This is a genomic window from Phaeobacter gallaeciensis (assembly GCF_001678945.1).
Taxonomy (GTDB): domain Bacteria; phylum Pseudomonadota; class Alphaproteobacteria; order Rhodobacterales; family Rhodobacteraceae; genus Phycobacter; species Phycobacter gallaeciensis_A.
Window position 1 is genome coordinate 1,602,231 of sequence record NZ_CP015124.1, and the last position, 57,671, is coordinate 1,659,901.

50 protein-coding genes and 1 tRNA gene (2 of these 51 cut by a window edge) are annotated in these 57,671 nt (G+C 59.8%); 17 read left to right on the forward strand and 34 right to left on the reverse strand.

The window, feature by feature from the left end; all coding sequences use genetic code 11:
- The 4 genes in view from JL2886_RS07705 to rpsJ are tightly spaced (at most 18 nt apart) and all read right to left on the reverse strand, a layout consistent with a single transcriptional unit that may run on beyond the window.
- Nucleotides 1-163, reverse strand: partial view of a 50S ribosomal protein L23 gene (locus JL2886_RS07705; RefSeq protein ID WP_065271474.1) — the 5' portion only. 134 nt of this gene lie to the left of the window's left edge; only the first 163 of its 297 coding nucleotides appear in the window; the start codon lies at nucleotides 161-163; the stop codon falls past the left edge of the window.
- Nucleotides 160-777 (reverse strand): 50S ribosomal protein L4, encoded by a 618-nt coding sequence (rplD, locus tag JL2886_RS07710; RefSeq protein WP_065271475.1) that lies wholly within the window; start codon nucleotides 775-777, stop codon nucleotides 160-162. Before rplD ends, JL2886_RS07705 begins: the two co-directional genes overlap by 4 nt.
- On the reverse strand, nucleotides 774-1,496 hold the full coding sequence (rplC, locus tag JL2886_RS07715; protein ID WP_065271476.1) for a 50S ribosomal protein L3: 723 nt from the start codon (nucleotides 1,494-1,496) through the stop codon (nucleotides 774-776). The genes rplD and rplC overlap by 4 nt, the downstream gene beginning before the upstream one ends.
- Before the next feature lie 18 nt (nucleotides 1,497-1,514).
- On the reverse strand, nucleotides 1,515-1,829 hold the full coding sequence (gene rpsJ, locus JL2886_RS07720; protein WP_058289455.1) for a 30S ribosomal protein S10: 315 nt from the start codon (nucleotides 1,827-1,829) through the stop codon (nucleotides 1,515-1,517).
- A 339-nt stretch (nucleotides 1,830-2,168) separates the two neighbouring features.
- On the opposite strand from rpsJ, the gene JL2886_RS07725 reads away from it, so the two are divergent.
- Nucleotides 2,169-3,440 carry a sensor histidine kinase gene (locus JL2886_RS07725; protein WP_065271477.1) on the forward strand — a complete coding sequence of 424 codons (1,272 nt, stop codon included), beginning with the start codon at nucleotides 2,169-2,171 and terminating at the stop codon, nucleotides 3,438-3,440.
- A gap of 355 nt (nucleotides 3,441-3,795) precedes the next feature.
- Here JL2886_RS07725 and tuf (JL2886_RS07730) read toward each other — a convergent pair whose 3' ends face one another.
- From tuf (JL2886_RS07730) to rpsL, 4 genes are all read right to left on the reverse strand, one after another.
- The gene (gene tuf / locus JL2886_RS07730) at nucleotides 3,796-4,971 is read right to left on the reverse strand and encodes an elongation factor Tu (protein WP_065271478.1); all 1,176 of its coding nucleotides are present in this window, start codon (nucleotides 4,969-4,971) and stop codon (nucleotides 3,796-3,798) included.
- A gap of 63 nt (nucleotides 4,972-5,034) precedes the next feature.
- Complete coding sequence (gene fusA, locus JL2886_RS07735; protein WP_065271479.1) at nucleotides 5,035-7,152, reverse strand: elongation factor G; 2,118 nt, start codon at nucleotides 7,150-7,152, stop codon at nucleotides 5,035-5,037.
- 18 nt (nucleotides 7,153-7,170) lie between these two features.
- Entirely contained in the window at nucleotides 7,171-7,641 is a 471-nt protein-coding gene (gene rpsG / locus JL2886_RS07740) for a 30S ribosomal protein S7 (RefSeq protein ID WP_065271480.1), read from the reverse strand.
- Nucleotides 7,642-7,659: 18 nt separating this feature from the next.
- On the reverse strand, nucleotides 7,660-8,031 hold the full coding sequence (gene rpsL / locus JL2886_RS07745) for a 30S ribosomal protein S12 (RefSeq protein WP_005621086.1): 372 nt from the start codon (nucleotides 8,029-8,031) through the stop codon (nucleotides 7,660-7,662).
- Between the two features lie 429 nt (nucleotides 8,032-8,460).
- On the opposite strand from rpsL, the gene JL2886_RS07750 reads away from it, so the two are divergent.
- Together JL2886_RS07750 and JL2886_RS07755 are read left to right on the forward strand one after the other, a co-directional pair.
- Complete coding sequence (locus JL2886_RS07750; RefSeq protein ID WP_065271481.1) at nucleotides 8,461-9,267, forward strand: putative rhamnosyl transferase; 807 nt, start codon at nucleotides 8,461-8,463, stop codon at nucleotides 9,265-9,267.
- 35 nt (nucleotides 9,268-9,302) lie between these two features.
- Entirely contained in the window at nucleotides 9,303-10,142 is an 840-nt protein-coding gene (locus tag JL2886_RS07755; protein ID WP_065271482.1) for a putative rhamnosyl transferase, read from the forward strand.
- Here JL2886_RS07755 and JL2886_RS07760 read toward each other — a convergent pair.
- The 11 genes from JL2886_RS07760 to secE form a co-directional block, all read right to left on the reverse strand.
- Nucleotides 10,101-10,967 carry a DMT family transporter gene (locus tag JL2886_RS07760; protein WP_065271483.1) on the reverse strand — a complete coding sequence of 289 codons (867 nt, stop codon included), beginning with the start codon at nucleotides 10,965-10,967 and terminating at the stop codon, nucleotides 10,101-10,103. The two genes, JL2886_RS07755 and JL2886_RS07760, sit on opposite strands and share 42 nt — an antisense overlap.
- A 3-nt stretch (nucleotides 10,968-10,970) precedes the next feature.
- Entirely contained in the window at nucleotides 10,971-11,777 is an 807-nt protein-coding gene (locus tag JL2886_RS07765; RefSeq protein WP_065271484.1) for a glycosyltransferase, read from the reverse strand.
- Between the two features lie 144 nt (nucleotides 11,778-11,921).
- Nucleotides 11,922-16,163, reverse strand: a complete 4,242-nt coding sequence (gene rpoC, locus JL2886_RS07770) for a DNA-directed RNA polymerase subunit beta' (protein WP_065271485.1) — start codon at nucleotides 16,161-16,163, stop codon at nucleotides 11,922-11,924.
- A 51-nt stretch (nucleotides 16,164-16,214) separates the two neighbouring features.
- A complete protein-coding gene (rpoB, locus tag JL2886_RS07775) occupies nucleotides 16,215-20,351 on the reverse strand; it encodes a DNA-directed RNA polymerase subunit beta (RefSeq protein ID WP_065271486.1) in 4,137 nt (1,378 codons plus the stop codon).
- A 282-nt stretch (nucleotides 20,352-20,633) separates the two neighbouring features.
- Nucleotides 20,634-21,008, reverse strand: coding sequence for a 50S ribosomal protein L7/L12 (rplL, locus tag JL2886_RS07780; RefSeq protein ID WP_065271487.1), 375 nt, complete (start codon nucleotides 21,006-21,008; stop codon nucleotides 20,634-20,636).
- 81 nt (nucleotides 21,009-21,089) lie between these two features.
- Nucleotides 21,090-21,608: a 50S ribosomal protein L10 gene (gene rplJ / locus JL2886_RS07785; protein ID WP_065271488.1), complete on the reverse strand. Its 519-nt coding sequence runs from the start codon at nucleotides 21,606-21,608 to the stop codon at nucleotides 21,090-21,092.
- A gap of 301 nt (nucleotides 21,609-21,909) precedes the next feature.
- Nucleotides 21,910-22,878, reverse strand: coding sequence for a glycosyltransferase family 2 protein (locus tag JL2886_RS07790; RefSeq protein ID WP_065271489.1), 969 nt, complete (start codon nucleotides 22,876-22,878; stop codon nucleotides 21,910-21,912).
- Between the two features lie 83 nt (nucleotides 22,879-22,961).
- Entirely contained in the window at nucleotides 22,962-23,660 is a 699-nt protein-coding gene (rplA, locus tag JL2886_RS07795; protein WP_065271490.1) for a 50S ribosomal protein L1, read from the reverse strand.
- A gap of 1 nt (nucleotide 23,661) precedes the next feature.
- Entirely contained in the window at nucleotides 23,662-24,087 is a 426-nt protein-coding gene (gene rplK, locus JL2886_RS07800) for a 50S ribosomal protein L11 (protein ID WP_065271491.1), read from the reverse strand.
- Nucleotides 24,088-24,220: 133 nt separating this feature from the next.
- On the reverse strand, nucleotides 24,221-24,754 hold the full coding sequence (gene nusG, locus JL2886_RS07805; protein WP_065271492.1) for a transcription termination/antitermination protein NusG: 534 nt from the start codon (nucleotides 24,752-24,754) through the stop codon (nucleotides 24,221-24,223).
- Nucleotides 24,755-24,988: 234 nt separating this feature from the next.
- Nucleotides 24,989-25,186 (reverse strand): preprotein translocase subunit SecE, encoded by a 198-nt coding sequence (secE, locus tag JL2886_RS07810; protein WP_065271493.1) that lies wholly within the window; start codon nucleotides 25,184-25,186, stop codon nucleotides 24,989-24,991.
- A 264-nt stretch (nucleotides 25,187-25,450) separates the two neighbouring features.
- Between secE and JL2886_RS07815 the strand changes: the two genes are divergently transcribed.
- The 4 genes from JL2886_RS07815 (at nucleotide 25,451) to JL2886_RS07830 (ending at nucleotide 33,450) form a co-directional block, all read left to right on the forward strand.
- A complete protein-coding gene (locus JL2886_RS07815) occupies nucleotides 25,451-27,640 on the forward strand; it encodes a tetratricopeptide repeat protein (RefSeq protein WP_065271494.1) in 2,190 nt (729 codons plus the stop codon).
- Nucleotides 27,641-28,526: 886 nt separating this feature from the next.
- Nucleotides 28,527-28,886 carry a CopD family protein gene (locus JL2886_RS19585; RefSeq protein WP_274840300.1) on the forward strand — a complete coding sequence of 120 codons (360 nt, stop codon included), beginning with the start codon at nucleotides 28,527-28,529 and terminating at the stop codon, nucleotides 28,884-28,886.
- 647 nt (nucleotides 28,887-29,533) lie between these two features.
- The gene (locus tag JL2886_RS07825) at nucleotides 29,534-30,694 is read left to right on the forward strand and encodes an ABC transporter substrate-binding protein (protein ID WP_065271496.1); all 1,161 of its coding nucleotides are present in this window, start codon (nucleotides 29,534-29,536) and stop codon (nucleotides 30,692-30,694) included.
- A gap of 92 nt (nucleotides 30,695-30,786) precedes the next feature.
- Nucleotides 30,787-33,450, forward strand: coding sequence for a methyl-accepting chemotaxis protein (locus tag JL2886_RS07830; protein WP_065271497.1), 2,664 nt, complete (start codon nucleotides 30,787-30,789; stop codon nucleotides 33,448-33,450).
- 203 nt (nucleotides 33,451-33,653) lie between these two features.
- On the opposite strand, the gene JL2886_RS07835 is transcribed toward JL2886_RS07830, so the two are convergent.
- A tRNA-Trp gene (locus JL2886_RS07835) sits at nucleotides 33,654-33,729 on the reverse strand.
- A gap of 184 nt (nucleotides 33,730-33,913) precedes the next feature.
- On the opposite strand from JL2886_RS07835, the gene JL2886_RS07840 reads away from it, so the two are divergent.
- Nucleotides 33,914-34,618, forward strand: a complete 705-nt coding sequence (locus tag JL2886_RS07840; protein WP_065271498.1) for a lysophospholipid acyltransferase family protein — start codon at nucleotides 33,914-33,916, stop codon at nucleotides 34,616-34,618.
- Nucleotides 34,619-34,725: 107 nt separating this feature from the next.
- Here the strand turns inward: JL2886_RS07840 and tuf (JL2886_RS07845) are convergent, their stop codons facing one another.
- From tuf (JL2886_RS07845) to JL2886_RS07855, 3 genes are all read right to left on the reverse strand, one after another.
- Complete coding sequence (gene tuf, locus JL2886_RS07845; RefSeq protein ID WP_065271478.1) at nucleotides 34,726-35,901, reverse strand: elongation factor Tu; 1,176 nt, start codon at nucleotides 35,899-35,901, stop codon at nucleotides 34,726-34,728.
- A 170-nt stretch (nucleotides 35,902-36,071) separates the two neighbouring features.
- The gene (locus JL2886_RS07850) at nucleotides 36,072-36,626 is read right to left on the reverse strand and encodes a hypothetical protein (protein ID WP_065271499.1); all 555 of its coding nucleotides are present in this window, start codon (nucleotides 36,624-36,626) and stop codon (nucleotides 36,072-36,074) included.
- 139 nt (nucleotides 36,627-36,765) lie between these two features.
- A complete protein-coding gene (locus tag JL2886_RS07855) occupies nucleotides 36,766-39,114 on the reverse strand; it encodes a DNA topoisomerase IV subunit A (RefSeq protein WP_065271500.1) in 2,349 nt (782 codons plus the stop codon).
- Nucleotides 39,115-39,395: 281 nt separating this feature from the next.
- Between JL2886_RS07855 and JL2886_RS07860 the strand changes: the two genes are divergently transcribed.
- The 6 genes from JL2886_RS07860 (at nucleotide 39,396) to JL2886_RS07885 (ending at nucleotide 43,882) form a co-directional block, all read left to right on the forward strand.
- Entirely contained in the window at nucleotides 39,396-40,196 is an 801-nt protein-coding gene (locus JL2886_RS07860; protein ID WP_065271501.1) for an SH3 domain-containing protein, read from the forward strand.
- 45 nt (nucleotides 40,197-40,241) lie between these two features.
- Complete coding sequence (locus JL2886_RS07865; RefSeq protein WP_065271502.1) at nucleotides 40,242-41,072, forward strand: SDR family NAD(P)-dependent oxidoreductase; 831 nt, start codon at nucleotides 40,242-40,244, stop codon at nucleotides 41,070-41,072.
- Nucleotides 41,073-41,143: 71 nt separating this feature from the next.
- Complete coding sequence (locus JL2886_RS07870; protein ID WP_065271503.1) at nucleotides 41,144-41,347, forward strand: twin transmembrane helix small protein; 204 nt, start codon at nucleotides 41,144-41,146, stop codon at nucleotides 41,345-41,347.
- 6 nt (nucleotides 41,348-41,353) lie between these two features.
- Nucleotides 41,354-41,926: a cob(I)yrinic acid a,c-diamide adenosyltransferase gene (locus JL2886_RS07875; protein ID WP_065271504.1), complete on the forward strand. Its 573-nt coding sequence runs from the start codon at nucleotides 41,354-41,356 to the stop codon at nucleotides 41,924-41,926.
- 268 nt (nucleotides 41,927-42,194) lie between these two features.
- A complete protein-coding gene (locus JL2886_RS07880; protein WP_065271505.1) occupies nucleotides 42,195-42,953 on the forward strand; it encodes an electron transfer flavoprotein subunit beta/FixA family protein in 759 nt (252 codons plus the stop codon).
- Nucleotides 42,953-43,882, forward strand: a complete 930-nt coding sequence (locus tag JL2886_RS07885) for an electron transfer flavoprotein subunit alpha/FixB family protein (RefSeq protein WP_065271506.1) — start codon at nucleotides 42,953-42,955, stop codon at nucleotides 43,880-43,882. The genes JL2886_RS07880 and JL2886_RS07885 overlap by 1 nt, the downstream gene beginning before the upstream one ends.
- A 154-nt stretch (nucleotides 43,883-44,036) precedes the next feature.
- Here the strand turns inward: JL2886_RS07885 and JL2886_RS07890 are convergent, their stop codons facing one another.
- Complete coding sequence (locus JL2886_RS07890; RefSeq protein WP_065271507.1) at nucleotides 44,037-44,873, reverse strand: DUF6473 family protein; 837 nt, start codon at nucleotides 44,871-44,873, stop codon at nucleotides 44,037-44,039.
- Nucleotides 44,874-45,028: 155 nt separating this feature from the next.
- Here JL2886_RS07890 and JL2886_RS07895 point away from each other — a divergent pair, with 155 nt between their 5' ends.
- Nucleotides 45,029-45,904 (forward strand): 3-hydroxybutyryl-CoA dehydrogenase, encoded by an 876-nt coding sequence (locus tag JL2886_RS07895; protein ID WP_065271508.1) that lies wholly within the window; start codon nucleotides 45,029-45,031, stop codon nucleotides 45,902-45,904.
- A gap of 111 nt (nucleotides 45,905-46,015) precedes the next feature.
- Here the strand turns inward: JL2886_RS07895 and JL2886_RS07900 are convergent, their stop codons facing one another.
- From JL2886_RS07900 to JL2886_RS07930, 7 genes are read right to left on the reverse strand one after another with little or no spacing between them, the layout of a single operon-like run.
- Complete coding sequence (locus JL2886_RS07900) at nucleotides 46,016-46,918, reverse strand: lysophospholipid acyltransferase family protein (protein WP_065273589.1); 903 nt, start codon at nucleotides 46,916-46,918, stop codon at nucleotides 46,016-46,018.
- Nucleotides 46,919-46,954: 36 nt separating this feature from the next.
- Nucleotides 46,955-47,224 (reverse strand): HPr family phosphocarrier protein, encoded by a 270-nt coding sequence (locus tag JL2886_RS07905; protein WP_065271509.1) that lies wholly within the window; start codon nucleotides 47,222-47,224, stop codon nucleotides 46,955-46,957.
- Nucleotides 47,225-47,233: 9 nt separating this feature from the next.
- The gene (locus tag JL2886_RS07910) at nucleotides 47,234-47,632 is read right to left on the reverse strand and encodes a PTS sugar transporter subunit IIA (RefSeq protein WP_065271510.1); all 399 of its coding nucleotides are present in this window, start codon (nucleotides 47,630-47,632) and stop codon (nucleotides 47,234-47,236) included.
- A gap of 21 nt (nucleotides 47,633-47,653) precedes the next feature.
- The gene (gene rapZ, locus JL2886_RS07915) at nucleotides 47,654-48,520 is read right to left on the reverse strand and encodes an RNase adapter RapZ (RefSeq protein WP_065271511.1); all 867 of its coding nucleotides are present in this window, start codon (nucleotides 48,518-48,520) and stop codon (nucleotides 47,654-47,656) included.
- A complete protein-coding gene (locus tag JL2886_RS07920; RefSeq protein ID WP_082996037.1) occupies nucleotides 48,513-48,950 on the reverse strand; it encodes an HPr kinase/phosphorylase in 438 nt (145 codons plus the stop codon). Before JL2886_RS07920 ends, rapZ begins: the two co-directional genes overlap by 8 nt.
- A gap of 21 nt (nucleotides 48,951-48,971) precedes the next feature.
- Nucleotides 48,972-50,687: a sensor histidine kinase gene (locus JL2886_RS07925; RefSeq protein ID WP_065271512.1), complete on the reverse strand. Its 1,716-nt coding sequence runs from the start codon at nucleotides 50,685-50,687 to the stop codon at nucleotides 48,972-48,974.
- Nucleotides 50,688-50,719: 32 nt separating this feature from the next.
- Nucleotides 50,720-51,427 (reverse strand): response regulator transcription factor, encoded by a 708-nt coding sequence (locus JL2886_RS07930; protein ID WP_065271513.1) that lies wholly within the window; start codon nucleotides 51,425-51,427, stop codon nucleotides 50,720-50,722.
- 343 nt (nucleotides 51,428-51,770) lie between these two features.
- On the opposite strand from JL2886_RS07930, the gene JL2886_RS07935 reads away from it, so the two are divergent.
- A complete protein-coding gene (locus tag JL2886_RS07935) occupies nucleotides 51,771-53,369 on the forward strand; it encodes a phosphoenolpyruvate carboxykinase (RefSeq protein ID WP_065271514.1) in 1,599 nt (532 codons plus the stop codon).
- A 74-nt stretch (nucleotides 53,370-53,443) separates the two neighbouring features.
- Here the strand turns inward: JL2886_RS07935 and dgt are convergent, their stop codons facing one another.
- The 3 genes from dgt to JL2886_RS07950 all read right to left on the reverse strand — a co-directional run bounded on the left by dgt (nucleotide 53,444) and on the right by JL2886_RS07950 (nucleotide 56,606).
- Nucleotides 53,444-54,799, reverse strand: coding sequence for a dGTP triphosphohydrolase (dgt, locus tag JL2886_RS07940; RefSeq protein ID WP_065273591.1), 1,356 nt, complete (start codon nucleotides 54,797-54,799; stop codon nucleotides 53,444-53,446).
- A gap of 76 nt (nucleotides 54,800-54,875) precedes the next feature.
- Nucleotides 54,876-55,775, reverse strand: coding sequence for a cation diffusion facilitator family transporter (locus tag JL2886_RS07945; RefSeq protein WP_065271515.1), 900 nt, complete (start codon nucleotides 55,773-55,775; stop codon nucleotides 54,876-54,878).
- A gap of 63 nt (nucleotides 55,776-55,838) precedes the next feature.
- Nucleotides 55,839-56,606 carry a sulfite exporter TauE/SafE family protein gene (locus JL2886_RS07950; protein WP_065271516.1) on the reverse strand — a complete coding sequence of 256 codons (768 nt, stop codon included), beginning with the start codon at nucleotides 56,604-56,606 and terminating at the stop codon, nucleotides 55,839-55,841.
- Between the two features lie 144 nt (nucleotides 56,607-56,750).
- On the opposite strand from JL2886_RS07950, the gene JL2886_RS07955 reads away from it, so the two are divergent.
- Nucleotides 56,751-57,671 carry the 5' portion of an acyl-CoA dehydrogenase family protein gene (locus JL2886_RS07955; protein WP_065271517.1) on the forward strand. It continues 765 nt past the right edge of the window, so 921 of the gene's 1,686 nt are visible here — the first part of the coding sequence; it begins with the start codon at nucleotides 56,751-56,753; the stop codon falls past the right edge of the window.

The following is a 57,671-nucleotide window of genomic DNA, read 5'->3' on the forward strand; positions in this document are numbered from 1 at the left end:
TGACCTTCACACCAAAGAGGGTTTCAACCGCCTCTTTGATCTGGGGTTTGTTGCTGTCGATCGCCACTTCGAACACCACTGCGCCGTTTTCGGACGCCATGGTGGATTTCTCGGTGATGATCGGCTTGCGGATCACGTCGTAGTGTTCTGCCTTCGCGCTCATTTCAGTCGAGCCTCCAGTGCTTCGACACCCGCCTTGGTGATCACCAGGGTGTCACGCTTCAGGATGTCATAGACGTTTGCACCCATCGTCGGCAGGATATCCAGACCGTCGATGTTACGCGATGCTTTGAGGAACCCTTCGTTCACGGCTGCACCGTCGATGACCAGCGCGCGTTTCCAGCCCAGGTTTTTCACCTGCTTGGCCAGAGCAGCGGTCTTGCCCTCTGCGGTTGCGTCCTCGATCACGACCAGTTCACCCGCTTTCGCCTTGGCGGACAGCGCGTGGCGCAGGCCCAGCTTGCGGAACTTCTTGGTCAGCTCGTGGCCGTGGCTACGCGGGGTCGGGCCCTTGTAGATACCACCTTTGCGGAAGATCGGCGCGTTACGGTCACCGTGGCGTGCGCCGCCGGTGCCCTTCTGGCGATAGATCTTCTTGGTCGAGTAGGAGGTTTCCGAGCGGGTCTTGACCTTGTGGGTACCGGCCTGCGCGTTGTTGCGCTGCCAGCGGACCACACGGTGCAGGATGTCCGCACGCGGCTCCAGACCGAACAGGTCTTCGGACAGTTCGATGTCGCCTGCCTTGCCGCCGTCGAGTTTGATCACATCAAGTTTCATGCTTCACCACCTTCCGCGGGAGCTTCCGCCGGTGCTTCGGTTGCTGCTGTCTTCAGAGCCGCCGGGAAGGGCAGACCTTCGGGCGCTTTCTTCTTGACGGCATCCTTGACGGTTACCCAACCGGATTTCGGACCAGGTACGGCACCTTTGATGAACACCAGGCCACGGTCGGCGTCGGTCTTGACGACTTCCAGGTTCTGGGTGGTCACGCGGGCAGCGCCCATGTGGCCGGCCATCTTCTTGCCTTTGAAAACCTTGCCGGGATCCTGACACTGACCGGTCGAACCGTGCGAACGGTGCGAGATCGACACACCGTGCGACGCACGCAGACCGCCAAAGTTCCAGCGCTTCATGGCGCCTGCGAAACCTTTACCGATCGAGGTGCCGGTCACGTCCACTTTCTGACCTGTCAGGAAGTGTTCGGCCGAGATTTCGGCGCCAACTTCGATCAGGGCATCGGCGGGTACGCGAAATTCAACCAGCTTACGCTTGGGTTCAACCTTTGCAGCGGCAAAGTGGCCACGCATCGCCTTGGAGACGCGCTTCACTTTGGCCGAGCCTGCGCCCAGCTGAACGGCGGTGTAGCCGTCTTTGTCTTCGGTGCGTTGCGACACGACCTGCAGACCATCCAGGTGAAGAACGGTCACAGGGATCTGCTTGCCGTCTTCCATGAACAGCCGGGTCATGCCGACTTTCTTTGCGATAATACCAGAGCGCATATTCATTACCCTCCGATCTTACGACTGCAGCTTGATCTCGACGTCCACGCCAGCGGCGAGGTCGAGCTTCATCAGCGCGTCCACGGTCTGGGGAGTCGGATCAACGATGTCGAGCATGCGCTTGTGGGTGCGGATCTCGAACTGGTCACGGGATTTCTTGTCGACGTGGGGGCCACGCAGAACGGTGAATTTCTCGATCTTGTTCGGAAGCGGGATCGGGCCACGAACCTGCGCGCCGGTGCGCTTTGCAGTGTTCACGATTTCCTGGGTGCTGGCGTCCAGCACGCGGTAATCGAAAGCCTTCAGCCGAATGCGAATGTTTTGACTTTGCATTTCGTCAGCCTTTTATAGGCGTTGGAGTTGAGAGGAGGGCCCACGACCACCGCACACCCTCATCGAACCCAAAAGGCGGGAATCACCCCGCCTTGATATTCTCATTGAGAACTCGCGCGTCTTAAGCCTGCAGCGGCGGTATTGCAAGGATAAATGAGGCCCGCGCGATTGCCCCACGCGTTGGGAACACCCCAAAAGCGTTTTCGGCGTTCGGGCAAGGTCACCCCCAGAAATCTGGCCGTCCCGTGTTAAAAACTGACGCAGGGCGGCCAGTGGCCCTAGTGGCGCCCTCCAAGTCCGGTTAATCTTGCGCAAAGCCTCACAACGGACAACCCAATAGTGCCGCCTCACAGCCCCGAAACCGAGCAAGTTCTGCTGATTGCGCGCAGTATCGCTGGTGAAACCGGTCATGCGCTCCTGGCGCGCCTGGTTGAGGCCCTGAGCGAGCATCTGGATGCAGCCTTCGTCGCAGTCACCTATGGCGAAGGGGTGCCACCCACCCACGCGCGGGCGCTCTACGCTCTGCAGGACCACAAGGTTGCTCGCGGGATACGCTACGAATTGCAAGGCACCCCCTGCGCCCGGGTATATGCCGGGGAGGTGGTGATCATCCCCTGCGGGATTGCCGACCTTTATCCCCGCGAAGCGAGGTTTGAAGGCTACATAGGGATTCCACTTCGCGACACCACTGGCGAGGTCACCGGTCATCTGGCTGTATTTTCCAACCAGGAGATCAAGGAATCCGAGATCGCCACTGCGATATCGACGATTTTTGCCCTGCGTGCCGAAGCCGAATTGCGCCGCCTCTCCGTGGAAAAGGAACGAAAGAAGCTAATCGCGGATCTCGCGCGGATGAACCGACGCCTGCAACAGGGCTATTCCGAAGTGCGGCGCGAAAACGCGGAAAAGATCGCGCTCATGGGGTTGATTGCCCACGATCTGCGCAGCCCGCTGGCCGCCGTGCTGTCCCAGGCCGAACTGGGACTGATCAGAGCCCGCACAGAAACACCGGACACAGTCCGGATTGAAACTGCGTTTCAGAAGGTCATCGACAATGCGGACCGGATCGCGCAGTTGATCGACGCGACGCTGGACCGGGCCAGGGTCGAAGGCGAAGCGCTGCGCCTGGACCGCAAGCCGGTCGATCTGACCGGGTTGCTGCACATTGCAGCCGAAGCCAACCGGGAAGAGGCTGCACGCAAATCGATTGCCCTGTCCGTCGACCCTCCGCAACGGACCATCGCAGAGGTTGATGAAACACTGGTCATCTCTGCCATCGACAATCTGATTAGCAACGCCGTGAAATATACCTATCCCGGAGGCGAGGTCCGGATTTCGGTCGCGCAGGAAGGTGAAAGCGTCACCGTTGCCGTCTCCGATACCGGTCAGGGCCTGACGCCAGACGACCTGACGCGCGCCTTCGGCCGTTTTCAAAGGCTTTCCGCGCAGCCAACGGATGGTGAAAAGTCCACTGGCCTGGGACTCGCGAATGTACGCGAAATTGCCTGTGCGCATGGCGGCAGCGCTCATGCCGAAAGCGAAGGCCCTGGAAAGGGAAGTCGTTTCGTTCTGACGCTGCCCTGCAATCCGGACATTCAGCCCGCGCCCTGAGCCTAAGGCGTTCTGTCGTCTCAACCAAGAATACACCGGCCCGCAAAACCGCCCGGACGCCCCGCGTTTGTGCTGCGTCTGGGCCGCGCCCGACCAGGTCTCCGGGCGCGTGCCTGATCCGATCAAATCTGCCCGAGGCCAAACGGTTCCATCGGCGAAGCGGCCCCTGCCCTGCTCAGCTTTGTGCACATAGAAAGAGGGCCTTCCGAAGGAGGCCCTTTCCATTAGCAATCAGGAGACCTGGTTGCTCGATGATCTTCGACACAGTCTTTCTGGTGCGTCTCGGGATCAGCGCGTTCAAACAAAAAGGGCGCCACTGGGGCGCCCTTTCCGTTTGATCATTCGCGAGTGCGAATTACTCGATGATCTTCGACACAACGCCAGCGCCGACGGTGCGGCCGCCTTCGCGGATGGCGAAACGCAGACCGTCTTCCATAGCGATCGGGGCGATCAGTTCAACTTCGAACTTCAGGTTGTCGCCCGGCATCACCATCTCGGTGCCTTCCGGCAGGGTCACGGTGCCGGTCACGTCGGTGGTCCGGAAGTAGAACTGCGGACGGTAGTTCGCAAAGAACGGGGTGTGACGGCCACCTTCTTCTTTGGTCAGAATATATGCTTCTGCCTCGAATTTGGTGTGCGGGGTCACGGAGCCCGGCTTACACAGAACCTGACCACGCTCAACGCCGTCACGGTCAACGCCACGCAGCAGCGCGCCGATGTTGTCGCCGGCTTCGCCGCGGTCCAGCAGCTTGCGGAACATCTCAACACCGGTGCAGGTGGTTTTCTTGGTGTCGTGGATGCCGACGATTTCGATTTCGTCGCCAACGTTAATCACGCCACGCTCAACACGGCCGGTCACAACGGTACCACGACCGGAGATCGAGAACACGTCTTCGATCGGCATCAGGAACGGCAGGTCAACGGCACGCTCGGGGGTCGGGATGTACTCATCCACAGCCGCCATCAGTTCCTTGATTTTGTTTTCGCCGATTTCCGGGTCACGGCCTTCCATCGCCGCCAGAGCGGAACCTGCGATGATCGGGATATCGTCGCCCGGGAAGTCGTAGGAAGACAGCAGTTCGCGGATTTCCATCTCGACGAGCTCGAGCAGCTCTTCGTCGTCGACCTGGTCAACCTTGTTCATGAACACGACCAGCGCCGGAACGCCAACCTGACGCGCCAGCAGGATGTGCTCGCGGGTCTGCGGCATCGGGCCGTCGGCTGCGTTCACAACCAGGATCGCGCCGTCCATCTGCGCCGCACCGGTGATCATGTTTTTCACATAGTCAGCGTGGCCGGGGCAGTCGACGTGTGCATAGTGGCGGTTCTCGGTCTCGTATTCCACATGGGCGGTCGAGATGGTGATGCCGCGGGCTTTTTCTTCCGGTGCGCCGTCGATCTGGTCGTAGGCTTTGAAGTCACCGAAGTATTTGGTGATCGCTGCGGTCAGCGTGGTTTTGCCGTGGTCAACGTGGCCAACGGTGCCGATGTTGACGTGCGGTTTATTACGCTCAAACTTTTCCTTAGCCATGGTGGCCTCCTTTTGATTGGAAGAAGGTCCGCGCGGGCCGCGAACCTTCCAATGTCATGACGCTTACGCGTATTTCGCCTGGATCTCGTCCGAGATGTTCTGCGGAACCGGATCGTAGTGACCGAACTGCATGGTGAACTGGGCGCGGCCCGAGCTCATCGAACGCAGGGTGTTGATGTAGCCGAACATGTTCGCCAGCGGCACGTTTGCGTCGATCGCAATCGCGTTGCCGCGGGGCTCCTGGCCGGACACCTGACCACGACGGGAGGTCAGGTCGCCGATGATACCGCCGGTGTATTCTTCCGGGGTGATCACTTCGACCTTCATGATCGGTTCCAGCAGCTTGGCGCCGGCTTTGCGCATGCCTTCACGCATGCACATACGTGCTGCGATTTCAAAGGCCAGAACGCTGGAGTCAACGTCGTGGAACTTACCGTCGATCAGGGCAACCTTGAAGTCGATCACGGGGAAGCCAGCCAGCGGACCGCTATCCATAACCGAGTTGATGCCTTTTTCAACACCGGGGATGTATTCCTTCGGAACAGCACCACCAACGATGCGGGATTCGAAGGAGTAGCCTTCGCCGGCTTCTGTCGGCGAGATGATCATCTTCACCTCGGCGAACTGACCCGAACCACCCGACTGTTTCTTGTGGGTGTAGGTGTGCTCGACCTCGTGACCGATGGTCTCACGGTAGGCAACCTGCGGGGCACCGATGTTGGCTTCAACCTTGAATTCGCGCTTCAGGCGGTCAACCAGGATGTCCAGGTGAAGTTCGCCCATGCCCTTCATGATGGTCTGACCGGATTCCAGGTCAGTTTCCACGCGGAAGGACGGGTCTTCGGCGGCCAGACGGGCCAGACCCTGGGACATTTTTTCCTGGTCAGCCTTGGTTTTCGGCTCAACCGCGATCTCGATCACCGGATCGGGGAAGGTCATGGTTTCCAGAACCACCGGATCGTTGACGGCGCAGAGCGTGTCACCTGTGGTGGTGTCTTTCAGACCAGCCAGCGCGATGATGTCGCCCGCGAACGCTTCCGTGATTTCCTCACGGTCGTTCGAGTGCATCATCATCATCCGGCCAACGCGCTCTTTCTTACCCTTGGTGGAGTTCAGAAGGGTATCACCCTTGTTCAGAACACCGGAGTAGATGCGGGTAAAGGTCAGCGAACCGACGAAGGGGTCGTTCATGATTTTGAACGCCAGGCCCGAGAACGCCATATCATCATCCGCGCGGCGGGCGATGTTACGGGTTTCGGTTTCGTCACCGGGTTTGAAGCCCATGTAATCGACAACGTCCAGCGGGCTGGGCAGGTAGTCGATCACGGCGTTGAGCAGCGGCTGAACGCCTTTGTTCTTGAACGCGGAACCGCCCAGAACCGGAACGAAGTCCAGCGCCAGAGTGCCCTTGCGCAGCAGAGCGCGCAGTGTTGCAACGTCGGGCTCTTCACCTTCCAGGTAGGCTTCCATGGCGTCGTCGTCTTGCTCGACGGCCGCTTCGACCATCTTGCCACGCCATTCGTCGGCCATGTCCTTCAGGCTGTCACGGATCTCGACCTGCACCCAGGAGGCGCCAAGGTCTTCACCCTGCCACAGCCATTCCTTCATGGTGACCAGATCGATCAGGCCTTCCAGCTCGTTCTCGGCGCCGATCGGAATACCAACCGGAACCGCGCGGGCGCCGGTGCGGTCTTCGATCATGTTGACGCAGTTGAAGAAGTCAGCGCCGATCTTGTCCATCTTGTTGACGAAGACGATGCGCGGAACCTTGTAGCGGTCAGCCTGACGCCAAACGGTTTCGGTCTGCGGTTCAACGCCAGCGTTGGCGTCCAGAACACAGACTGCACCGTCGAGAACCGCCAGCGAACGTTCAACTTCGATGGTGAAGTCAACGTGACCGGGGGTGTCGATGATGTTCAGGCGGTGCTTCGGCGTGTCAGCAGTTTCGCCATCTTCGGTGCGTTCCCAGAAAGTGGTGGTCGCAGCCGAGGTGATGGTGATGCCGCGTTCCTGCTCCTGCTCCATCCAGTCCATGGTGGCTGCACCATCGTGCACCTCACCGATGTTGTGGGATTTGCCGGTGTAGTACAGGATACGCTCCGAGCAGGTGGTCTTACCTGCATCGATGTGCGCCATGATACCGAAGTTACGGTAATGGTTGAGTGTATAGTCGCGTGCCATAGGTCTAAGCCCCTTGGGTTACCAGCGGTAATGCGAGAAGGCCTTGTTGGCCTCTGCCATCTTGTGGGTGTCTTCGCGCTTTTTCACCGCGGTACCACGGGACTGGACAGCGTCCAGCAGCTCGCCTGCAAGGCGCTCTTCCATGGTGTTTTCGTTGCGGCTACGGGCGGCTTTGATCAACCAGCGGATTGCGAGTGCTTCGCGGCGCTCCGGGCGAACTTCGACCGGCACCTGGTAGGTTGCACCACCCACGCGGCGCGAACGAACTTCGACGGCGGGTTTCACATTGTCCAGAGCTTCGTGGAAGACTTCCACGGGAGCGCGTTTGATCTTGGCTTCAACGCGATCGAACGCGTTGTAGACGATTTTTTCTGCGACCGATTTCTTACCATCGATCATCAGGTTGTTCATGAATTTGGTCAGAACGCGGTCGCCATATTTGGCGTCGGGCAGAACTTCGCGTTTTTCAGCAGCGTGACGGCGTGACATCTGTGCTTATCCTTCTTCTTACTTAGGACGCTTCGCGCCGTACTTGGAGCGACGCTGCTTACGGTCTTTGACGCCCTGGGTATCCAGAACACCGCGAAGGATGTGGTAACGGACACCCGGAAGGTCTTTTACACGACCGCCGCGGATCAGAACCACAGAGTGTTCCTGAAGGTTGTGGCTTTCACCCGGGATGTAGGAGATGACCTCGAAACCGTTGGTCAGGCGGACCTTCGCAACTTTCCGCATAGCGGAGTTCGGTTTCTTCGGCGTGGTGGTGTAAACGCGCGTGCAAACGCCACGCTTCTGGGGGCACTGCTCCAGATGCATGGATTTGGAGCGTTTAACTTTCGGCTGCCGCGGCTTGCGGATCAGCTGTTGGATCGTTGGCATTCCGGTCTATTCCCCGTTTCGCAACTTTCATGTCATGCACGCGCAAGGGCGTGCGGCTCATATTTCCGGCACTTACGCGTCCGCAAGCGCAAAAACCGCAATCGTTCCCATTCCGAGGTGAACGACGCGGTGGGTCTACAGAGGATCCGGACGATAAAACTGTCCGAACCTTGATCCACTACAATAGTGATATCGGCTTTAGGGGCGGCCCCCGGATGCCGGATAGGCGCGCGTATATGGGGAGTCGCGGAGCTTGTCAACTGTCAGGCGCCCAGTGACGCCCAGGGTCGGCGGATGGCTGCACGGGAACACGCCGCTGGCAATACTTCCCCTGCCACACCCGCTGTCTTGTCGCATCGGTACGGGCGATGCATAGTTCAACAGGCCGCAATCAGATTGGGCCAGACGCATACTCAGGACGCCCCATTCATGCAAGTCATCGGTCTTTGTCGTTTTTCTTATCCCGCGATTGGCGGCTTTCAGGTTGAACATGCCAGCCTGGAGGAGCGCATTGCCTACCTTTATGCCGAAGACCGTCTAGAGGAGCGGTTCCAACTGATGGAGACCGTCGCCCTGCCCTGTCTGCGCGAACAGACAGATCAGGATTTCGAGCTGATCATCGTCATTGGCGACAGCCTGCCGAAACAGCACCGGGAGCGGCTTCAGGACATAACTGCCGACATACCGCAGGTCCGCATTCACAGCGAACCGCCGCGCAAACAGCGCCAGGTGATGAAAGAGATCCTCAACAAAGCCCGCCGGGATCCAGACGCGCCGTGTCTGCAGTTCCGGCATGACGACGACGACGCAGTGTCGGTGGATTTCGTCGAACGTCTCCGGCAGACGGTTGAGGATTGTTCTGGCCTGGTCGAAAAGAGCAAAACGGTCGCCGTTGATTTCAACCGTGGTTATGTGGCCGAGGTTGGGGCGTCCGGGATCGCCGCGACCGAGATACACCGGCCCTACTATGTCGCTTCGCTTGGCATGTATGTGCGCGGCGGCTGTAACCTGACGATCATGAACTTCGCGCATGAGAAAATCCTGCGCTTCATGCCGACGGTCACCATCAGCGATCAGCCGATGTTCGTTCGCACCCACAATGGCTATAACGACTCGCGCCAGAAACGGGTCAAACCGGTGCCCGTCACCCCGCTGACCCCGGATCAGGTGGGTGAGTTTGAAGCGCGATTTGCCATCCGGCAGGATGATCTCAAACGGGTCTTCGCGGCTGACTAGCCCCACGCCTTTATTTTTACCAGGGATCGCATGTTATGCAGGTTATCGGATTGTGCCGCTTCTCTTATGTAGGGCACGGCGGCTACAAGCAGGAGCACGCCAGCCTAGAGGAACGCCGTGCCTATCTTTATGCGCCCGAACGGCTTGAGGAGCGGTTCCGCCTGTTCGAAACTGTCTGCCTGCCCTCGGTCATCGGTCAGACCGACGCGGATTTCCAGTTGCTGGTCGTGGTCGGTGAGTGCTTTCCCCTCCCCTATCTCGACCGGCTGCTGACCCTCACCGAACCTTTGCCGAATGTGGTCATTTCCGTGCAGCCGCCGGGCCGTCACCGGCGGGTGATGATCCAGATGCTAAACGACGCGCGCGAAAACCCGGATGCGCCCTGCCTGCAGTTTCGTCTAGACGATGACGATGCGATGGCGGTGTCATTCGTGGAACGGCTGAAACAGGCGGCGCAGGACCTAGAACCGGTCTGGCCGCGCTATCCGATGACCACCATCGATTTCAACCGCGGCTATGTCTATCGCGCCAGTGCCGATGGGCTGGCGATCAAACCGGACCGCTACCCCTACACTGCGCTTTCTATGGGAGTCGTAGTGGCGGGCGGGTCCAACCAGACGATCATGCATCACGGCCATCATACCCTTTGGCGGGTCACACCAACGCTGACCATTCCGGATGGCGACATGTACCTGCGCGGTTACAACAGCTTCAACGATTCCCGCTCCAAGGGGCGCGGCAAGGAGATCAACGTCACCCCTGTCACACCAGAGGAAGCGCACCATCTGAAACAAACCTTCAACGTCGATAGCGCCGCAGTCGCGCGGGCGTTCTCATCCCCCGGTCTGCTGCCGCTCCCGGTAGAAGGTGAATAGGCCGGCCGCCACAACGACAGCCGCGCCGGTCAGAGTAAGCACACCCGGCCAATCACCAAACACTGCCCAGCCGAGGAACAGCGCCCACAACAACCCGCTGTACCGGAAGGGCGAGACCACGGCGACGTCTCCGACTCGCATGGTCATGACCGAAAACAAGTAGCCGGCAAAGATGAAGCAGGCCGCCCCCATAAGCAGACCCAGATGCCAGCCTTGCATCGGCTGCCAGTCCTGCTGGGTGCTGTAGATCAGGCCAAAAGTCAGCACTGTCAAAGAGGCCATTAGGGTCACAGTCATCGACGGCACCGCCGCCGACATCCGCCGGGTGAACAGATCCCGGGCCGTGACGCAGCCAACCGCACCCAGTGCATACAAAGAGGCGCCATCGAACCCCTCTGGCCCCGGCTGCACGATCAGCAGCATACCGCAGAACCCCGCAAGGATCGCCGCCATGCGCCGCCAGCCGATGCTTTCGCCAAAGAACAGCGCCGCCCCCAGCGTCACGGTCAGTGGCAGCATTTGCAGTACGGCAGTCACATTGGCGAGCGGCATCAGCATCAGCGCGCTGAGGAAGAGGTAAGTCGCCCCCGCTTCGGACAGACAGCGGCCCAGAACCAGCATCCAGTCGCCCCGTGGCAGGTTCATCCGCAAGCTGCCCAGATAGCGCGCCAGCAGGAAAATCAGCAGTGATGCAACCCCGCCGCGGACCACAAGAATCTGCGACAGCGGCAGATCCGCCCCCACAGATTTCACCAGCGTATCATTGAAGGTAAAGGCCGCCATGCTGCCCATCATCAACAGGGCACCGTTCTGATTGGGTTTCATGCGCTATACCGCCTTCAGCTGCGACAGCGTCAGACCGAAATGGCGCTGCAGCGCGCCGTCGATCTCTTCCTCGGCCATCTGATGAGTGATCCCTTTTTGGGTGGGATCGGATTTATTGTCACCATGGATAGTGCGCAGGAAGGATGGCACCGAAATATCCGAATAAAGGCTGTAGTGCCGCGCCAGTTTGCGGTGGTTGAACTTGTAGGGATTCGCGGCGCTTCCAACTGGGGTCACCAGCGCGGTGCCTGCCGACAGGGGCGCCTGTTCGACCGCGTCGAAGACCTCCGGCCCATCCAGCGTCGCCCGCATGTAAAAGCCCCGGTTATAGGCAATGACAAAAGCGCCACCTTCGGGTTGCAGCGGCAGGATCCCAGCCGCCAGACGTTTTGTGCGTGCCACAAAATCAATATCAACCGCGTCATCATCATCCAGACGGAACAGGATGCGGTGACTGCCCTCCCCTGCCGGAATGGAATCGTACCCCAGGCGTAACAGCCGGTAATGATTTCGGGTTCCGACCGGACGGCAATGCAGATTGCGATGCGGCGCAAGCAGCGCCTTCAGCCTTTGCATATAGCGATCAGGCATCGACGCCGCAGTCAACACCACCACATCAAATTCCGGATCGCTTTGCCGAAGCAGCGAAGGCAGGCACAGCTCTTCGAAAACGCGAAAGCGGAGCTCCATCCGGTCCTCGGAAAACAGATGTGCCGCCGTTTCCTCCAGCGTGCTGAAGCGTTCGGAATAATAGGTAGGCGTCAGAACCGAGAACCGGACCAGTCCAACCATCTTCAACTGCTCTGACATTTCCCCTCCACCGGTTGCGCGCACAGAAAACACCGGGGCGCAGCACTTGGGAAGAGGCATTCGCCGGTTGGGGGACGTCAGACAAAAGAAAACCCCCGCGCCATCGGCGCGGGGGCATTCATTTTCAAAAAGTCAGTCGACGGATCAGTCGCGGCTTTCCGGTGTTTCCACCAGATTGTCGAAGTCGCCACCGGACACGTCGTCCTCCATCACCGGAGCGGCCAGGGCAGCTGCGGCCTCGGCTTCTTCGCGGCGCGCTTCCAAAACCACATTGTCGCGGGACTGAGCGATATGGCGCATCTGCTGGGTTGCACCACCGGTACCGGCCGGGATCAGGCGACCAACGATGACGTTTTCCTTCAGGCCAACCAGCTTGTCCTTCTTGCCCTGAACCGAAGCCTCGGTCAGCACGCGGGTGGTCTCCTGGAAGGAGGCCGCCGAGATGAACGAACGGGTCTGCAGCGACGCCTTGGTGATACCAAGCAGGATCGGTGCGCCCTGTGCCGGACGTTTGCCGCGCGACAGTGCCTTCTCGTTGGCAGCGTCGAATTCCTGCTTGTCCACGTGTTCGCCTTTCAGCAGCGTGGTTTCGCCAGAGTCGGAGATCTCCCACTTCTGCAGCATCTGGCGAACGATCACCTCGATGTGCTTGTCGTTGATCTTCACGCCCTGCAGACGATAAACGTCCTGAACTTCGTCGATCATGTAGTTCGCCAGAGCCTCGACACCCATAATTGCAAGGATGTCATGCGGCGCCGGGTTGCCGTCCATGATGTAGTCGCCCTTCTGCACGAAGTCACCTTCCTGCACCGGGATGTGCTTGCCCTTGGGCACCATGTATTCGACGGTTTCCAGGCTCTCATCCGCGGGTTCGATCGAGATACGGCGCTTGTTCTTGTAGTCGCGGCCAAAGCGCACGTAACCATCGATTTCGGCAATGATTGCGTGGTCTTTCGGACGACGGGCTTCGAACAGTTCGGCCACACGCGGCAGACCACCGGTAATGTCCTTGGTCTTGGCGCCTTCACGCGGGATACGCGCAACAACGTCACCGGCCTCGATCTGCTGACCGTCTTCACAGGACAGGATCGCATCAACGGACATCGGGTAGGTAACCGGGTTGCCCAGATCGTTGCGGACCGGCTCGCCGTCAGCATCCACAAGGATGATTTCCGGCTTCAGGTCGTTGCCTTTCGGTGCCGCACGCCAGTCGACCACGATCTTCTGGGTCATGCCGGTGGCTTCGTCGGTCTCGTCGCGGACGGCAAGGCCCGAAACCAGATCGACGTATTTGGCAGTACCCGGCTTTTCCGCGATGATCGGCAGGGTGTAGGGGTCCCATTCGAACAGCTTGTCGCCACGGGCAACGGATTGACCATCGGTGACGAACAGCTTGGAACCATAGCCCAGCTTGTGGCTGGCGCGCTCTTCGCCGTGCTCGTCCTGAATGATCAGCTTCATGTTACGGCCAACCACCAGCGTTTCGCCGTTGGCGTTCTGCAGGATCTGAGCGTTCTCGAAGACGATCTTGCCTTCCTGGCTCGCCTCGAGGAACGACTGCTGACCACCCTGGGCAACACCGCCGATGTGGAAGGTCCGCATCGTCAGCTGTGTACCAGGTTCACCGATCGACTGCGCGGCGATGATGCCGACAGCCTCGCCCGAGTTGACCATGGTACCGCGCGCAAGGTCACGGCCATAGCACATGGCGCAGACGCCCTCTTCGCTTTCGCAGGTCAGAGGCGAACGGATCCGCGTGGAGGCAACACCGGCTTCCTGCACGGCATCCGCCATGCGTTCGTCGATGAGCTGCCCCTGTGCGACGATCACCTCTTCGGTGCCCGGACGTTTGATGTCCTCGGCCGCAACACGGCCCAGCAGACGTTCACCGATGCTGGCAACCACTTCACCGTCGTTGACCGCAGCCTCTGCTGTGATCGCACGCTCGGTACCGCAGTCGCGCTCGCGCACGATGCAGTCCTGCGCCACGTCCACCAGACGACGGGTCAGATAACCTGAGTTCGCCGTTTTCAGAGCGGTATCCGACAGACCCTTACGGGCACCGTGGGTGGAGTTGAAGTACTCCAGAACCGTCAGGCCTTCTTTAAAGTTCGAGATGATCGGGGTCTCGATGATGTCGCCGTTCGGCTTGGCCATCAGGCCGCGCATACCGCCCAGCTGTTTCATCTGAGTAACCGAGCCACGCGCACCGGAGTGGGCCATCATGTAAACCGAGTTCGGCTCCATCACGGCACCGTTCTCGTCCCGCTTGTCGGCGGAGATGGTGCTCATCATCGCCTCGGTGACCTTGTCGTTACACTTCGACCAGGCATCGACAACCTTGTTGTACTTTTCGCCCTGAGTGATCAGGCCGTCCATGTACTGCTGTTCGAAATCTTTCACCTGCTCGCGTGTCTCGTCGACGATGGTCCACTTGCCGTCCGGGATCACCATGTCGTCCTTGCCGAACGAAATGCCTGCCTTGAACGCTTCGCGGAAGCCCATGGTCATGATCTGGTCACAGAAGATCACGGACTCTTTCTGACCGCAGTAACGGTAGACGGTGTCGATGACCTGCTGCACTTCTTTCTTCCGCAGAAGACGGTTGACCAGTTCAAACGGCGCCTTGGCGTTCTTCGGCAACAGTGCGCCCAGACGAACACGGCCCGGGGTGGTCTCAAAACGCTTGAGAACCTCGTTGCCTTCTTCGTCGATCTGGGTGATCCGCGCGGTGATCTTGGTGTGCAGGTGCACTTCGCCGGCGTCCAGAGCGTGCTGAACTTCGTCGATGGTCCCAAAGACCTTGCCTTCGCCCACCATGCCTTCGCGTTCCAGGGTCACATAGTAGAGACCCAAGATCATATCCTGCGAGGGAACGATGATCGGCGCGCCGTTTGCGGGCGACAGAACGTTGTTGGTGGACATCATCAGGACGCGCGCTTCCAGCTGGGCCTCAAGGCTCAGCGGCACGTGCACGGCCATCTGGTCACCGTCGAAGTCCGCGTTGAACGCCGAGCAGACCAGCGGGTGCAGCTGGATAGCCTTACCTTCGATCAGCGTGGGTTCGAAGGCTTGAATACCAAGACGGTGCAGCGTCGGTGCGCGGTTCAGCATCACCGGGTGCTCGCGGATCACCTCGTCGAGGATATCCCAGACTTCGGGGCGTTCTTTTTCCACCAGCTTCTTCGCCTGCTTCACGGTGGAGGACAGACCTTTGGCCTCCAGACGCGAGTAGATGAAGGGCTTGAAGAGTTCGAGCGCCATCTTCTTGGGTAGACCACACTGATGCAGCTTCAGCTCGGGACCTGTCACAATGACCGAACGGCCGGAGAAGTCGACGCGCTTACCCAGAAGGTTCTGACGGAAGCGACCCTGCTTACCTTTCAGCATGTCCGACAGCGACTTCAGCGGGCGCTTGTTGGCGCCGGTGATGACGCGGCCACGGCGGCCGTTGTCAAACAGGGCGTCAACGGATTCCTGCAGCATCCGCTTTTCGTTGCGGACGATGATGTCAGGCGCACGCAGTTCGATCAGACGCTTCAGACGGTTGTTCCGGTTGATCACACGACGGTAAAGGTCGTTAAGGTCGGAGGTCGCGAAACGACCGCCATCCAGCGGAACCAGCGGACGCAGTTCCGGCGGGATGACCGGGATCACGGTCATGATCATCCACTCGGGACGGTTGCCCGACTCGAGGAAGGATTCGACCACTTTCAGACGCTTGATGATCTTCTTGGGCTTCAGTTCGCCGGTGGCTTCGGCCAGTTCGGCGCGCAGCTGCTCGGCTTCGGCTTCCAGATCGATCGCGGCCAGCATTTCACGGATCGCTTCGGCGCCGATATTGGCGGTGAAGGCGTCCATGCCGTACTGGTCCTGGGCGTCCATGTACTCTTCTTCTGTCATCATCTGGCCGTAGGTGAGGTCGGTCAGACCCGGCTCGATGACAACGTAGTTTTCAAAGTACAGCACGCGTTCCAGATCGCGCAGGGTCATGTCCAGCATCAGGCCGATGCGCGAAGGCAGCGACTTCAGGAACCAGATGTGCGCAACCGGCGAGGCCAGTTCGATATGGCCCATACGCTCGCGGCGGACCTTTTGCAGGGTGACTTCCACACCGCATTTTTCGCAGACAACGCCGCGATATTTCATCCGCTTATATTTGCCGCAGAGGCATTCGTAGTCTTTGATCGGACCAAAGATACGGGCGCAGAACAGACCGTCACGCTCGGGCTTGAAGGTCCGGTAGTTGATGGTCTCGGGCTTTTTGATTTCGCCATAGGACCACGACAGGATCCGCTCCGGCGATGCCAGCGACACCTTGATCTCGTCGAAAACCTTCGGCGGGGTCAGCGGGTTGAACGGGTTATTGGTGATTTCCTGGTTCATTTTGATACCTCAAATCTTGCGGAAGGGGGGACGGGAGAAGGGCAAGCGCCCTTACTCCTCAACCTCCGCATCCAGGAGTTCCATATTCAGGCCGAGACCACGGACTTCTTTGACCAGAACGTTGAACGATTCCGGTACGCCCGCCTCGAAGTTGTCTTCGCCCTTGACGATGCTTTCATAGACCTTGGTCCGGCCTGCGACGTCATCCGATTTCACGGTGAGCATCTCCTGCAGGGTGTAGGCGGCGCCGTAAGCTTCCAGAGCCCAGACCTCCATCTCCCCGAAGCGCTGACCACCGAACTGCGCCTTACCACCCAGCGGCTGCTGCGTGACGAGCGAGTACGGACCGGTCGAACGCGCGTGGATCTTGTCGTCGACCAGGTGGTGCAGTTTCAGCAGATACTTGATGCCGACGGTGACCGGGCGGGCAAACTGCTCACCGGTGCGGCCGTCAAACAGGATCGACTGACCGGATTTGTCAAAGCCCGCGCGGACCAGCGCGTCATTGACGTCATCCTCTTTGGCACCGTCGAAGACCGGCGTCGCGATCGGCACACCACGGGCAACATTGTTGGCCGCGTCGATCAGGTCGGCTTCGGACATATCCGCAATGCCTTCGTCATAGACGTCCTGACCATATGCGTGATGCATCGCATCGCGCACCGGAGTCAGATCGCCGGAACGACGGTATTCCTGCAGCGCCTCGTCCACCTTGATGCCGAGACCGCGTGCGGCCCAACCCATGTGGGTTTCAAGGATCTGACCGACGTTCATACGCGACGGAACACCCAGCGGGTTCAGACAGAAATCGACCGGGGTACCATCCGCGAGGAACGGCATGTCCTCCATCGGAACCACTTTCGAAATCACACCTTTGTTGCCGTGACGGCCGGCCATCTTGTCGCCCGGCTGCAGCTTACGCTTCACAGCGATGAAGACCTTGACCATCTTCATCACACCCGGCGGCAGGTCGTCGCCGCGGCGGACCTTCTCGACCTTGTCTTCGAAACGGGCATCCAGAGCGCGCTTTTGCACTTCGTACTGCTCGTTCAGGGCCTCGACGATCTGGGCGTCTTTCTCGTCCTCAAGGGCGAGCATCCACCACTGACCGCGGCTGAGGGAGGCCAGCAGATCCTCGGTGATTTCCGAGCCTGCCTTGATGCCTTTCGGGCCTTTGACAGCGGTTTTGCCAACCAGCATGTCCTTCAGACGGGCATAGATGTTGCGATCCAGGATCGCCATCTCGTCGTCGCGGTCACGGGCGAGACGTTCGACTTCCTCACGCTCGATCTGCAGCGCACGTTCGTCTTTTTCGACACCGTGACGGTTGAAGACGCGGACTTCGACCACGGTACCGTAGTCACCCGGCTTCACACGCAGCGAGGTATCGCGGACGTCCGAGGCTTTCTCACCGAAGATGGCGCGCAGAAGCTTTTCTTCCGGCGTCATCGGGCTTTCGCCCTTCGGCGTGATCTTACCGACCAGAATGTCGCCCGGCTCAACATCCGCACCGATGTAAACGATGCCAGCCTCGTCGAGGTTGCGCAGCGCTTCTTCACCGACGTTCGGGATGTCGCGGGTGATCTCTTCCGGACCCAGCTTGGTGTCACGGGCGGCGACTTCGAATTCCTCGATGTGGATCGAGGTGAAGACGTCGTCACGTGCGATACGCTCGGAGATCAGGATGGAGTCTTCGTAGTTGTAGCCGTTCCAGGGCATGAAGGCGACGACGACGTTTTTACCGAGGGCCAGTTCGCCCATATCGGTCGACGGACCATCGGCGATAACTTCGCCCTTGCGCACTTCCTGACCCACTTTCACCAGAGGACGCTGGTTGATGCAGGTGTTCTGGTTGGAACGCTGGAACTTGCGCATACGGTAGATGTCAACGCCCGCATCGCCCAGCTCCAGATCGGAAGTGGCGCGGATCACGATACGCTGGGCATCGATCTGGTCGATGATACCGCCACGTTTCGCCATGATCGCAGCGCCCGAGTCGCGGGCCACGATTTCCTCGATACCGGTACCGACCAGCGGCGCCTCGGCGCGCAGCAGCGGAACCGCCTGACGTTGCATGTTCGAGCCCATCAGAGCGCGGTTGGCGTCGTCGTTTTCAAGGAACGGGATCAACGAGGCCGCAACCGAGACCAGCTGCTTGGGCGAAACGTCGATCAGGTCAACGTTTTCGCGCGGCGCCAGCGTGTAGTCGCCGGACTGACGGGTCGAAACCAGATCGTTCTGGAACTTGCCTTCATCATCCAGGGTCGCGTTGGCCTGCGCCACGGTGTGACGCATTTCCTCGGTCGCGGACATGTAGTGCACTTCGTCGGTGACCTTGGCGTCCTTGACGACGCGGTAAGGTGTTTCGATGAAGCCATACTTGTTCACGCGGGCAAAGGTCGCCAGCGAGTTGATCAGACCGATGTTCGGGCCTTCCGGCGTTTCAATCGGGCACATCCGGCCATAGTGGGTCGGGTGAACGTCGCGAACCTCAAAGCCTGCGCGCTCGCGGGTCAGACCGCCCGGGCCAAGCGCCGAGAGGCGGCGTTTGTGGGTGACTTCCGACAGTGGGTTGGTCTGGTCCATGAACTGCGACAGCTGCGAGGAGCCGAAGAATTCGCGAACAGCCGCAGCCGCCGGTTTCGCGTTGATCAGATCCTGCGGCATTACCGTGTCGATCTCGACCGAGGACATACGTTCCTTGATCGCGCGCTCCATGCGCAGCAGGCCGACGCGGTACTGGTTTTCCATCAGTTCGCCAACGGAACGGACACGACGGTTGCCAAGGTGGTCGATGTCGTCGATGTCGCCCTTGCCGTCGCGCAGCTCCACCAGAGCCTTGATGCAGGAGACGATGTCTTCCTTGCGCAGGGTCCGCTGGGTGTCTTCGGCGTCCAGTGCCAGGCGCATGTTCATCTTCACACGGCCAACCGCGGAGAGATCGTAACGCTCGGAGTCAAAGAACAGGGTGTCGAACAGAGCCGAAGCCGCTTCGACGGTGGGCGGCTCGCCCGGACGCATCACGCGATAGATATCCATGAGCGCGGTGTCGCGGCCCATGTTCTTATCCATCGCCATGGTGTTGCGCATGTAGGGGCCGACGTTGACGTTATCGATGTCCAGAACCGGAATCTCGGTGACGCCCGCGTCCAACAGTTCCTTGACGGTGCCGCCGATGATCTCGCCGTCCTTGTCGTATTCCAGCGTCAGCTCGTCACCGGCTTCCACATAGATGGCGCCGTTTTCTTCGTTGATCAGATCCTTGGCAACGAATTTGCCGACGATCTGCTCGAAGGGCACCAGAAGTTCGGTGATCGAACCCTCGTCGATCATCTTCTTCACGGCGCGCGGTGTGACTTTCTTGCCCGCTTCGCAGATGATTTCGCCGGTTGCAGCGTCGACCAGGTCATAGGTCGGACGGGTACCACGGACGCGCTCGGGGAAGAACGGCGTGACCCAGCCGCGGCTTTTGTCCAGCTTGAAGGTGACGGTATCGTAATAGGCATCCATGATGCCTTCCTGGTCCAGCCCCAGAGCGTACAGCAGGGTGGTCACAGGCAGCTTGCGGCGACGGTCGATCCGGGCAAAGACGATATCTTTGGCGTCGAATTCGAAATCGAGCCAGGAGCCGCGATACGGGATGATGCGGCAGGCGAACAGCAGTTTACCCGACGAGTGCGTCTTGCCCTTGTCGTGGTCAAAGAACACACCCGGCGAACGGTGCATCTGGCTGACGATCACACGCTCGGTGCCGTTGACGACAAAGGTACCGTTCGGCGTCATCAGGGGCATATCGCCCATGAAGACGTCTTGCTCTTTGATGTCCTTGACCGAACGGGCGCCGGTGTCTTCGTCGACATCGAACACGATCAGACGCAGGGTGACCTTCAGCGGCGCCGAGTAGGTCATGTCGCGTTGCATGCACTCTTCGACGTCGTATTTCGGTTTTTCCAGCGCGTATTTCACGAACTCGAGAACGGAGTTTTCATTGAAATCCTTGATCGGGAAGACAGATTGAAAAACACCGTTGATACCTTCGCCGTCCAGCGGTGCTTCGGCGTCACCCGAGCGAAGGAAAAGATCGTAGGAAGATTTTTGAACCTCAATGAGGTTCGGCATATCCAGCACTTCGCGGATCTTGCCATAATATTTGCGAAGACGTTTCTGGCCAAGGAACGTTTGAGCCATGTCAGATGTCACCTTTCGAATTTCTCACCGGACAAGGATGCCGCCGGGCTTCGGCATCTTGCCCATACGAGATAGAGCGTTCGGATCAATTCATGGCCGCCGTCCCGAATGGCTGCCTCCCGATCCTGTGAACCGCGCCTAAGAAAGAGACCCAATCAAAAGGTCCCTTTCTGAGACAGGTTCGGCTGGACCCGGGTTTCCCCGGATCCAGCCAAATTCTAAGGGAGCGCAGAGCAAGATTTCGCAGGGAAACCGCTGCCCTTATGTCCCGCCAAAGGTGGCTTAGGCCACTTCGACTTCGGCGCCAGCTGCTTCCAGCTTGCCTTTGATGTCTTCGGCTTCGGCTTTGTCGATGCCTTCTTTGATCTTGCCGCCGGCTTCAACCAGTTCCTTGGCTTCTTTCAGGCCCAGGCCGGTGATCGCGCGAACTTCTTTGATCACGTTGATTTTCGAAGCGCCGGCGTTCTTCAGAACGACGTCGAATTCGGTTTTCTCTTCTTCAGCTGCGCCACCGGCGTCGCCACCAGCTGCAACCATCACAGCGCCGCCAGCTGCGGGCTCGATGCCATACTCGTCTTTGAGGATGGTTTTCAGTTCTTGTGCTTCAAGCAGGGTCAGACCAACGATCTCTTCTGCCAGTTTCTTCAGATCAGCCATTTTATCAGCTCTTTCCGTTTGTAAGTATGTGTTTCCAGCGTATGAACATTTGCTCCACGCCGGTCATTCAGTGCCAACCGCTTACGCAGCTTCCGCCTTCTCTTCGATGGTCGAAAGGATGCTTGCGATGTTGCTTGCAGGTGCGCCAACTGCGCCAGCGATGTTGGAAGCGGGTGCGCCAAGCATGCCTGCGATGGTAGCAATAAGCTCCTCGCGGGACGGCATTTTCGACACGGCTTCGACACCGGCACGGTCCAGAGCGTTCTCACCCATTGCGCCGCCGAGGATCTCAAACTTCTTGTTATCCTTGGCGAAGTCCTCGGCCACCTTGGCTGCTGCCACGGGGTCCTCGGAATAGGTCAGTACGGTCATCCCTGTCAGCAGGTCAGACATGCTTTCACACGGCTTACCCTCGAGGGCGATTTTGGCGAGCCTGTTTTTGGCAACACGCACGGCACCGCCCGCGTCACGAGCACGTGCGCGAAGGTCCTGCATCTCGGCAACTGTCAGACCGGTGTAGTGGGCTACGACCACCACGCCAGAGCTTTCGAAGATCTGGCCGAGTTCCTCGACCAATTTCTCTTTCTGGGCTCTATCCACAGTTCTCTCCAGGTTTTGGGGGGCTTACGCTCCCCGGCTCTTTGATGTGCCGAACCAGATGGCCCGGCGTTCAAGTCCGCAATACGGGGTTAGCCAAAGTCGCCCGAGGGTATAGAAACCCTCGATCTATTGGTCTTTCCCGTCTCAGGAGGGAAATTAAGGCCCGATCGAGAGGCCACCCACCATCTTGGACGAAATGAAATAAAGCGCACGACGAATCGCACGCTTTACCTCAAGGCCGTAGTTAAAGCGTTGAGACGTGATTTCCAAGCGGAAATTTGACCCACAGAGCAGTTCGCACTCAGGCCGCCGATCGCCCTGGCAGGGTCAGCACGGAGAGATCCAGCATTCGCGCCAGCGGCGCGGCCGTATCCACCTCTGCTTCTAAACATACACCATGGGCCCGCATGCGCGCCAGCACTTCGGGACGGACCCGGTGCAACCGGTTGTAAAGGGCCAAAAGCGCAGCCTCTCGCGCCGCCTCGGCGTGCCCTGCTGCCTCAATTTCCCGGATGCAATCTCCGACGTATTTGGTGAAGCCGCTGGACGCCAGACGCCAGGCCATCTTGCGGCGCCAGCCCTCATACTCCGGGGCCAGGTAATGCAGCAGGTAAAGCCCGCTAGCGGCCCCCAATACGACTTCAGGCAAGCGCTGACCCTCGGCGTCATGCGCCCAATGCTGGCGCAGATAGATACCCTGCAGCCCAGCCCGGATAAAGGATTTCCCCTGCGGGTGGCCGACAAGCCCCATCCGGCGCGGCCCAAACAGCGGCACATCCTCTCCATAGACATCACGCCGGACCGCTCGTGGCATCGGGGTGCGGAACACGGTTTTCTCAGACCGTTCAAGCGTCGGCACCACTTCGGCGGTTTCAATCCGTAGCGCCTGTGTCTCTGACCCCTGCCCGGCCAGCGCTGCGCGGATATCACCAGCCCCGCCGTTCGCGAATAGAAACTCATCCGCATCGACGGACAGCACCCACCCAGAGGCGATCTGGCGATAGGCCCAGGTCAGCGCCCGGATCTGTCGCTTGGGAAACCGGGCGCGCGCGGCAATGCCGATGCTGCGCCAGAACCCGGTTGTGCAGGGAATGCAGGTGATGGCTGGATGTGGGGAAAGTACAGGGATGGCCGGATCATCGGGATTGTCGAACAGCAGGATCAGACTGCGCGCGCCAAGGTCAAGATACCAGCTGGCAAAACGCAAAGTCTCCTCCAGCGGCTCATTGACCACCGCGATCAGATGCCAGGCATTGCTCCCCTCTGCCATCCGCTGCTCCTCTACGAAACGGCCCACCAAACAAAAAAAGGGCGGCGCCAGCGGCACCGCCCTTCGACATTTATCATGCCAGCTTATTCGCTGACAGCTTTTTCCACGTCGACGGTGACGCCCGGGCCCATGGTCGAAGACAGCGCGATCTTCTTCATGTAAGCGCCCTTGGCACCCGACGGCTTTGCCTTGGCAACAGCCGAAACAAAGGCGCGGACGTTTTCGGCCAGCTTGGCTTCGTCGAAGGAGGCTTTGCCGACACCTGCGTGCACAACGCCGCCTTTTTCCGCCTTGAACTGAACTTCACCGCCTTTGGCTGCTTCCACGGCCGCTTTCACGTCCATGGTCACGGTGCCAACCTTGGGGTTCGGCATCAGGTTGCGCGGGCCGAGGATCTTACCCAGACGGCCGACGACAGGCATCATGTCCGGGGTTGCGATGCAGCGATCAAATTCGATGGTGCCGCCCTGGATGGTTTCCATCAGGTCTTCGGCGCCAACGATGTCCGCACCAGCTTCCTTGGCTTCGTCCGCCTTGGCGCCACGTGCAAAAACAGCAACGCGCATGGATTTGCCGGTGCCGTTGGGCAGGCCGATCACACCACGAACCATCTGGTCGGCGTGACGGGTGTCGACACCCAGGTTCACGGCGATCTCGATGGTTTCGTCGAATTTCGAAGTGGCGTTGGCCTTCACCAGGGCAACAGCTTCTTCGATGGTCAGGTTCTCTTTGCCAGCGAAGGCTTCGCGCGCTGCGCGGGTACGTTTACCGAGCTTTGCCATCTTACTTCACCTCGATGCCCATGGAGCGGGCGGAGCCCAGGATGATCTGCATCGCCGCTTCGATATCGTTGGCGCTCAGATCTTTCATTTTCGCTTCGGCGATTTCCTTCACCTGAGCAGCGGTCACCGTACCAACGGTTTCACGGCTCGGGGTCTTGGCACCGGATTTCACCTTGGCAGCCTTCTTCAGGTAGTAAGACGCGGGCGGCGTCTTGATGTCCATGGTGAAGGACTTGTCCTGATAGTAGGTGATCACGGTCGGGCACGGCGCGCCGGGCTCCATGTCTGCGGTCTTGGCGTTGAACGCCTTGCAGAATTCCATGATGTTGATGCCGCGCTGACCCAGAGCCGGACCAACCGGCGGGGAGGGGTTCGCTTGACCTGCAGGAACCTGCAGTTTCATTGTACCAGCAAGCTTCTTGGCCATCTGGTTTCTCCTTTTCCAACACCCTCGGGACGCGTCCTTCGGGCCTTACTGTTGTGTGGTCTGGTCCGGGTGCCGCGGCCCCCTCGCCTCCCACGATGTACGCGCACCGCACAAACGGCGCGCCAAAATCACATCAGGCCTGTTTGGTGACCTGTGTGAAATCCAGTTCGACCGGGGTTTCCCGGCCAAAGATCGATACGGTGACCTTGAGCTTCTGATGCTCGTCGTCGACCCCTTCGACAGTGCCGTCGAAATCCTCGAACGGGCCGTCGTTGACCTTGACCCGCTCACCGATCTCAAAGGAGATCAGGGTACGCGGTGCTTCTTCGCCTTCCTGAACGCGGTTCAGGATACCGTTCACCTCGGCGTCGCGCATGGGCATCGGACGACCCTGCGGACCAAGGAAACCGGTCACGCGGTTGATCGAGTTGATCAGGTGATAGCCCTGATCGGACATTTCCATGTGCACCAGCACATAGCCCGGCATGAAACGGCGCTCGGTCGAGACTTTCTTGCCTCGACGAACCTCGATCACCTCTTCTGTGGGGACCAGAACTTCGTCGATTTCGTCCTCAAGACCATTTTCGGCAACCGAGGCGCGGATCTGCTCTGCGATTTTCTTTTCGAAGTTCGAAAGAACGCTGACCGAATACCACCGTTTCGCCATGAGCCTGATCGTCCTTGTTTTGCCGGGCGCGCTGCGCCGCCTTCACTTAAATTCGCTATCAGCCTCGGGACTGACCCTTTGGCTGTGCCCTAACAAAAATCGGCGCGCAACACGATTCGCCGCACGCCCATGCCAGAGTTACCGGCTCACCTACCGTCCAAAGGGATCAAGATCAAGAGGTAGGGAGGTATTTCCATGCAAGGAAACCCCTGCTCCGGAATCACCCTGCGGCTGTCAGCCGAACATGCCCAGGATGCCGGTCAGACCGGTGCGGATCAGCAGGTCGACCAGAGCAAAGAACACAGCCGTCAAAGCCGCCATGACAAAGACCATCACGGTGGTCAGCAGCACTTCGCGGCGGGTCGGCCATACGACTTTGCCAACTTCAGCGCGAACTTGCTGGATGAACTGAACGGGATTTGTGGTGGCCATGTGGCTTGGTCTCTCTGCTAGCAGGTTCGCCGGGATTTAGCCGTTGCGAGCGCTGAATTCAAGCCCGGAAGCACGCAACGCCTTCAGTCAACGCCGCAAGCAGGAATCAAAACGGACCAAATCGGCTGCGTCTCTTTTACCTGCTGCGGTCGCGAACAAGATCAATCCGATATTAATGCTCTTCCTTCATGGTCGGGACCAACGCCCCGTAAGCCACCAGAAGGTGCAGAGGCTGACCATAGCGTGCAATTGAGACAGGATGCCATGACCATCGCAACTTCTATGAACGAGGCTCAGCGCCTTGAACGCGACGCAAAGCTGGATGACGCAGCGCTCGTCTACACCGATATTCTGAACCGGTTTCCCAAAAATGCGCGGGCACGCAAGGCTCTGGAAGCCCTGCAGCAGCGGATGCAGCATGAACAGGAACTCCCGACCGACGCAAAAGAAAAACTGTCGGCCAGTTTCGCAGCAGGTCACTACCCACAAACGGCCTCTGTCTGTGCGACCCTCCTGAATACTTACCGCAAGTCTCACTTTCTTTGGGATACACTGGGTCAATGCCACCTCCACTCCGGCAATCTGGATGAAGCCGCTACCTGCCTCAACAAGGCGTGCGAGCTGAATCCGCGTGCGCCGGGCACCTATTCGGCAATGGGCGACGTCTGCGCGAGAATGGGCCGCACGAGTGATGCGATTGCCCTCTACAAAAAAGCCCTGTCGCTCGATTCCGATCACATTGTCGCCTTGAACAATCTGGCCAATCTGCTGGCAGGCCAGGGGCAGCAAGGTGAAGCCGCGCAACTGCTTGAACGTGCTTCCTCACTGGCCCCGAATAATCCGAGCCTGATCTACAACCACGCCAACACTCTGCGCCGCCTCGGGGATCTGGCCAAGGCCAAGACCCTGTTCGAAAAAGCCGCCACGCTGAACCCCGATTTGACCGAAGCACGCTTCAATCTGGGTCAAATGGAATTGGCTGCGGGCAATCAGCATGAGGCCATCCGCAATTTCGAGGCCGTGTTGCAAACAAACCCCGGGAACGACCGTGCCCGCGTCCAGAAACTGCACATGATGGCACAACTGAACGACTGGAACTGGGTCACTGAATACAACGAACATCGGCGTCATCTAGGATTGCAGGGAACCTCTTGCACACCCTTCATTATGATGACCCTTGAGGACAACCCGGATTTGTTGCGCCTGCGCACCCAGGCCTATGCTAACGAGCGGTTTGGTAGTCGGCCTGCAGCGACACCGGCGCGAGTTGCACAACGCCCCCAAAAGCTGCGTATTGGCTATTTCTCCTCCGATTTTCACAGTCACGCGACCATGCACCTCATGGGCGGCTTGTTCTCACGTCATGACAGCACCCAGTTCCATATCAGCGTCTATTCCTATGGCGCCGCCCCTGCCGACAGTGAACAGGAGCGCGTGGCCCGTAATGTTGCGCAATTCCGCAATGTCGCGGGCCTACCGGACAGCCAACTCCTGGATATTGTCCAGTCAGATGGACTGGATATTGCAGTTGACCTGAAAGGCTTCACCGGAGACACCCGAACCGAGCTGTTCGGCAACCGCCTCGCACCGCTTCATGTGTCCTATCTTGGCTATCCCGGCACCATGGGGACCACCGCATTTGACTACTTCATTGGTGATGCAATTACCTGCCCCCCCGGCAGCGAGCGTTTCTTCGAAGAGCATCTGATCCGGATGCCGAACAGCTATCAGGTGAACGATCAGGATCGCGAGATTTCCGGCAAACAGTACACCCGGCGTGAGTGCGGACTTCCTGACACTGGCACCGTCTTCTGCTGTTTCAACAACAGCTACAAAATCACACCCCGGGAATTCGAGATCTGGATGCGGCTGCTAAATCAGTCAGAGGGCAGCGTCCTGTGGCTACTGGACAGTGGGGAAACCTCGAAGCAAAACCTGCGCCGCGAAGCACAGGCACGCGGGGTCGATCCGGACCGGTTGATCTTTGCCCCCCGCATGCCGCACGCCGAACACTTGGCCCGACATCGCGCCGCAGACCTGTTCCTCGACACATTTGCCGTCAACGCCCACACCACCGCGAGCGATGCGCTATGGGCTGGGTTGCCGGTGCTGACTATGCCCGGACGCCAATTCGCCGCCCGCGTCGGAGCCAGCTTGGTCAATGCAGTCGGATTGCCGGAGCTCATCGCCAAGGACGAAGCCGAGTACGAAGAAAAAGCTCTGACCCTGGCCAATGATACGGAAGCCCTGGTCGCGCTGCGCGGCAAGCTGATGAGCAAACGTCGGAAATCGCCTCTCTTTGACACGGACAGCTTTGCCCGTGATCTGGAGCAAGGTTTCAACATGATCTTTGACCGTCACTTGCAGGGACTGCCCCCGGCACATGTCGACATCCCAAGCCACCGGCAACACAAAACCTTGTCGAGCGAAGCGCGGGCCAGTGCAGCGGCCTGATAAGCCATCCGGAACCTGCTAGAGTTTCAATAGGCCGCAGAGGTTATCCACTGCGGCCTTTGTAGTGCTGCCGATCCACGCTGCGCTTCGGCCCAGCACCTGCGATGTTGCGCGCAGCCGCAACGAATTCTCATGTGTCCGCATGTCCATGCTTTCAGCACTGCAAGTTGCGGTCTTACTGCTGAGTAGAAGGGCACTATGCATACGCACATGGCGAGCTGTCCGGGCAGGCATTGCTACGGGCACACACCATCTGCCACCCACCCCGCTGAGGCAGACCATGCCTCAGCCATCCACACTCCCAACGACTTAGGAACCGGCCTCAGGAGACACCGCGCTTGATCCACGCTTCCCGTTCTCCTGTCATGCCGTTGTACTACCGTCCTACGACCACGGCGCGACGCTCGAAACGATCAAAATGGGATGAGGCCTGACAGCCCCTCCCATAGAAAACCCCATCACTCCCCCAACAATCCGGAGCGCCCGTCGAACGCCTGACCACGTTTTAAAAACGCGCCAAACCGCCCTGCTGGCCTGCCTTGGCCTTATGGGCGCGCTTTCTTGCTTTTCCCTGTGTGGAGTAGCCCTGACGGGTGACATGCCGGAATGACCGACCCGGAAATGGTCCGGTTGTTGTGGCAGACGCCTGTGGGTAATGCACTGATCTACCGGATCTCTGGCGGCATCGCCCCCTGCTAGCAGGTGCCCTCATACCCCGCATTGAGCCCTGGGTTTAACTGGGCGGCGGCACAATGACCTTGTGGTCCCTGGCCCAAATTGGCCATGTGCCGGAGATTGGGTAGATCTGGTTGCGTCCGCTGTTGGTCCTGCAACTGACCCGCGCCGCATTCTGGGTCGGCATTCTTGCGCCGCTGTGGCACCCGACGTGGTCTCCGGATCTTTCGAAACCTCAGCACAGCTTAGCCACCGGTTCGGGCAGACTGCGAGGCTCGTTGTGCCCGGCCTGATCCTGGCTGGCCACATCATGGCCTGGCTCCTGCTGGGAGGTCTGGCCGCCCTTTTCTCCACCCCCTATGGCTTGGCGCTTGTTTGCAAGCAGGCCCTGGTCGCAGGTCGTTCGCCCCCCGCAGCAGCAAACAAATTGCATTTCATTCCGGCCATGCAGCGCGGCGATCGCAACGCGGTGCACCATCTGCCCTGCTCAAGCATCGTAGAGGCTTTTGTGATCCTCCTCATTCTGACTGCATCAGCCTATCTGACCAATAGCCTCAGCCTGCCGGGATAAGGTCATGCAGGGAAGCAACTGATTCTGTTGCCCCGCAACCTCAGCCCCGTACAGGATCTCTTTTGTGCTGAAACCTATCGAAAGCCCCCGATGTTTCGCCTCGCGATGTAGGGGCTCTCAAAAACGTGATCCAAAATCTGTATGTAGGAATCGGCCTTCAAAAAAACATTACACGAAATTGTGAATCCACGTTATTGAGCCTACCCTATTTGCCCCCACTTGGTTCGGAAAAGATTTAGAAACGGCCAGTAGGTGTACTCAAAGACCTAAATAAAAGTGGAAAGTTACCTGCTCGCCCGCGAAACACTTTTTGCTTTACACGAACAGAAGGCTTTGCCGAATAGATCAGACAGGCGATCGAATACGGTGAGCCCAAAATCAATCGCACTCTGATCTACTGGGAAACAAACACTAGTTCGCCCCACGACACCAAAGAACCCTATTAGACTTTTTTTCCTTAAATTCAGCGCCTTAAAAAACACTCACAGCACACTTTAAACGGGATATCCGCACGAACGCCCGCCTCAAAGATGATTAAAATTGTAATATAATTTTCTCACCTCAAACTTCACGCCTTTGCGAAAGCATTAAGAGTCCCGAGCGCATTAATTACCGAGAACCCTCACCAGAAATAACGGAGTTCCCAAATGTCACTCAGAAAAACAATGCTTGCAGCCGCCACTTTTGCAGCCTTTCCATTTATTGCGCAGGCAGATCAGGGGGTAACCGCGAACAATGTCTCTTTTGCCCAGGTCGCGGCCTTTGAAGGTCCGGCGGCCGCTCTTGGCCAAGGTATGCGCCTGGGGATTAGCGCTGCGTTCGAAGAGGCAAACGCCGCAGGAGGCGTGCATGGCCGGACCCTGACACTGGACAGTATGGATGACGGCTATGAACCCGATCGCTCCGCGGCGCTGGTCAAATCGGTAGTGGATGCAAACGACCACATCGGGCTGATCGGCGCTGTCGGCACCCCGACGGCTTCTGCGACCCAACCGATCGCGACCGCGGCAAATGTACCATTTATTGGTCCTTTCACCGGCGCCGGCTTCCTGCGCGATGCAAGCCACGGCAACATCTTCAACGTGCGCGCGACCTATGCCACCGAAACCGAAGCATGGATTGAATACCTCGTCGACCAGCAGGGAATGAAATCCATCGCACTGCTCTATCAGGACGATGGATTTGGCCGGGTTGGCCTCGCGGGCGTGACCGCCGCCCTTGAAAAGCGTGGCATGACGCTTGCTGCGGAAGGCACCTATACGCGCAACACCACCGCCGTCAAAAAGGCCCTGCTTACCATCCGCAAGGCAAAGCCGGACGCGGTCGTCATGGTTGGCGCTTACAAACCCGTGGCGGAATTCATCAAGCTCTCGCGCAAACTGAAGCTCGACGCGACCTTCGTGAACATCTCCTTTGTGGGATCCGAAGCCCTGGCACAGGAGCTGGGCGATGAAGGCGAAGGCGTCATCATCAGCCAGGTCGTCCCCTTCCCGTGGGACAGCTCCATTCCGGTCGTGGCACAATACACCGAAGCCTTGAAAGCCTATGACGCCGCAGCCAAGCCGGGCTTCGTATCGCTCGAAGGTTACATCGTCGGTCGTCTCGCCATCAAGGCGCTGGAGGATGCGGGCAAGGACCTGACCCGCGAAAGCTTCCTGGCGGCGCTGTCTGGCCTGTCCACGGTGGACCTTGGCGGCGCCAAGATGGTCTTTGGCGCCAACGACAACCAGGGCATGGATGACGTCTTTCTGACCCGGATCACCGCGGATGGTGGTTTTGCACCTGTCGTTCCGGGCGGCGGATCCTGATCTCCAAACGCGCGACCTCTGACCGCGCAAGATAGGCGCCTGCCCGATACGCGGGCAGGCGCAGACCAAAGTTTCATCGCAAAGGTGTCATCATGATCCGGGAACTGGGATCCACCCTCTTACGCCGTCTGAACGTGCTGTCGAGTATTCGGGGCAAAATCACGTTCATCCTGCTGACCTTCACAGTCGTGACCGGGGGCGCAGGATATCTTATCTATCAGTCGTTCGACCGTGTTTCGGCCAGCGTCGCGGAAATGACCTCCGACGATTTGCCGACGCTGGCGCAAAGCAACGGGCTGATTGCGGCCGCGTCCAAAACCAAAGACGCCATGATCGGTGTGATGATCGCGCAAAACATCGCTGCCCTTTCGTCGGCGGCCTCCGAGGTCGAGACATCTCTGAGCGGCCTGCAGACCTCGATCACAGCCCTGCCGCCAGAGGCCCAGGAAGAATTCGAGACCGCCCGCAGCCAGGTCGAAGGCACCCTGCTGACTTCCATTGAGGCCCGCGAGAATGTTTTTGAATACTCCGAACGCTTTGCCACTATGACCAAGGAATTGCAAAACATCGCCGCCGAGCTGCAGGTGGTTTTGCTTGAGACGGCAGACAATGCCTATTTCGATATCTCGATCAATGGCGAAGACACGATCTCCTCGATCGAAGAGACCATGTTCGACCTGGTCGAGAACAAGTTTGCCACGCTTCAGTCCCTGTTGGAAATTCGTGCCGAAATCAACCTGATGTCCGGCGCAGCCCTGGCCCTAACCACGACCCGGGACAGCGCCATGGTGTCGATCATCCGGGATATCGCGGTGTCCTCGAACGACCGGCTCACCGGATCGATAGAGGTTCTCAAGGGATCGGAAAATGGCCTCTCCGTCGTGGAAGAGCTCGATAGCGTCCTGAGTACGCTGAACACAGCAATCGCTGCCGCAGGCACCTTTCGGCAGGTCGAGCGCGACGCAGTGCTAGAAGCGCGCCAGTCCGCTGACGTCGCCCTAGCCTCTGCTGTGGATGACATGGTCTTTGAGCTGACCATCGCCGCCGAGGATGCCAGCACCAACAACCGCGACACCATCCAGAGCCTTCTGGACAACGAGGTCGCCTTCATGAACACGCTGCTGGAAATCAACGCCAAACTGGGCGCCTTCCAGATCGAAGCCCTGAAGATCGCGACCTCTGCCACCGTCGAGCAGGCGAAGGCCAGCCAGAAGGCGTTGTCCGGAGCCGCCACGGCTCTGGCCGGATACCGGGACTTCGGCGACGGCATCCTTGCTGCTGGGCTGGACGGTCTTGCCGCGATGGCCGCGCCCGACACTGGCCTCGCCCATTTCCGCATTCAGTCACTGCTTGCCGATGGCACTGCGGTTCAGGCGGCAGATGACACTGCCAAGGCGGTGCTGGAAATTGCCGGTCTCGCCTCGCTGAGGGGCCGCGCCAGCCAAGACGCGATCACGGATCGGGCGGTCAATATCGCCGAGGATTCGACTGAGGTGAAAAGCAACCTGGTGACTCTCGCCTGGATGGGCGCGGCCTTCGTGTCCTGCGTGCTCGTGCTCAATCACCTGTTGATCGTGCGTCCCCTCAACCGGATCAGCCTGACAACCGAACGGCTGTCGCAGGGCGATATGAGCCCGGTTACGGGTTTCGACCGCGCCAGCGACGAAATCGCCCGCATCGCCGGGGCGCTGAAAGTGTTCCGGGATGGATTGGTCGAGAAAGAGGAAATCGAACGCGTTGCAGCGGAAGAGCGCGCGGCGAACCAGGCCCAACAGACCGCAGCCGTGAACGCGGTGGGCACCGGGCTTGCGAATCTGTCGCGTGGTGATCTGACCTATCGGATCGAAGAGGAACTGACCGATGGCTATGCCCAGCTTAAGGAAGATTTCAACAGAACCGCCGAGACGCTCAACCTAACGGTGGTGGATGTGGTCGCCGTAGCGGAATCGATCCGCAATGGGTCCAGCGAAATCAGCCAGGCCTCGGACGATCTCTCGCACCGTACGGAAAGCCAGGCTGCAACCCTGGAAGAAACCGCAGCCGCGCTTGAGGAATTAACGGCCAGCGTCCGCTCTGCCGCCGATGGCGCACGGGATGCAGCCACGACAACGCAGGATGCCCGGAGAGAGGCAACCGACAGCGGTGAAGTCGTGGAAAACACAGTCAAGGCGATGAAAGATATCGCGGATAGCTCTGACCAGATTGCCCAGATCATCGGCGTGATCGACGATATCGCCTTCCAAACCAACCTGCTGGCGCTGAACGCGGGGGTCGAAGCTGCACGCGCGGGTGATGCCGGCAAGGGCTTCGCAGTGGTTGCATCTGAGGTCCGCAGCCTGTCCCAGCGGACCGCCGATGCGGCCCATGAGATCAAGGTTTTGATTACCAAAAGCACCGAACAGGTCGGGCTTGGGGTCAAACTGGTTGACCAGGCCGGGCAAGCTCTCAGGAGCATTGTCGACCGGGTCTCGTATATCTCCAGCCTCGTTGGCAATATTGCGGACGGCACCAGCGAACAGGCGACCGGACTGTCCGAAGCCAACATCGCGGTGTCCCAACTGGATCAGGTCACCCAGCAGAACGCGGCCATGGTCGAACAAACCAACGCAGCGGGCCACTTGCTCAGCAGCGATGCCGAAAAACTGGCAACGCTGATGGGCGGGTTCACGGTGTCTTCTTCAGCGCATGTGGCCGGTGATATCCTGGAACTCCGAGAGGTTCCTCCGGACGAATGGCCCATGGCCCAGTCCGCCTGAGACACGCTTCTCCCGAGCAGCCCCGGATCCCTCCGGGGCTGTTTCCATTTCGCGGGAAGAAATCCCTTATGAGTAAGAACCGAGGGGAGAAGCGTAGGTGGCTGAAACCACACCGATGGGAAACGCCCCTAAGAGCAAAATTCTCAAACGAGCGACCAAGCGTCCACTCTTCGTCATGCCCAGAATTTTTTGAGAGATTTGAATGGCAGGGGCAGCAGGGTTCGAACCCGCGACCTACGGTTTTGGAGACCGTCGCTCTACCAACTGAGCTATACCCCTACGGTGCGGCAGTTCCTAAGCCACCACCGCGCAGGAGGCAAGAGGGAAATGGCCGGAAATGCGGGGAAAGTCCCTCTCCTCTTCCTCTCCCTTTGCTGTCACGCCTGCATACAGGCCTTGTCCTGCCCTGTGGGGTGGCAGCGGGCCATCCGCTGCTTTATGACAGAGCCAAAAGGACCCTGCCGTGAGCCTGAGAAAACGCATCGCAGACAGCCCGCGCTTCAACCGCACCATTGAGGGGCTGTTCGCCGCCTACGTCCGATTCGCTTATCGCACCTCGCGCTGGCAACGCAGCGGCTTCGAGGAGATGGACGCCTGCGTCAAACGCGGAGAGCCGGTCATATTTGTTCTGTGGCATCAACGGCTGATCATGGCGCCCTACCTGTTCGACACCTCTCTGGGGCGCATCTGCGCCCTGACCTCGGCGGCGCGGGCCGGACGGCTGGCCGGGCAAATCCTGGTGCGGCTTGGTTTCGAGACAATCCCGATGTCCAGCCACAAGCGCCACGTTGCCCTGTCGCGGGAGGTGCTGCGCCGCACCAAGGAAGGCTGTTCCATCGGGATCGCGGCCGACGGGCCGCGCGGCCCTGCCAGGATTTCCTCGGGCGTGCCGATCACCTGGGCCCGCATGACCGGCTGCCGGGTCTTCACCGTGGCCTTTGCGGAAAAGAAGGTCCTGAAGCTGCCCACCTGGGACAAGCAGATGCTGCCGCTGCCGTTTTCCCGCGGTGTACTGATCTGTCAGGAATGGCAGGAAACCGTTCCTAAGAAACCGACAGACGACGAAGCAGAGGCTCTAAGGCAAAGCCTTGAGACGTCGCTGGACCAGATCACCGACAAGGCAGACCAGGCCGCCGGACGTGCGCCTGATCCGATCAAGTCCGCCTGACTCCAGCTGTTTCATCGCTCAGGCGACCCTCGCCCGTTTCAGTTTCATGCACATAGAAAAAGGGCCTCCCGAAGGAGGCCCTTTCCATCAGCAATCAGGAGACCTGATTACTCGATGATTTTGGAAACAACGCCAGCGCCGACGGTGCGGCCGCCTTCGCGGATGGCGAAACGCAGACCGTCTTCCATAGCGATCGGGGCGATCAGTTCAACTTCGAACTTCAGGTTGTCGCCCGGCATCACCATCTCGGTGCCTTCCGGCAGGGTCACGGTGCCGGTCACGTCGGTGGTCCGGAAGTAGAACTGCGGACGGTAGTTCGCAAAGAACGGGGTGTGACGGCCACCTTCTTCTTTGGTCAGAATATATGCTTCTGCCTCGAATTTGGTGTGCGGGGTCACGGAGCCCGGCTTACACAGAACCTGACCACGCTCAACGCCGTCACGGTCAACGCCACGCAGCAGCGCGCCGATGTTGTCGCCGGCTTCGCCGCGGTCCAGCAGCTTGCGGAACATCTCAACACCGGTGCAGGTGGTTTTCTTGGTGTCGTGGATGCCGACGATTTCGATTTCGTCGCCAACGTTGATCACGCCACGCTCAACACGGCCGGTCACAACGGTACCACGACCGGAGATCGAGAACACGTCTTCGATCGGCATCAGGAACGGCAGGTCAACGGCACGCTCGGGGGTCGGGATGTACTCATCCACAGCCGCCATCAGTTCCTTGATTTTGTTTTCGCCGATTTCCGGGTCACGGCCTTCCATCGCCGCCAGAGCGGAACCTGCGATGATCGGGATATCGTCGCCCGGGAAGTCGTAGGAAGACAGCAGTTCGCGGATTTCCATCTCGACGAGCTCGAGCAGCTCTTCGTCGTCGACCTGGTCAACCTTGTTCATGAACACGACCAGCGCCGGAACGCCAACCTGACGCGCCAGCAGGATGTGCTCGCGGGTCTGGGGCATCGGGCCGTCAGCTGCGTTCACAACCAGGATCGCGCCGTCCATCTGCGCCGCACCGGTGATCATGTTTTTCACATAGTCAGCGTGGCCGGGGCAGTCGACGTGTGCATAGTGGCGGTTCTCGGTCTCGTATTCCACATGGGCGGTCGAGATGGTGATGCCGCGGGCTTTTTCTTCCGGTGCGCCGTCGATCTGGTCGTAGGCTTTGAAGTCACCGAAGTATTTGGTGATCGCTGCGGTCAGCGTGGTTTTGCCGTGGTCAACGTGGCCAACGGTGCCGATGTTGACGTGCGGTTTATTACGCTCAAACTTTTCCTTAGCCATTCTCTTGGCGCCCTTTTGAAATGTGGGGTCCCTATGCGACCCGGTTTCCTCTGCGCGCGCCGATTATTTGGTTTACGCGCAAAAATCAACCCGTTCCTGCTTGACAGTCGTGGATTTGGCAAACTTCGTCCGGATTGATGTGGTTTCGCACCCCGGAGCGGGGCAATGCCTTACTCGGCGGCCTCGGCCCGCAGATCGAACCAGCCGTTTTCCTTGTGCTGTTCGGCCATCCATTCTTCCACCGCATCGGCGATATTCAGCGACAATCCGGCGATCTGTTCTTCCTTGGTCCGGCTGTGGCCCGAGCCGACAATCGCGCTTTCGCCTGTGGTGTCCTCGAAGATCTCCATCTGATGCTTGTCGGCAAGGAACTCTTCCTTTTCCACGTCGTAGACAAAGACATTCACAACCGCGACGCTTTTGGGATTGAACAGCACCGGCACCCCCGGCGGCGCCAGCATGAAGCCCTCAAGGGTCACGGCAACGTCGTACTCCTGCGGCCCGTCATAGCGGCGCAGGCGGGCTTCCAGCGCTGTTTTCATCGGCTCGATCCACTCCGATTGCTCCGCAGCGCGGGACATCGGCCATTTCAGCGCTTTTTCAGTATAAACATGGGCAACCCGCACCCGGAAGGCACCCAGATCCTCGGGTGGTTCGTCCAGCAGCGTTTCAGTGCAGGCCGAAAGCAGCGCAAAAAGGCCCAGAAAGGCAAGAAGTCGGGTCATTCCATTTCCCTTGTATGAAGCTGGTGTATGAGGCCGGTCGCGCACAGATAGGCAGAGCCGCGCGCGCCGGTAAAGACGCGCGTCAGCAACACCGACGGCAGGTGGCAAAGGGGGCACAGATTTTCCGCGCCCCGCACCATCACTTGAATTTATAATTCCGTGGGAAGCCATAGGGCGGACGCTTGCCGACACCGGCGCGTTTACCCAGCCATTGGCTGAGATCCGTTTCATGGCGGGTCTTGCCGCCGCCCATTTCCCAGGTCAGGCCATCATCCCAGTTGAAGGTGGTGACATCGCTAAGGCCACCATCCAACTCCAGCGAGCCCTGCTTGCCGCGCGCCATATTGTACTTTTGCAGGCGCACGCCCTTGCCGCGGGACAGTTCCGGCATTTCCTCGACCGAGAAGACCAGGAATTTGCCGTTTTCCGACACCACGGCCACGTGATCGCCGGTGACAGGCACACAGATTCGCGCCTGTTCGTCGTCCTTGACGTTCAACACCTGCTTGCCGCCGCGCGTCTGGGCCACGATGTCCTTTTCGGCGCAGATGAACCCGTTGCCCGCAGAAGAGGCGACCAGGATCTTGCCTTCGGGGTTGTGGATCAGGATATCGACGATTTCGACCTCGTTGGGCAGGTCCACCATCAGGCGCAGAGGCTCGCCCATGCCGCGGCCACCGGGCAGCGTTGCGGCGCTGACCGTATAGAATCGCCCGTTGCTGCCAAAGACCAGCAGCCGATCGGTGGTTTCCGCGTGGAAGATGAAACGCGGCCCGTCGCCGTCCTTGAACTTCAATTCACGGTTCAGGTCGATATGGCCGGTCATGGCCCGGATCCAGCCCATCTGCGAACAGACAACGGTGATCGGTTCGCGGTCGATCATTGCCTCCAGCGGCACTTCTTCGACTTCGCCTGCCTCGGCAAACCGGGTGCGGCGGGCGCCGCCTTCGTAGTTCTTGCCGAACTGCTTTTTGGTTTCCCGCAGCTGTTCGGTAATCCGGGTCCACTGCAGTTCTTCCGACCCCAGCAATTCCACCAGCCCGGCGCGTTCCTCGCGCAGGGCATCGCGTTCCCGGGTCAGCTCGATCTCTTCCAGCTTGCGCAAAGAGCGCAGCCGCATGTTGAGAATCGCCTCGGCCTGAACCTCGGACAGCTCTCCGGTGCCTACACCGGGTGTTTTGTAGTCCGCCTCGTCATAGGCACGAGGGTGATCCTTCGACCAATCCTCCCGCATCAGAGCGGCCTTGGGGTCCTCATCATAGCGGATGATGTCGATCACCCGATCGAGGTTGAGGAAGGCGATGATGAAACCGTCCAGAACCTCCAGCCGGTGGTCGATCTTGGCCATCCGGTGGCGCGAGCGGCGCTGCAGCACGTCGCGGCGGTGATCAAGAAAGGCGCGCAGTACCTCTTTCATCGAGCAGACCTTGGGCGTGACCCCGTCGATCAGCACGTTCATGTTAAGCGAGAAGCGCAGTTCCAGATCGGAGTTGCGATAGAGCATGCCCATCAGCACATCGGGGTCGACGTTCTTGGAACGCGGCTCCAGCACGATGCGGATGTCATCGGCGCTCTCATCGCGCACATCGCCGAGAATCGGCACCTTCTTGGTCTGGATCAGCTCGGCGATTTTTTCGATCAGCTTGGATTTCTGAACCTGATAGGGGATTTCCGTGACCACGATCTGCCACTGACCCCGGCCAAGGTCCTCGACCTCATGGGTGGCGCGCAGCCGGAAGGAGCCACGCCCGGTGCGATAAGCCTTTGCGATGTTTTCCTGCGGTTCGACGATCACCCCGCCAGTCGGGAAATCTGGCCCCGGCACGTATTTCAACAGGGTATCATCATCGGCGCCGGGCGCCTTGATCAGGTGGATACAGGCGTCGATCAGCTCGGCAATGTTATGCGGCGGAATATTGGTCGCCATGCCCACAGCGATACCGCTGGCGCCATTGGCCAGAATGTTCGGGAAGGTTGCCGGCAAAACCGCCGGTTCGGTCAGGCGGCCATCGTAGTTGTCGCGAAAATCGACGGCATCCTCGTTCAGACCGTCCAGCATCGCCTCGGCGACAAAGGTCATGCGCGCCTCGGTATAGCGCGAGGCCGCCGGGTTATCGCCATCGATATTGCCGAAGTTGCCCTGACCGTCGACAAGCGGGTAGCGAACGTTGAAATCCTGCGCCAGACGCGCCATCGCATCATAGATCGCCGCGTCGCCGTGGGGGTGGAAATCCCCCATGGTGTCGCCGGAAATCTTCGCCGATTTCAGAAAGCCTCCAGTCGAATTCAACCGCAACCGGTTCATCGCATAAAGAATGCGCCGATGCACCGGCTTCAGCCCGTCACGCGCATCGGGCAGCGCCCGGTGCATGATCGTGCTCAGCGCATAGGTCAGGTAACGCTCGCCAATAGCGCGGCGCAGCGGTTCCAGCACTTCGCCGTTCTGCGGCGCGGAGGGGAGGTCGGGGTCTTCTACCAAGTCACTCATTCCGTGGTAATACTGCCCCCATGTGCCGCGGTAAAGCGGCGCGTTGTCCTCCCCCGGCCCGGATTTTCCCCCTTGGCACCACTTGGGGGAGAAGAAATCGGACTCTCCCCTGTGTTTACGATCCTTTTTCACCTAGGCTTAAACCCGCACAGCCTAATGTTCTGGCGTCAGTGCCACAGGGTCGAACAGCAGGATTCGGCCGCCACCGCCCACGAACGATGCCGCAGGGGCATCTGCCTCGGGCTGTCGTTAAATATTGCTATTTTCCGGGGGACCACGCCATGTCGCGCTTTGTTCTGGCGTCTTTTGCCTTCCTTGGCTGGGGGTTCTATGAGCTCAGCGGCGGGGCGGATTTTACGCCGCCGCAACGGCCTGTGGTGGAAAAGAGCGCGGCCACGGACCCCACAGACAGCCCGGCCAAACTCGCAACACCCCGCAATGAAATAACCGTCACCGCAAGCTCTCTGGTGACCCGGACCTCTCTTGATCAGCGACATAAGGCCCTGGCGCAGGCACGTGCCGCTGGCCAGCAGAGCCTATCCCCCAATTTATCCCCCAATCAGGGCGCCCAAGAGACCGAGACCGCCGCTGCCAAGGATGGCACAGCCGCGTCCAGCGCCACCTCCCCCCGCGAGACCGCCAGCCCCCCGGGCACCACACCATCCGTTACATCCCGGACCTCTGCGGCGCGGGTGATCTCCGCCGGGCTGGACACCGGGGGAATGCAACTTGCCTCGCTTGAAGAGGGCCTTGGCGGCGGGATGCAACTCGGCTTGCAAGGTCTGGGCACAACTCAGGCGCCACTGGCGGCCGCCACCAACCACCCCCCGACGACAGGCACGGCTTTGCTTGCCCCTGGGCTGACGGAAGACCCCAAAACGGACAAACGCAGCATCCGGGCCGCGCGGGTCAATATGCGGCAGGGGCCGGGCACCGCCTATCCGATCATCACCCGCCTGCTGGCCGGGGACGAAGTGATCGTGATCGGGGACAGCGGCACCGGCTGGCTGCATCTGCGCACCCCGGACAATGAACATTTTGGCTGGATCGCCGCTTCACTGGTCAGTCAAAAGGCCCCATAACTGCGCTGGCGCGGGTATCCCCCGCGCAGATGCAATGGGGGCAATATGCAAAAAACCATCCTGATTACGGGCAGTTCTTCGGGCATCGGACTGGATGCGGCCCGCGGCATGCGGGATCGTGGCTGGCGGGTCTTTGCCTCCTGCCGCCAGCAGCAAGACTGCGACCGGATGCGCGATGAAGGCTTCGACAGTCCGCTGATCGACTACACCCGGCCAGACACCATCACGGACGGACTGAAGCAAGTGCTGACCGCAACCGGCGGGGGCCTTGATGTGCTGTTCAACAACGGCGCACACGGGCTGCCCGGCGCAGTCGAGGATCTGCCGACTGAGGCGTTGCGTGACATCTTCGAAAGCAATTTCTTCGGCTGGCACGAGCTGACACGTCAGGTGCTGCCGGTGATGCGGGCGCAGGGCCATGGGCGCATCGTGCAGAACTCGTCCATTCTGGGTCTGGTGACCTTCCCGTGGCGAGGCGCCTATGTGGCAACCAAATACGCCATCGAAGGGCTGACGGATACGCTCCGGATCGAACTAACGGACACCAACATCCATGTGATCCTGATCGAACCCGGCCCGGTGACATCGAAGATTCGCGAAAACTCTATCCCGCATTTCGAACGCTACGTGGATTGGCGCGCCTCACCCCTGCGCGCCCGTTATGAGGAGAGCCTGCTAAAGCGGCTTTACGAAAGCAAAGGCCCCGACCGGTTCGAACTCCCAGCCTCGGCGGTGACGGCGAAACTGATCCATGCCTGCGAGTCGCCTCGCCCCCGCCCGCGCTATTACGTAACCACGCCGACCCATATCGCGGGCTTCCTGCGCCGGATTTTGCCAACCCGGTCAATTGACCGCATCCTGGCGCGGCTTAGATAGCGGATTCGCGGTCGCCATCCGCCCATGCAGGCGATAGACCGGGGCAACGCAAATGCGAAGGAGCAAGAGCAATGGGTGATCCGCTCTATATTCTGGCCATCCTGGCCATGGCGGCCGTGGTGATCGTTTTGGTGATCGGGCTTGGTGGCTTTGGTAAAGGCGGCGCCTTCAACCACAAGTATGGCAACAAGATGATGCGCCTCCGGCTACTGTTCCAGTTCATTGCCGTTGTACTGGTGGCCGCCTATGTCTACCTGCGCAATCAGGGAGGATAAGAAATCATGGTTGTTCTGAACAAGATTTACACCCGCACCGGTGACAAGGGCGATACGGCTCTGGGCAATGGTGACCGGGTTGCCAAACATTCGGCCCGGGTCACCGCCTATGGCACCTCGGACGAGTTGAACGCTTTTGTCGGCGTTGCCCGTCTTGAGGCCTCAGGTGAAATGGATGCCGCCCTTACCCGCATCCAGAATGACCTTTTCGATCTGGGGGCCGACCTTTGCCGCCCGGAAATGGATAAGGACGGCGAATCGGAATACCCGCCGCTGCGCATGGTGCCCAGTCAGGTCGACCGGCTCGAAGCCGAGATCGATGTGATGAACAAGGAACTGGCGCCGCTGCGCAGTTTTGTTTTGCCTGGCGGGTCGAAACTGGCTGCCCATCTGCACGTCTGCCGCACCGTGGCGCGCCGCGCGGAACGCCTGGCGACCGAGCTTGCCACCGAAGAAGACGTGAACCCGGCAGCGGTCAAATATCTCAACCGCCTGTCCGACTGGTTTTTCGTCGCCTCCCGCGCCGCCAATGACAATGGCGATCTGGATGTGCTCTGGGTTCCGGGCGCCAACCGCTGACCCCCGGATCATCGCCTCTGCGAATCGCAGGGGCCCAAGACATGCCCCGGCGACAACGCCGGAGTGGAAATCTGCCGTGGCGGCAGGCAGGGGCGCTTGCGAAACATTCTTGCAAAAATGATGCGACAAACACGCGGACGCGACGTCCGGGGCCGCTAACATGACGATTTTTCACTGTTGCCCGCACCACTGACCCGGTATCAACGGCGCGAGAGCATGGAGGCCCGCCGTCCCCACGGCAGGCCGTTTGTTAAGGAGAGAACGCAAAATGAAGGTACTCGTGCCTGTCAAACGCGTGATTGACTATAACGTGAAGGTCCGCGTCAAAGCGGACGGAAGCGGTGTCGATCTCGCCAACGTCAAAATGTCGATGAACCCCTTTGACGAAATCGCCGTCGAAGAGGCCATTCGCCTGAAAGAAGCCGGTAAGGCGGATGAGGTCGTTGCGGTCTCGATCGGCGTGAAACAGGCACAGGAAACCCTGCGCACCGCGCTGGCCATGGGCGCAGACCGCGCCATCCTGGTTGTCGCCGCCGATGACGTGCACACCGATATCGAGCCTCTGGCCGTGGCCAAGATCCTCGCCAAGGTCGTCGAGGAAGAGCAGCCCGGTCTGGTGCTCGCAGGCAAGCAGGCGATCGACAACGACATGAACGCCACCGGTCAGATGCTGTCCGCGCTTCTGGGCTGGTCGCAGGGCACCTTTGCCTCCGAAGTCGACATCGACGGCGACAGCGCCAAGGTCACCCGCGAGGTAGACGGCGGTCTGCAGACCATCTCTGTCAAGATGCCCGCCATCGTCACCGTGGACCTGCGCCTCAACGAGCCGCGCTATGCCTCGCTGCCGAACATCATGAAGGCCAAGAAAAAGCCGCTGGACGAGAAAACCGCTGCCGATTACGGCGTCGATGTCTCCCCGCGTCTTGAGATCGTCTCCACCACCGAACCGCAGGCCCGCTCGGCTGGCATCATGGTCGGTTCGGTTGACGAACTGGTTGCGAAACTCAAAGAAGCGGGGGCTGTGTAATGGCTGTTCTTCTCCTTGCTGAAGTGAACAATGGCGAACTGGCGATGGACGCCACCGCCAAGGCTGTCTCCGCCTCCAAGGCGCTGGGTGATGTGACCGTGCTTTGTGCCGGTGCATCGGCTGCTGCCGCAGGCGACGCTGCTGCCAAGATCGACGGCGTGGCCAAGGTGCTGGTCGCCGAGGACGCCTCGCTGGGTCACCGCCTGGCCGAGCCGACTGCAGCGCTGATCGTGTCGCTGGCTGGTGATTACAGCCACATCGTGGCACCTGCGACCACCGACGCCAAGAACGTGCTGCCGCGCGTTGCTGCGCTGCTGGACGTGATGGTGATCTCGGATGTGACCGCTGTTGTCGACGCCGACACTTTCGAGCGTCCGATCTACGCCGGTAACGCGATCCAAACCGTGAAGTCGAAAGACGCCAAGAAGGTCATCTCCTTCCGGACCTCGACCTTCGACGCAGCTGGCGAAGGCGGCTCTGCCGCTGTTGAAACCACCGGCGCAGCCGAGAACCCCGGCCTGTCCGAATGGGTCGAAGACAAGGTTGCCGAAAGCGACCGCCCCGAGCTGACCTCGGCTGGCGTTGTTGTCTCCGGTGGTCGCGGTGTCGGCTCCGAAGAGGACTTCAAACTGATCGAAGGTCTGGCGGACAAGCTGGGCGCTGCGGTTGGTGCGTCCCGTGCTGCGGTCGATTCCGGCTATGCTCCGAACGACTGGCAGGTGGGTCAGACCGGTAAGGTCGTCGCCCCCGAGCTCTATGTCGCGGTCGGCATCTCCGGCGCGATCCAGCACCTGGCGGGCATGAAGGACTCCAAGATCATCGTCGCCATCAACAAGGACGAAGAGGCACCGATCTTCCAGGTTGCCGATTATGGCCTCGTGGCAGACCTGTTCCAGGCCGTCCCCGAACTCACCGAAAAACTGGGCTAAAAGCCCTGGCTCCGGCCCGGCACACGCCGGGCCACACAGAGCCACATGTCATCGAAAAAGGCCCGCATCCGATGCGGGCCTTTTGCGTTCTGTATACTTCGAAAACCAGGCAGCAGGTCGGCCACCCTACTGACCGGCAGCTATCACATGCGGGTCAGCCCGCTGCTTTGCGCTGCCCCAGGATACCCTGCAGCTTCTCAGCCGTGGCGCATCCAATCCGGTTGTGTTCCTTCGGCCCCAGCATATGGCGCGCTGTCGGCAGGTCGAGCGGCCCCATATCCATGCCCATCACGTCATTTGCCAGCCCTGCGGTGGCAACGGGGAGCTCTACCACCCCTTTGACCAAGGGCCTCAGAGAATCGACCATCGCCTGATCGACCAGGACCGGTTCACGTCCGAACATTCCCACACCACCCAGATTATAGCGCAGCCACAGCAGCACCAACCGTCCGTCCATCGCAGTGATGAGATCACCCATGCGACTGACCCACACAGATTGCAGATGCAGGCAGAGGGTTTCAAACCGCTCCTCAGAGACGTTTTTGAGCTCGGTCAGGAGATGCTTGTTGAAATGAAACTCGGTGAAATCCACTTCCGGAAAAAGGGCCTTCAGTTCAGGGCGGGCTTGCAGGAACCGGTCATTCCGGCGCGGATGCACCCGGTAATATTTATTCGACAGGTTCTGGGCGCCCAGAAGCTGGAAGACAGCGATATCTGATTCCTTAGCCACCCTCATAAGGCTGTCATCGCTCATGAAACTGTCCAGCCCCGCGTTCACACCACCAAGGTTGATGCATGGCACATCCAGCAGGGATTCGGCGACGGCGGGAAACGGCTCAGCCACAAAGCGACCAAACACCTCTGTTCCGCCCAGAAATGCGATATAAGGTTCATTCAAGTCGCGTTCGGGTCCACGTACCTGCAGCCTTGAGCCTGCATAGCAACATGTTCCACCCGAAAGCGTCGAAACGCTTTGGAGTTCGTAACTCATAGTCCCACCAATTTTTCACCCGATACTCACTTTGAGCCTGAAAACTTGCAAATTTCCTAAAGCTCAAATTTGGTTAAAATACCCCTGCGCCAGCCTTGTGCCCCCCCCGAAACGACCGATAAGATCACCCGGCAGGCAGCCAGGGAGCCATCGGCATGGAAGTCAAAAAAATCGGCGTAATCGGAGCGGGACAGATGGGCAACGGCATTGCCCATGTCATGGCAGTTGCGGGTTATGACGTTGTTATCAATGATGTAAATCAGACCGCATTGGATGGCGCTATGAGTGCGATCCAGAAGAACCTGGCCCGGCAGGCCAGTCGCGGCAAGATCAGCGAAGAGGACATGAATGCCGCCCTTGCGCGCATCACTCCGACGCTGGCTCTGCCCGATATCGGGGCCACCGATCTGGTCATCGAAGCGGCAACCGAGCGTGAAACCATCAAGCAGGCGATCTTTGAAGATCTGCAACCGCATCTGCAGCCGCATACGATTCTCACCTCGAACACCTCGTCTATCTCGATCACCCGTCTGGCGAGTCGCACCGACCGCCCCGAACGTTTCATGGGCTTCCACTTCATGAACCCGGTGCCAGTGATGCAGCTGGTCGAATTGATCCGCGGTATTGCCACCGACGAGGAGACCTTCACGGCATGTCAGACCGTGGTGGAGCGTCTGGGCAAGACCGCCGCCAGCGCCGAAGATTTCCCCGCCTTCATCGTCAACCGGATCCTGATGCCGATGATCAACGAAGCCGTCTACACCCTCTATGAAGGGGTTGGGTCGGTGAAATCCATCGACGAATCGATGAAGCTGGGCGCCAACCATCCGATGGGGCCGCTGGAACTGGCAGACTTCATCGGCCTGGACACCTGTCTTGCCATCATGAACGTGCTGCACGACGGGCTGGCCGACACCAAATACCGCCCCTGCCCGCTGCTGACCAAATATGTCGAGGCTGGCTGGCTGGGCCGCAAGACACAGCGCGGGTTCTATGACTATCGCGGGGAAACGCCGGTTCCGACGCGCTGATCACCGGGCTTTACAGACTGCTGCGGCGACGGCCCTATCCAAGGGCCTGCCCCGCAGCGGTCAAGCCGCTGCAGCGCGTCCTGTAGCGCATCCATCATTGCAGAAAGCGGATTACTTGTCGTCAGTCGGAGTTTTACTGCCCAGCGACAAGGTATGCTCTCGCAGCCACGCCATGAAGCCGCGCGGATCGCTGTGCAGCCGCTCCATCTGCGCATCCGTCAGCGGCTCTCCGACCACCGGCGCCTGCGGCTTGTTGCAGGAGCGCACGATTTCATGCAGCAGCAGCCCCTGACGCAGGATCGGAGAGATCCGGCAGGCGATCTGATACCAGCGCGAATTCGACCCCGGGAAGAAGATCGGAACCACACGCGCGCCAGAACGGCGGATCAGCTGCGCGGTGAACACATTCCACTCCTGCTCGATAGCAGGGCCAAACCAGCTGTCCGACGACATCACCACACCCGACGGGAACAGCGCCACAACGCCGCCTTCCTTCAGATGGGCCATGGTCTTGGCTCGCATTTCCACCATCTTGCGCTGCGCTTCAGGGTCATGGGGGAACGGCACCGGGATCATGAAGGAGGTCGCCGCCTCATCAAGCCCCGTCAGGACCGAACGCGTCAGAATTCGGTAATCAAGCCGGATGCGACCAATCAGGTCAGCAAAGATCATGCCATCGACCATTCCGTGCGGGTGGTTCGCCACGATCACAACCGGACCTTCGGCGGGAATGTTGCGGATCTGCTCTTCGGGCGTCAGCAGATCGATCCCCATCACGTTCAACGCGCCGCGCCAGAATTTCTGGCCGCGGTACTGGGCGTTCTGCTTTTCGAACTTCTTGACCATGCGCAGAATGGTCAGCTTGCCGGTGAACCATTCGATGGCGCGGATGGCAAGCGAGGTCCAGCGGTCGTCAAAGGAATTGGCATAGGTCAGGGTGCGCCGGTCATAGACCTCGCCCGTCTCCGACTCTGCCTTCAGGCCGCCGTCATGGTCATGCGCCGTATCCGCCACTTTGCCCTTCCCGTCTTCCACAGGTGCTTGTGCCCTTCAGTATCCTTCGCCGAATTTGTCGGCGACAAGAGCCTCCAAAGCCTCTGCCAGAGCCTCTGCGTCCGGCCCCGAAGTATCGACGTCAATAGTCGTTCCTTTCGAGGCTGCCAACATCAAAAGCCCCATGATACTGTCGCCGGAAGCTGACAGACCGTCCTTTGAAACCTCAGCCGTGGCATCAAAGCCTTCGACCACTTCGACCAGCTTTGCGGAGGCACGCGCATGCAGGCCTTTTTCATTTATGATCTTCAGCGTTTTAACTGCCATTGAAGTGTCTTACTCCCCTGCGGGGTTAATGTTCTGCGAGTTGATGTATTTGCGACCCGCCTCCATCGCCTGGCGCACGGCATCGGCAACCGGCAGGTGGCGGGATTTTGCCAGCTTGATCAGCATCGGAAGATTGGCGCCGTAAAGGATGCGCCGATCCGTGGGCGCACAGGCCCGTAGGCTGAGATTGGACGGAGAGCCACCAAACAGGTCTGTAACGATCACAACGCCATCGCCGGTGTCCACATCGTCGGCCGCAATACAGATTTCGCGCTGTTTGTCGTCACGGTCATCGTCAGGCGCAATGGTAATCGCACGCAGGTTCGGCTGCTCGCCAACCACATGCTCAACGGCGGCCAGATACTCTCTGGCCAGCCCCCCATGCGCGACAATAACAATCCCGATCAACCCGGCCTCTCCGTTCCGCTGTTAGCGCTGCAGCTCGCGATGTCTAATTGACACCTGCTGCCCGTCTTCCGCAAGGGTCTTAGCCAGGGTTTCTGCCAGGGTCACCGAACGATGTTGCCCACCGGTACAGCCAAAGGCGATGGAGAGATGCGATTTCCCTTCGCTGCGAAAGGCGGGCAACAAAAACCGGACCATATCCACCACCCGCGCCATGAACCCGTCATACAGCGGGTCCTGTTTCACATAGTCCTGAACCGCAGCGTCGCGGCCATTCAGCGACCGCAGTGCCTCTTCCCAATAGGGGTTTGCCAGGAACCGGCAATCAAAGACCAGATCGACGCTGCGCGGCACACCGCGTTTGTAGGAAAAACTTTGTACGGACAGGGCCAGCGACCGCCCATCCGGCGCGAACCAATGTTCAATCTCGGCCTTCAGCTGGTGCACATTCATTTCGGAGGTGTCGAGCAGCATATCCGCGCGTTCTCGAATTGGCGCCATCAGGTCCTGCTCCCGCGCCACGCCAACCTCGGGCGTTTCTGCCGGGGCCAGTGGGTGCCTGCGCCGTGTTTCCGAATAACGCCGCAACAGAACATCGGGACGGGCATCCAGATAAAGAACCGTCAGCTCCGCGTCCTGCCGCGCCGCCAGCATTTCAATCATGTCGAGAAGGGCACCCGGGGCGAAATCCCGGTTGCGGCTGTCCAGCCCCAACGCCATTGGCGCGCTCACCCCTGCCGCTTCGATCAGGATCGGCAGCAGCCGCAGCGGCAGGTTGTCAATCGCCTCGAACCCCAGATCCTCCAGCACATTGATCGCCGTGGTGCGCCCGGCGCCGGACGGACCGGTGACCAGAACGATCGGCTGTGCATCGGGATCGACGTCAGGCATCAGGGTTCAGGGCTCCACATTTCAGATACTGCAACAGGGCCGGAGCGAAATGCGTTGCCTCCACGCGGTGTATCACGGGAAGATCCAGCCCCAGAATCGTTTCGGCAGACTGGGCCGGAAGCCGCCCGTCTGCAAGCCGGTCCAAGTCCACAATGGCACAGACAGCCGCCTGAGCGGTGTTTTCCGCGTGCAGGATGCCCAGACCGCGCGCTTCGATCAGGCCTGCGGTTGCCTTGGGTGGCCGCGCCACGACGGATCCATCATGAAGCGTGAGCAAAACCCGGTCGTCCGCGACCAGCTGCGCTCCATAGGCCATCAAATGCAGGGCCAGCGCCGATTTCCCACTGCCGGAAGCCCCCCGGATCAGGAGGCCACGCCCGTCAAGCGCTACACAGGAGGCATGTATACAATGGCTAAGGTCCTGCACCATCACAGGACCATCACAAGAGGATCACACCGGCAGGCCGACCACAAACCGCGCACCCAGCGGTTCAGAGGTGATGTCGGCTTCGGTCGGCCGGATATTCTCGGCCCAGATCACACCGCCATGCGCTTCGACGATCTGCTTTGAAATCGCCAGTCCAAGGCCAGAGTTATTGCCAAAATGCTCTTCCGGGCGCTGTGAGTAGAAGCGTTTAAAAATGTTCGATAGCGCCTGTTCGGGAATGCCCGGGCCGGTGTCCTCGACCACAATCAGCACCCGATTGGCCCGGCGTCGCGCCCAGACACGGATCGCATCGCCATCTTCGCAAAAGGAAATCGCATTGGTGATCAGGTTGACGAACACCTGCGCCAGACGCGCCTCAAGTCCCTGAAGCATGATCGGTTGCGGCGGCAAGTCGGCGATATAGTCGATCCCCTTGGAGCGGGCATCTTCGCCAAGGAACTGGTTGAGATTGCCCAGCATGGTCAGGAGGTCGAATTCTTCTTCTTCTTCCTTGACCAGTTCGGCATCCAGTCGGGAAGCATTCGAGATATCGCTCACCAGCCGGTCAAGGCGGCGCACGTCGTGTTCGATCACTTCCATAAGCTTCTCCCGTTGGTCTTCGCGCTTTACCATCCGCAAGGTCCCGACTGCAGATTGCAGACTCGCCAAGGGATTCTTGATCTCATGTGCCACATCAGCTGCAAATTGTTCGTTACTATCGATGCGACTGTAGAGCGCTTTTACCATTCCGCGCAGCGCCCGGCTGAGACGACCAATCTCGTCAGGCCGTGCAGAGAGGTCCGGGATACGTACCCGGCCGGGGTGACTTTTTCGGGCATCACGGTCGCGCCCGCTTTCCGCAGCCTCTGCCAGATCGGCAAGAGGATTGGCTATGGTCGAGGCAAGAACCAGGCTGAGCCCGACGGAAACCAGCAGCGCCACGACGAACATCTGCAACACGCGCTCGCGCTCACCACGCACCAGCGCGTCGATTTCTCCGATGGGAGAGGCCAGGGCCACCACTCCGATGACCTGTCCGTTGTGAAGAATCGGGGCTGCCGCCGAGAAGACCGTACCCCCCCTGGTATCTACGGCAGTATCAACTGTTGCTCCGGCGCCAAGGGTGTGCTCCGCCAACCGGCCCAATTGCGCCTCGAGCGTAAGCCCCGCATCGGCGGTGTTTTCCCCGGATTTGAACACACTGCCCGCCGCCGACCACAGCGCCGACAGCCCGTCGGAGATCAGAGTTTTACCCTTTTGATTTTCATTCAGAGCATTCAACGCATCCGAGCGCGCAACGCCTGTGACGCTGGCGATCAGGGTGCCACTAGCATCGAATACCATGGCTTCGACCCCGCCCCGCAGGCTGATGCCGGACAGGGTGCCCTCGGCATCGATGCCGTCACCGGTGGCAAAGCTGACGCCGCCCACCGCAGGCAATTCAGCTTCGAACACATTTGCGATCAGGGTTGCTTCGGACACTAGCGCGCCCGCCTTTTGGCGAACCAGGCTCTGCCGCGAGGAGTTAAGGTAGAGAATCCCAGCGACAAGGATGATCAGTGCGATCAGGTTGAAGGTGATGATTTTCCGTGTCAAAGGCGAGCCTTTGAGCGAAAATACCCCGCGGCTGGCCCGGCGCACCTGCATCTCTTCCGTCACCGTTTGCTCTGGAGCGACCCAATCGTCGCCCAGAACCACATCCTCACCGGATGGTGGCGGTGTGCTGCCGGTATCGCGCATATCCCCCTGCCTCCCCAAACCGGATCTGACTCTTACTCTTCGTTGTAGCGGTAACCGATCCCATACAGCGTCTCGATCGCCGCAAAGTCGGAATCCGCGCTGCGCATCTTTTTGCGCAGGCGTTTGATGTGGCTATCGATGGTGCGGTCATCCACATAGACCTGATCGTCATAGGCCACATCCATCAGCTGATCGCGGCTTTTGACGAAACCGGGCCGCTGGGCCAGCGCCTGCAGCAGGAGGAACTCGGTCACGGTGAGCGAGACATCCTTGCCCTTCCAGCTGACCGCATGACGCAGCGGGTCCATACGTAGGTTGCCGCGCTCCATGACCTTGGTCTCTGTAACCGCAGCGCCTTCTACCGCGTCGCCGTTGATTGCTTCCTGGCGCCGCAGCAGGGCACGGATGCGTTCGACCAGCAGGCGTTGCGAAAACGGTTTCTTGACGTAGTCATCCGCCCCCATGCGCAGACCGAGAACTTCGTCGATCTCATCGTCCTTGGAGGTGAGGAAGATCACCGGCATCTGCGATTTCTGCCGCAGACGCTGCAGCAGATCCATGCCGTCCATGCGCGGCATCTTGATGTCCAGCACGGCCATATCCGGAAGCTTCTTGTTAAAAGCATCCAGGGCGGCCTGACCGTCGTTGTAGGTTTCGACCTCGAACCCTTCTGCCTCCAGCGTCATAGCCACCGAAGTCAGGATGTTTCTGTCGTCGTCCACCAAAGCAATCTTTGACATTGAATGCGCCCCTAAATCACTGCTCAGCTTTTCGCTTTTTACATTCCTTAATCGCCCTTCTCAGGCTGCGAATCAATCCCCATTGGCGAATCACGGCACCTTTGGGCCGCAATTAAGGCAAAAATGTCTTAGCACTCACTGAAGAAAGCGCTTCCTTTTGGCGACAAAAAAAATGGTTGCGCTAAACGTTCACTTGATGGCGCTAACTGCGCCAAAGCGTCCTGTTCACCGTGTAAAACGTCATGTTAAGACCCGGCTCACCGGTGTCGCTACCGGTGAATTGCCCCACGGCGCGGCTTTAGATGTATGCGGCTTCAAGCAGCCGCCACAGGAGAAAGAACACATGGCATCAGGACGGGTGAACCCACAATTCCGCCTCGAAGATCAAGGTATCGAGGGTCTGGGCAATGTCCATTACAACCTGATGGAGCCCGCGCTGATCGAAGCGGCGCTGAAACGGGATGAAGGCACACTGGGCAACGGCGGCGCCTTTCTCGTGACCACCGGCAAATTCACCGGTCGCTCCCCCAAGGACAAGCACGTGGTCAAGACCGAAGCGGTTGCAGACACCATCTGGTGGGAAAACAACGCCGAGATGAGCCCCGAAGGCTTTGACGCGCTTTATGCCGACATGCTGGAGCACATGAAGGGTCGCGACTACTTCGTGCAGGATCTGGTTGGCGGTGCGGACCCTGCCCACGCGATCAACGTGCGCATGGTGACCGAACTTGCCTGGCACAGCCTGTTCATCCGCCACCTGCTGCGCCGTCCCGACCGCGAGGATCTGGACGAGTTCATGGCAGATTTCACCATCATCAACTGCCCCAGCTTCCAGGCTGACCCGGCCAAGCACAACTGCCGCAGCGAAACCGTGATCGCGCTGAACTTCGACAAGAAGCTGATCCTGATCGGCGGCACCGAATACGCGGGCGAGAACAAGAAATCGGTCTTCACCCTGCTGAACTACCTGCTGCCGGAAAAAGGCATCATGCCGATGCACTGCTCGGCCAACCACGCCAAGGGCAACCCGGTCGACGCCGCCGTGTTCTTTGGCCTGTCCGGCACCGGCAAGACCACCCTGTCCGCCGACCCCGACCGCGTGCTGATCGGTGATGACGAACATGGCTGGGCCGACAACGGCACCTTCAATTTCGAAGGTGGCTGCTATGCCAAGACCATCAACCTGAACCCCGAGGCGGAGCCGGAAATCTACGCCACCACCTCCAAGTTCGGCACCGTGATCGAAAACATGGTCTTCGACCCCGAGACCTTTGAGCTCGACTTTGACGACGACAGCCTGACCGCCAACATGCGCTGCGCCTACCCGCTGGAGTATATCTCCAACGCGTCTGACACCGCGCGTGGCGGTCACCCCAAGAACATCATCATGCTGACCTGCGATGCCTTCGGTGTGCTGCCTCCGATCGCGCGGCTGACCCCGGCGCAGGCGATGTATCACTTCCTGTCGGGCTTCACCTCCAAGGTGGCCGGAACCGAGCGCGGCGTGACCGAGCCGGAGCCGACCTTCTCCACCTGCTTTGGCGCGCCCTTCATGCCGCGCCGCCCCGAGGTCTACGGCAACCTGCTGCGTGACAAGATCGCCCAGCATGGCGCAACCTGCTGGCTGGTGAACACCGGCTGGACCGGTGGTGCCTATGGCATCGGTTCGCGGATGCCGATCAAGGCGACCCGCGGCCTGCTGACTGCCGCGCTGGACGGCTCGCTGGCAGAGGTCGAGTTCCGCAAGGACTCCAACTTCGGCTTTGACGTGCCGGTCGCCGTGCCCGGCGTTGCAGAAGTTCTGCTGGACCCGCGCCGCACTTGGGACGATCAGGACGCCTACGACAAGCAGGCCGCCAAACTGGTTCAGATGTTCGCAGACAACTTCGAACAGTATCTGCCCTACATCGACGAAGATGTGAAAGCCGCCGCAATCGGCTAAACTCTTCGTCAGATCAAACGAAAAACCCGGCCAGTGGCCGGGTTTTTTGTTTCATGAGAGATCCGGTATCCTGATCAGCCCTGCGAAATGCGTCCTTCGACCATGTCGCGGACCTTCACCGCATAGCGATCCGTCATGCCCGATACGAAATCGCCCAAAGAATGCAGTGCGGTATACTCATCCGTTACCCCGCGCAGGTCCAGATCGACGGCCCGGATCAGTTTCGCCCAATAGCCATGCCGCGCCTTCAATGCCTCGACGTCCCAGCCGCAGGCCTTCAGATCCTCATAAAGGCCGACAAAGTGATCGAGCAGCCCGTGCAACACCTGACGCCCCGAAATCTCCAGCTCGGTCTTGCGCCGCGCGGTAAAGATGCGGGCGTTCGAGATCTCTTTCAGCTTGGCAAAGGCGTCCGCCTTGGTGGACACCTCCATCAGCCCATCGCTGAACTCCCCCATCATGATGGCATCGTAGTTGGCCATGAAGGCCTCGACCGCGCTTTCGATGGCGGCCCCGATGGCCATGGCCCGCAGCATTCCGACGCGGTCCCGCAGGGGCATCGCCGCATCGCCCGGGTGGTTCGCCTTGCCGGTGATATCTTCCAGAATGCCCGCCACCAGATCGCTGTCCAGATCGCCCACCGTGGCGGCATCCTCGATATCCAGAATGCGGTAGCAGATGTCATCCGCCGCCTCGACGAGGAAGGCAAGCGGATGGCGCCGCCAGACCTGCGCCGCTCCCGTGCCGTCCGAGGGCAGGCCCAGCGCCGTTGCAGCCTCGGCGAATAGATCGCGTTCAGACTGGAAGACGCCGAATTTCTTAAGGCCCACGTAGTTCCCCGAGGACAGCGCCTTGGCCTCTGCAGTGCAAGGGTATTTGGAAAAGGCCCCAAGGGTCGCATAGGACAGGCGCATACCGCCTTCGCGCTGGCCCATCTCCAGCCGAGCAACGATGCGAAAGCCTTGCGCGTTGCCTTCAAAGGCCTCGAATTCGGGACGCACCTTGACAGGCACAGCAGCGGCAAGGCCGGTGCCGCTGGCGAACTGGCGCGCGAACCACTCGCCGATACTGTCCTCGCCGGAATGACCAAAAGGCGGGTTGCCGATGTCATGCACCAAACAGGCCGCCTGCACCACGCCTGCCATCACATGCTGCTGCCCTTCGGTCAGACTGCCGCGTTCAACCAGTTTCTGCCCCACCTGAATGCCAAGGGAGCGCCCAACGCTGGAGGTTTCCATGCTGTGGATCATCCGGTGATGCACGTGGTCATGGCAATGCAGCGGATGCACCTGCGTCTTTTGCGCAAGACGGCGAAACGGTTCGGAAAACAGGATCCGGTCGTAATCCTGCAAATAGGCGGGGCGGCCCGGCTTTTCCTCAAAATCGGGTCGGCACAAACGCCCCGGGTTCAACAACCTGTCCCATTCCATCGCCATGTGCTGCGCTCCTGCCCCTGTGCCTCTTTGGCATGGGTTAAACGGAAACTGGTGCGGAAATGCAATCACCTCAGCGCGGAGATATACCCGTCTTCTCCAGCTTGTGCTCGGGCTCCACGTGGATGTTCACCTTTGCCTCTGGCAACTCGGCCCGGATCGCGTCCTCTACCCGGTCGCAGATGTCATGGGCCGCACGCACCGTCATCATGCCCGCAACCACCATATGAAATTCCACGAACAAAGCTGTGCCCGCCCGGCGCGTCTTTAGCCCGTGCACCTGCAGGGCACCTTCTGCAGAGCGGTGGATGATTTCCTCGATCTCCTCCCGCTCGTCCGGCGGAGCAGCCGAATCCATCAAGCCGTTGACCGAGGAGGCCACCACTCCATAGCCCTCGCGCAGGATGTTGACCGCCACGATCAGCGCCAGCGCCGGATCCAGCCAGCTCCACCCTGTCCACAGTGCCAGACCAAGGCCGAACAGAACCCCAACCGACGTCCAGACATCACTCATCAGGTGACGCCCGCCTGCCACCAGAGCCGGAGACCGCAACGCCCCACCCCGCCCGATCAGCAGGCGCGCCCAGAGCAGGTTGGCCACCATCGCGACAGCGTTGATCCAAAGACCTGCCATTCCCCAATCAGCGGGCGCGATAGGCCGCATTAATGCATAGATCGACTGCTCAAGGATCAGGAAGGCAGCGATGATGATCATGATGCCTTCGGCAACGGCCGAAAAATATTCCGCCTTGTGGTGCCCGAACGGGTGGCCGGCATCCGCAGGACGGCTTGCATAGCGCACCGCGAGCCACGCCAGGAATGCACCGCCCACATTCACCAGGGACTCAAGAGCATCGGAAAACAGCGCAATGGACCCGGTGACCCACCAGGCGACAAGCTTGAGCGCCAGAACAATCAAGGAGATCGCGATTGATCCAAGCGCAAGCTGGCTTGCATTCAGACGGTTGCCCATGTCGGTCTTCCTGCCCCTGCTTGTAGTCTTCAGGCCCGGATCTGTCTAATCAACGGATACTGATCACAGCATCAGCGCGCGGCGGAGCAAATTCAACCCCGCAACCAGCAGGACGAACAGCGTCAGACGGCGGAAGGCAACCTGATCGATACGGTCATGCAGACGTCCGCCGATCCACATGCCCATCACCGCAGGCAGGATCAGTGCCACCGAAAACGGTGCTGTTTCAGCCCGCATGACACCCGAGCCGATGTGCCCCGCCAACAGGGCGACCGCCCCCATGCCGTAGATCACGCCCTGCACACGGATTTGCTCGTTCTTTTCCGTGCCAAGGGCGGTCAGATAGGCCACCGTCGGCGGCCCCCAGATGCCCGACATGCCGCCGATCAGCCCGGCAAAGCCGCCCACCAGCACTTCGGACCGGGGCGTGGGCCTGGCGAGTGTCAGCTGCTTGCCCATCAGCTGTGTCAGGGCGAACAGCGATACCGGCACGCCGATGATCAGCAACATCACCTGCTGCGGCAACACCCGCACCAGCTGGGCGCTGCCCAGAAGGAACACCAGCCCCACCAGAAGGAACAGCCGGAAGCGTTTCAAGGACTGAACCGCTGCGGCAAAGCCGTGCCGAAAGGCCTGCATTCCGTTGGTCACAACCGTCGGCAGGATCAGCCCCGCCAAGGCGATTTCCGGCGGCATGAACATGCTGAGACCAGAGACGAGAATCATCGGCATGGCAAAACCAACCATCCCTTTGACCGTGCCCGCGACCAGCGCAACAGCAAAGGCCGCCGACAGTTCAGACGGTGTGAAAGCGGAAAAAAGACTTGTCATGCCTCTTCATAGCGATAGGTCCAGACCGCTGCAGCAGCAAAATAAACACGAAACTTTTGGTCGATATGCCGCATCGCGGCGTATTTTTATTGCGCTGCACCTGCGAAATGTTTACCACCAAGCGACCGAAGAAGGATGTGACTCATGGCCCACGACGGACAGGACTTGCAAATGAAGCAGATTGTACTCCCCGACCTTTTGACGCTGACCGCAGCGACGCTTGGCCCGCTTGACCAACTGCTGGAGACTGCCCGCGGCGCGGTCCGCGATCTGGTCACAGCCGATGGCCGCGTTTCCGGCGCACTGGTAGAGCAGCACCAGACTGCGGCCCACGGGCTGTCCTGGCTTGCCACCTATGTCTACAGCCTGCGCCAGATGCAGAACTGGGCCGAGCGGATGCAATCCGAGGGCAAGTTCAACGAAATGGAGCAGCTGATCCACCAGATCGCCTTTGGCGAATACCTGGCGCAGATGCGCGGCGGCATCCAGATGAACCAGGGTGAGATCATCCGCCTGAACGATCTGGGACTGGACGCCTCGGCCCAAAGCCTGCTGGACAGCGCAGAAATCACAACCCTGTGCCAGGCTGGCAACTCCGCTGCCGCCCGCACCCGTCTGGTCGAACTGATGCAGGAGCAGGCTGGGTCTGTCATGTTCGGCGCCTCGGGTCTGGACGAAGAACTGGAGATGATCCGCGACCAGTTCCGTCGCTACGCGCTGGAAAAGGTCGAGCCCTTTGCTCACGAATGGCACCTCAAGGATGAGCTGATCCCGATCGAGATTATCAACGAGTTGGCCGAGATGGGCGTCTTTGGCCTGACCATCCCTGAGGAATTTGGTGGCTTCGGACTGTCCAAGGCGTCGATGTGCGTGGTCTCCGAAGAACTGTCGCGCGGTTACATCGGTGTCGGCAGCCTTGGCACCCGCTCTGAAATCGCGGCCGAGCTGATCATCGCTGGCGGCACGGATGAGCAGAAGGCGAACTGGCTGCCCAAGATCGCCAGCGCCGAAATCCTGCCCACGGCCGTCTTTACCGAGCCGAACACCGGGTCGGACCTTGGCTCC

Excerpts from the sequence above, each read along its gene's own strand:
- rplD (WP_065271475.1), bottom strand. The coding sequence starts at position 777 with ATGAAACTTGATGTGATCAAACTCGACGGCGGCAAGGCAGGCGACATC.
- rplC (WP_065271476.1), bottom strand. The coding sequence starts at position 1,496 with ATGCGCTCTGGTATTATCGCAAAGAAAGTCGGCATGACCCGGCTGTTC.
- rpsJ (WP_058289455.1), bottom strand. The coding sequence starts at position 1,829 with ATGCAAAGTCAAAACATTCGCATTCGGCTGAAGGCTTTCGATTACCGC.
- tuf (WP_065271478.1), bottom strand. The coding sequence starts at position 4,971 with ATGGCTAAGGAAAAGTTTGAGCGTAATAAACCGCACGTCAACATCGGC.
- fusA (WP_065271479.1), bottom strand. The coding sequence starts at position 7,152 with ATGGCACGCGACTATACACTCAACCATTACCGTAACTTCGGTATCATG.
- rpsG (WP_065271480.1), bottom strand. The coding sequence starts at position 7,641 with ATGTCACGCCGTCACGCTGCTGAAAAACGCGAAGTTCTGCCCGACGCC.
- rpsL (WP_005621086.1), bottom strand. The coding sequence starts at position 8,031 with ATGCCAACGATCCAACAGCTGATCCGCAAGCCGCGGCAGCCGAAAGTT.
- JL2886_RS07750 (WP_065271481.1), top strand. The coding sequence starts at position 8,461 with ATGCAAGTCATCGGTCTTTGTCGTTTTTCTTATCCCGCGATTGGCGGC.
- JL2886_RS07755 (WP_065271482.1), top strand. The coding sequence starts at position 9,303 with ATGCAGGTTATCGGATTGTGCCGCTTCTCTTATGTAGGGCACGGCGGC.
- JL2886_RS07760 (WP_065271483.1), bottom strand. The coding sequence starts at position 10,967 with ATGAAACCCAATCAGAACGGTGCCCTGTTGATGATGGGCAGCATGGCG.
- JL2886_RS07765 (WP_065271484.1), bottom strand. The coding sequence starts at position 11,777 with ATGTCAGAGCAGTTGAAGATGGTTGGACTGGTCCGGTTCTCGGTTCTG.
- rpoC (WP_065271485.1), bottom strand. The coding sequence starts at position 16,163 with ATGAACCAGGAAATCACCAATAACCCGTTCAACCCGCTGACCCCGCCG.
- rpoB (WP_065271486.1), bottom strand. The coding sequence starts at position 20,351 with ATGGCTCAAACGTTCCTTGGCCAGAAACGTCTTCGCAAATATTATGGC.
- rplL (WP_065271487.1), bottom strand. The coding sequence starts at position 21,008 with ATGGCTGATCTGAAGAAACTGGCAGAAGAGATCGTTGGTCTGACCCTG.
- JL2886_RS07790 (WP_065271489.1), bottom strand. The coding sequence starts at position 22,878 with ATGGCAGAGGGGAGCAATGCCTGGCATCTGATCGCGGTGGTCAATGAG.
- rplA (WP_065271490.1), bottom strand. The coding sequence starts at position 23,660 with ATGGCAAAGCTCGGTAAACGTACCCGCGCAGCGCGCGAAGCCTTCGCT.
- rplK (WP_065271491.1), bottom strand. The coding sequence starts at position 24,087 with ATGGCCAAGAAGCTTGCTGGTACAATGAAACTGCAGGTTCCTGCAGGT.
- nusG (WP_065271492.1), bottom strand. The coding sequence starts at position 24,754 with ATGGCGAAACGGTGGTATTCGGTCAGCGTTCTTTCGAACTTCGAAAAG.
- secE (WP_065271493.1), bottom strand. The coding sequence starts at position 25,186 with ATGGCCACCACAAATCCCGTTCAGTTCATCCAGCAAGTTCGCGCTGAA.
- JL2886_RS07815 (WP_065271494.1), top strand. The coding sequence starts at position 25,451 with ATGACCATCGCAACTTCTATGAACGAGGCTCAGCGCCTTGAACGCGAC.
- JL2886_RS07825 (WP_065271496.1), top strand. The coding sequence starts at position 29,534 with ATGTCACTCAGAAAAACAATGCTTGCAGCCGCCACTTTTGCAGCCTTT.
- JL2886_RS07830 (WP_065271497.1), top strand. The coding sequence starts at position 30,787 with ATGATCCGGGAACTGGGATCCACCCTCTTACGCCGTCTGAACGTGCTG.
- tuf (WP_065271478.1), bottom strand. The coding sequence starts at position 35,901 with ATGGCTAAGGAAAAGTTTGAGCGTAATAAACCGCACGTCAACATCGGC.
- JL2886_RS07850 (WP_065271499.1), bottom strand. The coding sequence starts at position 36,626 with ATGACCCGACTTCTTGCCTTTCTGGGCCTTTTTGCGCTGCTTTCGGCC.
- JL2886_RS07855 (WP_065271500.1), bottom strand. The coding sequence starts at position 39,114 with ATGAGTGACTTGGTAGAAGACCCCGACCTCCCCTCCGCGCCGCAGAAC.
- JL2886_RS07860 (WP_065271501.1), top strand. The coding sequence starts at position 39,396 with ATGTCGCGCTTTGTTCTGGCGTCTTTTGCCTTCCTTGGCTGGGGGTTC.
- JL2886_RS07865 (WP_065271502.1), top strand. The coding sequence starts at position 40,242 with ATGCAAAAAACCATCCTGATTACGGGCAGTTCTTCGGGCATCGGACTG.
- JL2886_RS07870 (WP_065271503.1), top strand. The coding sequence starts at position 41,144 with ATGGGTGATCCGCTCTATATTCTGGCCATCCTGGCCATGGCGGCCGTG.
- JL2886_RS07875 (WP_065271504.1), top strand. The coding sequence starts at position 41,354 with ATGGTTGTTCTGAACAAGATTTACACCCGCACCGGTGACAAGGGCGAT.
- JL2886_RS07880 (WP_065271505.1), top strand. The coding sequence starts at position 42,195 with ATGAAGGTACTCGTGCCTGTCAAACGCGTGATTGACTATAACGTGAAG.
- JL2886_RS07885 (WP_065271506.1), top strand. The coding sequence starts at position 42,953 with ATGGCTGTTCTTCTCCTTGCTGAAGTGAACAATGGCGAACTGGCGATG.
- JL2886_RS07890 (WP_065271507.1), bottom strand. The coding sequence starts at position 44,873 with ATGAGTTACGAACTCCAAAGCGTTTCGACGCTTTCGGGTGGAACATGT.
- JL2886_RS07895 (WP_065271508.1), top strand. The coding sequence starts at position 45,029 with ATGGAAGTCAAAAAAATCGGCGTAATCGGAGCGGGACAGATGGGCAAC.
- JL2886_RS07905 (WP_065271509.1), bottom strand. The coding sequence starts at position 47,224 with ATGGCAGTTAAAACGCTGAAGATCATAAATGAAAAAGGCCTGCATGCG.
- rapZ (WP_065271511.1), bottom strand. The coding sequence starts at position 48,520 with ATGCCTGACGTCGATCCCGATGCACAGCCGATCGTTCTGGTCACCGGT.
- JL2886_RS07920 (WP_082996037.1), bottom strand. The coding sequence starts at position 48,950 with ATGGTGCAGGACCTTAGCCATTGTATACATGCCTCCTGTGTAGCGCTT.
- JL2886_RS07925 (WP_065271512.1), bottom strand. The coding sequence starts at position 50,687 with ATGCGCGATACCGGCAGCACACCGCCACCATCCGGTGAGGATGTGGTT.
- JL2886_RS07930 (WP_065271513.1), bottom strand. The coding sequence starts at position 51,427 with ATGTCAAAGATTGCTTTGGTGGACGACGACAGAAACATCCTGACTTCG.
- JL2886_RS07935 (WP_065271514.1), top strand. The coding sequence starts at position 51,771 with ATGGCATCAGGACGGGTGAACCCACAATTCCGCCTCGAAGATCAAGGT.
- dgt (WP_065273591.1), bottom strand. The coding sequence starts at position 54,799 with ATGGAATGGGACAGGTTGTTGAACCCGGGGCGTTTGTGCCGACCCGAT.
- JL2886_RS07945 (WP_065271515.1), bottom strand. The coding sequence starts at position 55,775 with ATGGGCAACCGTCTGAATGCAAGCCAGCTTGCGCTTGGATCAATCGCG.
- JL2886_RS07950 (WP_065271516.1), bottom strand. The coding sequence starts at position 56,606 with ATGACAAGTCTTTTTTCCGCTTTCACACCGTCTGAACTGTCGGCGGCC.